Below are 54,767 nucleotides of genomic sequence, written 5' to 3' on the forward strand. Positions count from 1 at the left end.
TCAATTCATCGTGCGAGACGACAACGCTCATCGAAAGCCGCTGCTGGTATTGCTTCTGCTCGCCCCGCTCGTCGCGGGCTGCGCGGGCGCGGGCGATATGTTTTCGTCCGATCTTCTGTCCAAGGACGCGGAATGGTTTTCGCGCACCGGCCGGTTGAGCATCCGCAGCGTTTCGATCGAGACCCCGCCGCTGACCCCGAATAAGACGGTCACGGCGGACGACCTGGTCAGCACGGAAGGCTATTGCGCGGGCATGGCGCCGCCGGCCGGGTCCAACGCTCTGACCGAAGGCGCGGCCGGTGCGCCGCCGCAGCCCTCGACAACAGGTACCGTGGCGCTCGGTCACACCGAATGCGACGTCGTGCGCGGCATCGGCGCACCCGGCAACGTCAATCTGTCCAACAATGGGCGCGGCGATCGGGTGGCGGTGATCACCTATACCCAAGGGCAGCGCGCCGGCATCTATACGTTCACCGCCGGACGGCTGACCTCGATCGAGCGCGGGCCGCAGGCCGAGGTGCAGCCGAAGCCGGTGAAGCCGAAGAAGAAAAAACCGGCGGCGACGTAGTCGCTATCGTAGCCCGGCTTTCGAGCCATTCTCAGTCAGCCTCGGTGCGTAGAGTGGGCAAAGGCGCACTTGCGCCGTGCCCACCATCGTTCGTCGTGCGTGCGATTGGTGGGCACGCTTCGCTTTGCCCGCCCTACGATTTTCGAGCAGTTCTAAATCAGCTCAGCCCGTCGCTTCGTCGTATTGCGAACTTGCCACCAGCCATTCTTCCTCGGCGCGCAGCAATGCGCTGGCCGCACCCGCGCGCGCCTTGCTGAGCTGGGCGGCCTGTTTCGGATCGCGCTTGAACAGGTCCGGCAGCGCCAGCGCGGTGTCGATTTTCGCGATGATGCCGTTGATGCGGGCGATCTCGGCCTCGGCGTCGGAAATCTTCTGCTTCAGCGGCACGCGTTTTTCGGATTTCGCGCGCTGCGGCTTGTCGCGGCCGTTGCCGCGCTCGTTGCCGGCGCGGTCGCGCGAATTGGTGCGCATGCCGCGCGCCGACAACACCATGCGCCGGTAATCGTCGAGGTCGCCGTCATAGTCGGTGACGGTGTGGTCGGCCACCACCCATAATTGATCGGCGCAGGCTTCGATCAGATAGCGATCATGCGACACCATGATCACGGCGCCGGGGAATTCGTTGATCGCCTCGGCCAGCGCCGCGCGGCTGTCGATGTCGAGATGGTTGGTCGGCTCGTCGAGGATGATCATGTTGGGGCCGAAGAACGTCGCAAGCCCGAGCAACAGCCGGGCTTTTTCGCCGCCCGACAGGCTCTTGACGATGGTGTCGCCGGCTTTGCCGGAGAAGCCGATCGCGCCGACACGGGCGCGCACCTTGCTCTCGGGGGTATCCGGCATCAGCTTGCGGACGTGATCGTAGGGCGAGCCGTCGAGATTGAGTTCATCGACCTGGTGCTGGGCGAAATAGCCGATCGAGAGTTTTTCGGCGCGGGTGACGTGGCCGGAGAACGGCGGCAGCTTGCCCGCCAGCAGTTTGACCAGCGTCGATTTGCCGTTGCCGTTGGAGCCGAGCAGGGCGATGCGGTCGTCGGTATCGATGCGCAGCGTGACGCGATTGAGCACCGGCTTTTTCGGATCGTAGCCGACCGAGACGTCATCGACCGCGATGATCGGCGGCGACAGCATCTTTTCCGGCGTGGGAAACGAGATTTCGCGCACGTCCTGCGTCACCAGCGCCGTCACCGGCTTCATCCGCTCCAGCATCTTGACGCGGGACTGGGCCTGGCGGGCCTTCGAGGCCTTGGCTTTGAAGCGGTCGACGAAGGCTTGCAGCCGCTTGCGCTCGTCGGCCTGCCGCCTGGCGTGCTTGGCATCGAGCATTTCGCGCGTCGCGCGCTGTTCCTCGAACGAGGAATAGCTGCCCTTGTAGAGCGTCAGCTTGCCGCGATCGAGATGCAGGATCTGGTCCACCGACGTATCGAGCAGGTCGCGGTCATGGCTGATGACGATCACGGTGCGCGGATAATTCGCCAGATGATCTTCCAGCCACAGCGTGCCCTCGAGATCGAGATAGTTGGTGGGTTCGTCGAGCAGCAGCAGGTCGGGTGCTGCGAACAGCGTCGCGGCAAGTGCGACCCGCATCCGCCAGCCACCGGAGAATTCCGAGCAGGATCGCGCCTGATCGGCGGTGGAAAATCCAAGGCCGGACAGGATCGCGGCGGCGCGGGCAGGGGCGGAGTGGGCGTCGATATCGACCAGCCGGGTCTGGATGTCGGCGATCCGCGCCGGATCGTGCGCGGTCTCGGCCTCGTGCAGCAGGGCCGCGCGCTCCAGATCCGCCTTCAGCACTACGCTGATGAGGCTTTCCGGGCCGTCGGGCGCTTCCTGCGCGAGACTGCCGACACGCCACCTGGGCGGGATGGCGATGCTGCCGGTCTCGGTCGGCAATTCGCCGCGGATCGCATGAAACAGCGTCGATTTGCCGACGCCGTTGCGGCCGACAAAGCCGACGCGGGCGCCGGGCACGATCTGCACGGAGCTATCCTCGATCAGGAGCCGTCCGGCGATCCGGATCGATATGTCGGTGATTGAAAGCATGCGGCCTTGTCACCGCTGCCGAGACCAAACGCAACCTGTTTATCGGCAAAATATCGCGCGAAATGTCACCTTGCCGGCTGGTTTCGGCCGGCTAGCTTCGTGCGCGGCTTTCGTGATCGCGCTGGCGCAATTGGTCGATCAGATCTTCAAGGCGGGAGGATCGCTGCAGCGGCTCGGGCTGCAGGTCACGTCGCAGCCGCTCGCCGACAGCATCGCAAATCGATCTGCTGGTGGCGCGATCGAGCGTCTTGCTGGGGTCGTCGGTTCGGCTGCTCATCATCGGTTCCGTCCAGATGTCCGCTGGGTGACACAGCATCAAGTCGCAGTGATCAAAAATGTTTCACGTCCACGTAACATTGCGTGCCCGCTTGCCAAAAGACGCATAGCTGGTTCCCGCCACAGAAAAGAGCCCCGGCGCTGGCGCGGCCGGGGCTCTTTGGCGGCTCGATCGGTCGATCGAGGTTAATAGCAGCGGTTGATCAGGCGCCAGCGCGGTCCCCAGGGCGTCGGGACCAGTTGCCTGACATAGCAGCCGCCGTAGCCGGATCCGTAATAGGCCGGGCCGCCGACATAGAAGCGCGGGCCGCCCCAGCCGCGATGCCAGCCGCCGCCGCCATGCCACCCACCGTGCCAGCCACCGCCACCCCAGGCCGAGGCGGAGGTCGGCGCCAATGCGGCCGCGCCCAGCGACAGCGCGGCAACTGCAACAAGCGAGAGTTTGCGTAACATGGGTTGTCTCCTCAAGGTTTGGCGCCACCGGCGCCGCTGAGATCGTGGTCCCGGACGCCTTGCCTTGATCCCGCAAGGGGGGGTGGAAGGCGCTCGGTTGATCGCAGGTTAGGCCTGGCAAAATGAACCGGACCCGCACGCGCGTTTCAGAATGGGTTCACCTTGGTGAAATCGCGGTAATTTTGGGCAGCAACGGGCTCGCCGGATCGCTTGCCGTCCCGCGATGGCGCCGATATAAGCGCCGCAACTCCCACCAGCGGTTTTCAAGGACGAGATCATGGCGATTGAACGCACCTTTTCGATTATCAAGCCGGACGCGACCGAGCGTAATTTGACCGGCGCGATCAACGCGCTGATCGAGAAGGCCGGCCTGCGCATCGTGGCCCAGAAGCGCATTCGGATGACCCGCGAACAGGCCGGGACCTTCTATGCCGTCCACAAGGCGCGGCCGTTCTTCGGCGAACTGGTCGATTTCATGATTTCCGCGCCGGTCGTCGTTCAGGTGCTCGAGGGTGAAAACGCCGTGCTGAAACATCGCGACGTGATGGGCGCGACCGATCCTTCGAAGGCGGCCGACGGCACCATCCGCAAGCTGCATGCGAAGTCGATCGGCGAGAACTCGGTGCATGGTTCGGACGCCGCCGAGACCGCCGCGATCGAAATCGCGCAGTTTTTCTCGGGCAACGAAATCGTCGGCTGATCACGCTGACACCGGCGCGCTCTTCGGCTGACATCAGCCGCAAGGGCCGTCGGGCCAACAGGGGCGGGCTGTGAACGGACTATTGCAGGTCTTTGACCCCGCCAGCGTCGGCGCCGTGCTGACGCAATTCAAGGTCGATCTGCAAACACCGACATTCTGGCTGGCGGTCGGCAAGATCATCTGGATCAACGTGCTGCTGTCGGGCGACAACGCGCTTGTGATCGCGATGGCGTGCCGTGGCCTGGCGCCCCGGCAACGCGTCTGGGGCATGACGATCGGCGCCGGCATCGCGGTGATCCTGCTGATCGTCTTCACCGGCATCGTCGCGCGGCTGCTGGTGCTGCCCTATCTGAAGCTGGTCGGCGGCCTTGCGCTATTGGTGATCGCGGCCAAGCTTCTGGTGCCCGAAGACGAAGGCGATGACGTCACCGCGGGCACCAGCCTGTGGCACGCGATTCAGATCGTCGTGATCGCCGACATCGTCATGAGCCTCGACAACGTCATCGCGGTGGCTGCCGCCGCCAATGGCGAAATTCCGCTACTGATCCTTGGTCTTGCCGTCAGCATCCCGATGATCATCGCCGGTGCCGCGCTGATCATGCTGGTGCTCGACCGGTTTCCGATCCTGATCTGGCTCGGCGCGATCTTGCTGGGCTGGATCGCCGGCGACGTGATCGCGACCGATCCGGCCGATCATCCGTTCCTGCAACGGCTGCTGGATGGCCAGATCGCCTTCAATCTCGATGCGACCTCGTCGATTTTCAATTGGTCGCCGCACATCCGGCTCAATGGCGACATCGACGAATATGTCTGCTCGATCCTCGGCGCGATCACCGTGCTGGTGGTCGGCTCGATCTGGCGGCGGCGCAAGCTGCGCCAGCTCAAAAAGCCCGCGCTTTCGGTCGCGAGCGAAGCGGCACCGCCGCTCGACCGTTAGCGGCGGGATCGTCTAGCGCCTCGCCGTCAGCGCATCGCGCGCCTTTTCCAGCGCTTCGAGTTCGGCGTTTTGCTGTTCGATCCGCTCCGCGATCCGCTCTTCGTTGCGATCACCCGAAGCGCCCGCGGCCTGCTCGATCAATTGCCGGATGTTGTCCCGGGTTATGGCCATGCGATCTTCCAGTTCAGCCAACGATAATGCGCTGTAGTCGGTCATCGCGTTCTCCGATCATGTGCTTCGCGCGAAATTAGCCACGCCCGCACCCGGGAGCTATCGATATATTTCAGCGCGTGGGCTGGAACATTTCGGCGGGTCAGCGCCGCACGATCGATCCCGAGCGGCCGAGCAGCCGCGCCAGTTGCTTGAAGCGGCTGCCGACGCGATCGGCGACGAGATCGACCAGCCGGTGTTCGAACATCAGCATCAGCTTGCGGTCGTGGCTGCGAAAATGCGTGGCCGGCAGCACGCCCGGCCGTGCCGCCGATACCAGATGGGCGACCCGGAAGGCTGCGCCGAGCATGCGCGCGCGCTCGACCATCGCCGGCGGCAACAAGGCGCGCATCAGCGCCGGTGGTTCGTTTTCCTCGCTCAGGCCGGCATAGCGATAGAACACCGACAGCGCGATGAAGACCCGGCCCTGATGGCTGATCGAGCCGAAATTTCCGTTGATGATGAGACCGAGCGTTTCCTCGCCGCGGTGATCGGGATGCGCGCGCCACCCGATGTCCGACAGCAGGCAGGCGGCGTGGCGCAGGCGGCGTTCCTCCTCGGTTTCGCGTAGCTTTGTCACCCTGACCAAGCGATCGGTCCAGCCGATCAGTTCCTGGGCATGGCGCGCCGAGCGCGATAGCAATTGGTTGAGGTCCTGCGCGGCGCAGATCAATCCGTCCTTGGCGTGCTCGGCCTGCGGCAGCATTTCATAGAGCAGGCCTTCGCGCACGCCGAAGGTCGAGAACACGATGGTCTTCGGCTTGGCGACGCGGATGATGTGTTCGAGCACCAGTGCCGCATAGGTCAAAAGCGGACGCCGCGCGTCGGCGACGACTTCGATATTGGCCAGCATGTTGGTCGATGCGAGGCGGCGCAGCCGCTGCGCGAAATCGAGCGCCTCCGCGGCCGGAAGCGAATAGCCGTGCATCACCCGCAACGGATAGCCGCTTTGCACGATGTGGATGCGCGCCAGCGCACGCCAGGTGCCGCCGACCGCGTAGAAAGTACGGCCGCGGCCGGCCTTGAGCTGGGCTACGCCGACGAGATCGGCGCTGACGATGCGCTCGGCGCGCTTGAGCGATTTATGCGACGAATCCTGCAACGCCAGGCTGCCCAGCGGCAGCGTCACGCCGCTGCGCGCGCGGTTGCCGCGGACATCGATCAGTTCGAGCGAGCCGCCGCCGAGATCGCCGACGATGCCGTCGGGATTGTGGATGCCTGAAACCACGCCAAGCGCCGACAGCCTGGCCTCGCGCGGTCCCGACAGGATATCGATCGGTACGCCGCAAATACGTTCGGCCTTGGCGATGAATTCGGCGCCATTGCTGGCATCGCGGCAGGCGGCGGTGGCGATCGCAAAAACCCGACCGACCTGCTGCACCCTGCACAGCGCGCGAAACCGCCGCAGCGACGTCAGCGCCTTGGCCACCGCATCGGGCGCCAACAGCCCGGTGCTCTGGACTTCGCGGCCCAGCCCGCACAGGGCCTTCTCGTTGAAGACGGTCACGAGGCTGCGGGCGATCGATGCGTAGACGACAAGACGCACCGAGTTCGAGCCGATGTCGATGACCGCGACGCTGGACGCGCGTTTACGCGGTCGCTTCACCTTGGAAACCCCTCATGAAGATTGCTGACGTTCGTTGCGGCGCGTGAGGCGTCGCGGCGAAGATTCCTTGAGCGACTTTCCACGGCCAGACAGACTCGGATTCGTCATGAAATAGTTGTGCAGATTGAAAGGCTCTTCGCCTTTCGCGGCCTTCATACGCGTTGAGGACCCGTCCGGCAACAATTGCCAGCTTTGCTCGGTGTCCTTCAGATTGGCGACCATGATCTGTTCGAGAACCTGCTGATGCACCGTGGGATTTTGCAGCGGACAGAGCACTTCGACGCGGCGGTCGAGGTTGCGCGGCATCATGTCGGCCGACGAGATATACACAGCAGCTTTCGCACCGGGCAGGCCCTGTCCCATGCCGAAGCAATAAATCCGGCCATGTTCCAGGAAACGGCCGATGATCGATTTGACGCGGATGTTTTCCGAAAGCCCTGATATGCCCGGCCGCAGGCAGCAGATGCCGCGTACCACCAATTCGATCGGCACGCCGGCCTGCGAGGCCTCGTACAGCGCGTCGATGATGTCGGGGTCGACCAGCGAGTTCATCTTCATCCAGATCGCCGCCGGCTTGCCGTGGCGCGCGAAGTTGGTCTCGCCGCGAATATGCTCGAGCATGCGCTTGCGCAGGGTCAGCGGCGATACCGCCATCTTCTCGATGTCGCTCGGCTCGGCGTAACCGGTGATGTAGTTGAAGACCCGCGCGGCGTCGCGTCCGATGATCGGGTCGGAGGTAAAGTAGGAGAGGTCAGTGTAGATCCGCGCGGTCACCGGATGATAATTGCCGGTGCCGGTGTGGACATAGGTGGTAAGGCTGCCGCCCTCGCGACGCACGATCAGCGACAGCTTGGCGTGGGTTTTAAGTTCGATGAATCCGTACACCACCTGCACGCCGGCGCGTTCCAGGTCGCGCGCCCAGCGGATGTTGGCTTCCTCGTCGAACCGCGCCTTGAGTTCGATCAACGCCGTCACTGATTTTCCGGCCTCGGCGGCCTCCGCCAGCGCGCGCACGATCGGTGAGTTGTTCGAGGTACGATAGAGCGTCTGCTTAATGGCGACGACATCGGGATCGCGCGCCGCCTGTTGCAGGAACTGCACGACGACATCGAACGATTCGTAAGGGTGATGGACGATCAGGTCTTTCTGCCGGATCGCGGCGAAGATATCGCCGCCATGATCGCGCACGCGCTCGGGATGGCGCGGCACGTAGGGCACGAATTCGAGATCGGGGCGATCGAGCCTTGTGAGTTGCGACAGTTCGTTCATCGCCAGCACGCCATCGACCAGCAGCACCTCGTCGGGGGCGGTCGACAGCGCATGTTGCACGAAGGCGCGTAATTCCTCGGGCATCTTGGCTTCGATTTCGAGCCGGATCACCGATCCGCGCCGCCGCCGCTTCAGCGCGGTTTCGAACAGCCGCACCAGATCCTCGGCTTCTTCCTCGATTTCGAGTTCGGAATCCCGGATGATGCGGAACGCGCCCTGGCCCTTGACGGTGTAGCCGGGGAATAGCCGGCCGATGAACAGGCCGGTGGCTTCTTCCAGCGTGATCACTCGCACCGCGCCGTCCTTGCCGGCGGGTATCCGGATGAAGCGGTCGATCTTGCCGGGCATACGAATGAGCGCGTTCATCGGCTTGCCGTCGGACACCCGCGCCAGATGCAGCGCGACGGTAAAGCCGAGGCTCGGGATGAACGGGAAGGGATGGGCCGGATCGATCGCCAGCGGCGTCAGCAGCGGGAAAATGTTGTGGAGGAAATGGTCCTCGATCCAGCTCCGCTCGGTCTTGGTGACATCGCGGCCGTCGACCAGGACGATGCCGACACCTTTGAGGATGACGCGCAGATCGCGCCAGATCGCCTGCTGATCGCTGCCAAGCTTGGAGACAGCGTCGTTGATCAGGACCAGCTGCTCGGAGGGCGTCAGGCCGTCGGGGCTGCGCTCGGTGATGCCTTCGCGGACCTGGGCCTTGATGCCGGCAACCCGGACCATGAAGAACTCATCAAGGTTGTTGGCGGAAATCGACAGGAACCTGACCCGCTCCAGCGCGGGATGGCCGGAATTGACCGACTCCTCGAGGACCCGCCGGTTGAAATGGAGCCAGGACAGTTCGCGATTGATGAAGCGCTCAGGGCTGTCGGCCATCGGTGAAGCAGACTGTTGAGGCTGTTCTTTTTCTTTGATTACAATGGCTTGTTCGGATTCCATCAGAATTCAATCCATCTCGAGACCGGAGGCGGCCCGGCCTGTGGCGAATGCGCACAAACCATGTGTTACTGCGATGACGTTTCGATGACATTGACGTTCCTGGCGCAGGTGCCGTCAAGGCGAACCGGCCCGGACGGACCCGGCATCGAGCCTGACGATCAGACCTGCGGATCGGCATCGCGCAGCAATTCGGCGGCCAGCGCCCGGGTCACCGGCCGGCCCAGCCGCAGCGCTTCGCTGTCCAATAGCTCGACGGCCTGCCGCGCGGCGGCAAAGGACCGCTCGATCCGGGTCGCCAGGAAGCTCACCACGGCCTCATCGATCAGCATCTGGCGGTCGGCGCAAAACTTGACGATCAGCGCCCGAAACAACTGATCGTCCGGCGGCAGCAGCGACACCGTCGGTATCGCGCGCAGCCGGGAGCGCAGATCGCGCAGCTCGACCGCAAGCGCCGACGGCGGTTCGCGCGCGGTGATCAGAACATAGGCCTGTTCTTCGCGGGTCAGGTTCAGCAAATGGAACAGCGCGCGCTCATCGAATTGCTGTGGCTTGAGGTCTTCGACCACCAGCGCCCCGGTTGCCAACGCGCCCGGAACCTCGGCCACGGTCAACGCGTGCGCGCTGGTCAAGCGGGCGCCGGCCTGTTCGGCCCAGATCGCGGCGAGATGGCTCTTGCCGGAACCTTCGGGCCCGACCAGCAGCATCACCCGGTTCGGCCAGTCGGGCCAGCCGTCGATCAAGGCCAGGGCTGCGGCGTTGGCCGGACCCTCGAGAAAATTGTCGCGGCCGAGGCTTTCGGCATGCGGCAGGGCGAACGCAAGCTGACGAGGTTGAACGCGGCCTGCCACGCAGTCACTCCATGCCGGGGTCCACCCCGGCAATTAATATGCCGGGGGTCACCCCGGCGAAATTAACACACCGAAGCGCTCAATTGGCTTCGATTGTGCTCATGTGCCGCGCCCACTCGACGAGATAGAAGGATACGGAAAGCAATGTAAAGATCGTTACCAGCGCCATCAGGACCAGATCATACGGCCCTGAATCGAACCCGAACCCGAGTGATGCCAGCACCAGGGCCGCGAATCCCACCTGGGCGACGGTATTGAGTTTCGACACCATCAGCGGCTTCATCGGGATCGGCTTGCCGTACAACCATGACACGATCACGGCGCCGACGATCATGATGTCGCGCGATACCACCAGGATCACGATCCAGCGTGGGATCGCACCCCAAATTCCGAGCGCCATGTAGATCGACACCAGCAGTGCCTTGTCTGCCACCGGATCGAGCAGGGCGCCCAGTTCGCTCGACATATTGAAGCGCTTGGCGAGGAAGCCGTCGACGGCGTCGCTGATGCCGGCGATGATGAAAATCGCAAAGGCGATTTCCATCTGGTTGGAGGCGATCGCCCAGACGATGAAGGGCACCGCCAGAATGCGGCCCAAGGTGATGATATTTGGTATGTTCAACGCGGCGCTTCCCGGCTAGCGGCCTGATTTCGTGATCGATCCGGCCTTTGCCAGCCTTTGCGGACCCGGCCGGTTCCCGTCTACATAGTTTCTTCCGAAAGCCAGTTCAAAGGCTTTCGCGACGTTTCATTCAATTACATAGATCGCTATATAGCGGTTACTCTTGCGAAGCTGGCCAAAGTCAAAATCGATCGCAAGCCGCGGGCACGGTTGACCCGCGTCCCGGGCGTGGAGAAGAACATCGCGTTTGCACTCAAGCTGCTGGCGCTGCGCTCGACTATCAAGTCGAGCTACGCTTTCGGACGGCAGGTGCGCCACCGCTTCGATATCGACGGCAACACGCCTGCGAGGTCATGAAGGTCGCCCGGGTGTACGGCACCCCGGCCGGAGATATTCACCAGCTGTCTTAAAATGCGTTGCTGCACCTGTCGTCGCTGGCGCGCGGCCAGCGGCCGCGCGCCAGGCGCTGGAGCGTCGGATCATGGTCGGCTCGGTATCCGGCGCCCCGGAGATCCGCGCCACCAGCAGGGCGCGCAGGGGCAGCACGCCAAGGCGCTAGGCCGATCAACCGGCGGTGATGGCGGCCTAGCGCCTTCTCAAGAACCGTTATTCCCGGAAGCAAAGAAATGGCCTATGTAAAATGACACTGCCCCGGGTGCGACCCGGGGCAGTGTCTACCGTTCCCTTTGGACGGGTGCCGGTATCGGCCCTGGTGGAGGGGGCCGCAGCGGGGACCGCATCTTCGTTGGACCGAAGAGCGGCATCAGAAAGGGCGGGTCGATCTTTGCGGGAAGATCCGCCCCTTCTAAGCCTTGCGAAGTCCGGCCGGCGTCTCAAGATCCTTTTTCATCTTGCGCCGTTTTTCCCGTTCCTCTGTAAACTCTGGCTCGAGCGCCTTGATCTTCGCGACCAAGCCATCGAGGTGATAGACGTTGCTGTTGTAGTCGCCAGCCGCAGTCTTGCGGATTTCGCGCTCGATAAGCCCCGCCTTTTCCAGCTCTCGCACGTTGTTCTGAATTGTTTTCTCGGCCACGCCGATCCGCTTCGAGAGATCGCGCTTGGTCGGGAACGGGCGCCGTGTCGGTTCGTGCCAGTAATCGAGCAACTGGATGATGATGTTCATCTGCATCGGCGTGATGCCAACGCGCCTTTGGGCCTTCAGCAGGATAGACGGGATCCCGGCATAACCGTGCCCACAGACCAGCTTGCCCCAGATCTTCTCGGTCGACGATAGTTTCCGAACCGGCGCGGCGGCTTTCGGGAAATCTACTACTTCGGCTTGCTTTGCGGCCATGGCGCGTCCTTTCGATGAACGACAGTTACGCGCCCGCAGCCCCGCAATCAATCGGGGCGGCCCCTGGGGGGTGGGTAATCTAGCGGGACCACCTGTGTATAGCTTATTGGGCTGATTGCTACATGACGATGTACGGTCACGATGCTTAGCTGGTGGGTTTAACCTCCACCTCAGGCAGGGTGCCACCCCACCGGTAGGGTTCCAAAATTCCCTACCCCTCGCGCAGGCGCGTTTCTGGCTACCGCGCTACACCGTGCAATCTATCGGGGACCAGTAGCGTCCACAAGCGGCGGCCACCCGAACCACCGCCGGTGATAACGCACCGACGCCGCCAAGCGCGTCGGCGGGAGCGTTACGGCATGAATGGTCCGAGCTTTCGCGCAATTTCGGCGCGTATGATGCCTTTCGCTGCTTCCGAGACGAACCTCAGAGTCTGGCCGCCGGCTGTCGTAGCAATCGACTTCGCTTTTTCCCAAACATCGGGACTTCGGGTGGAATCGATAAAATCGTGTCCATCGGCTGTTAGGCGCGTGACAGTGAATGTTCCGGACGTCATGCCATATTCGCCATCGAGCCACCCCTCGTCGAGGATCATCATTAGATTATAGGCCAGCACATCTTCGTCGTGGTCGGGCAATGGGACCAACTGGCTTGCGTGGCCGTTCAAACGGCTACGGCCATTAAGGTCTGGGTCTTCCTCAAGAGCAAGCATCATCTGCCTGATGAGATCGAGGTTCCGCTTCATGAATAATACTTGCCCCGCGAGGTCGTCCCCATTTGGATGGTGGCGTAGGGTCATCGCACCTTTTTCATAACCACAGCCAACACGATTGCGATCGCCAGACCTATAATCCATTGGTGGTGAGCTTTAAAATAATCCCAGACGGCGTGCGATGCGCGAGACGTCCAATGTCGTTGATAGTGATTCAACAGAAAGAAACCGCTGCCGGGCGTATTCGCAAAGGGTTTCCCCTCCTACCAGCGGCGCAGTCGAGTGATCACCGGTCGAAGTCCTTTTCCGTGGCTTCCCTATGGCCAGGAGGATTGCCGTTGTCTTTCTCGGCCGAGATATCCAATCTAGCTAAAATCGGGTTCGTAGCGGACGCCAGGGACGGAACCCTTCCCTCCGCATTGCGGGCAGGTTTTCTCTTGAATTTTTGGCATTCCGCTGGGGTAGAATCCGGAAGCTGGAACAGCAATAATTTTGCGACCATTGCAACAGGGACAGGTGGCATCGATCGGTATGGCGTGAACTTGCCCTGTTCGTTGACAAGTAGGGCAGCCTGCCTCTGTCTCCCATGTCGGACCAGTTGTAATGCAAGACGTGCATCTAATATTTGTATGGTAGGTATAGGAGGGATTGCTCTCCCAGCCGCCCTCATGTGAAATTTTCCGGTATCCGGTACCATTACAAACTGGGCAGCGACCTGGCGTTACTAAAATACCGCGCCCCACGCACTTCGGGCAGATCATGGATTACCTCCAAGGCGCTACCATATTGGCAAGTTTTGGCATGTGATCGGGTGAAAAAGCGATCGACGAAAGCGCATGATAATGTCCTTTCGCCCGGATGCGCGAACAGGACGGGGCCTTTGCTGACAGCTTTATCGGGGGGCCATCGGCGCTCGGTCCTGCCCTGCCCATGGGTACACCGTTTCGAAAAGTGCTTTATGGGTGTCGAAAACATCTTTGTAGGAAAGATGCGCGGTCGCCGCAAGCGAGACCAATGACGTAGGGTGCTGTCAGGCTGTCGACGCGCAACGCCGCGATGAACGTCAAGGTTTTCCAGTGACCGTGCGGTACACTCGCAACGAGCCGCTCGCCTCGCGGACAGCGACCGGAATGGCGAGCCATTTTGGTCGTCACCGACGTCTCATCAATAAAAACCAGCCGTTTCGCCCGTAAAGACGATTGCTCGGCTTTCAGTTCCGCGCGCGCAGCGGCGACATCAGGCCGATCCTGTTCGGCGGCGTGCAGTGTTTTTTTTAAACGTGATGTGGTGTCGATCGTAAAACTGCCAGACCGAGGTTCTGCCGACGGTAAGTTTCTTGACTGATGCGAGCCGCGCGCCGATTTCGTCAAGTGTCAGATCGGTTCACGCCGGCGGGTTGTCCCCGAGCTTCACAGACGGACACGTTGCATGACCGTACGCGGCATGCACAATGACAGTGGGCCCAGGAGCGCTTACGCCTCTGGGCCCGGCCCCTGCCAGTCAGGTGCTGGATCAGAAGGGCCGGAGGTCAGATCTCCGGTCTTTCGTCGTTTCCGCACCGACGAATCGAAGTTGGCACAACGCGTGACTCCGCGGATAGGCAAAGCTCGCCGCTATGCACCGTTCTTCAAAAATGTGGATGAAAACTGCGGAAGATGCCGCTTTGAGTTGACGGGCTTTGGGCCAAACACGGGCGCAATTCGTTTCGAATCGTGAAGCCGATCATTACCGTGGCGGCCAGCTAGCAAAATGATGGCCGAAACGAAGCCCCGAGGTATTTTTCAGGTGAAACGTTTTGGTTGAGAACAGCCGGTAAGTCTCAGTCACGCTTACTAAATTCTCGCTTTAGTGAGCTAACTGGTTGTATCTACATCGTATAGGCGAGGGCCGCTTGCGAGCCATTGCACGCCGGCGGATTCCGACGTAACCAGCCGCCATCATCTGGAATCGGGCATGAACGAGCGCAAAAACGGCCTCACTTACGCGGATTCGGGCGTCGACATCGATGCCGGCAATCGTCTGGTCGATCTGATCAAGCCGATGGTGCGGGCCACAGCGCGTCCCGGCGCCGATGCCGAGATCGGCGGCTTTGGCGGCCTGTTCGATCTCAAGGCCGCGGGCTTTGTCGATCCGGTGCTGGTCGCCGCCACCGATGGGGTCGGGACCAAGCTCAAGATCGCGATCGAGACCGGCCTGCATGGCGGCATCGGCATCGATCTGGTGGCGATGTCGGTCAACGATCTCGTGGTTCAGGGTGCCGAACCGCTGTTCTTTCTGGATTATTTCGCCTGCGGCAAGCTCGATCCGCAAGCCACCGCGGCGATCGTCGCCGGCATCGCGGAAGGCTGCCGGGAATCCGGCTGCGCGCTGATCGGCGGCGAGACCGCCGAAATGCCCGGCCTCTACAAGGATGGCGATTACGACCTCGGCGGTTTTGCGGTCGGGGCGGCCGAACGCGGCACGCTGCTGCCGCGGCCCGATATCGCGATCGGCGACGCGGTGATCGGACTGGCCTCCTCGGGCGTCCATTCCAACGGGTTTTCGCTGGTGCGCAAGATCGTCGAGCGCACCGGCCTCGGTTTTGAAGCGCCGGCGCCGTTTTCGCCGGTCATGACGCTCGGCGGCGCGCTGCTGACGCCGACCAGGCTCTATGTCAAATCGTGCCTGCGCGCGATCCGCGAGACCGGCGCGGTCAAGGGACTGGCCCATATCACCGGCGGCGGCTTTACCGACAACATTCCGCGCGTGCTGCCAAAGCATCTCGGCGTCGGCATCGACCTGGAGCGTTTGCCGGTGCTGCCGGTGTTCAAATGGCTGGCGGAGCAGGGCGGCATCACTGAGCTGGAACTGCTGCGCACCTTCAACTGCGGCATCGGCATGATCGCCATCGTCAAGCCGGATGCGATCGACGCCGTGACCGATGTGCTCACGCAAAGCGGCGAGACCGTTGCGCTGCTCGGCGAAGTCATCGCGGCTGAAGGCGAGCATCGCGTGGTCTATAACGGTCATCTCGATCTCACATCATGAAACGCCGTGTCGCGATCCTGATTTCCGGGCGCGGATCGAACATGGCCGCGCTGATCGATGCGGCCAAGCTTTCGGATTTTCCCGCCGAGATCGCCATGGTGATTTCCAACCAGCCCGATGCGCCCGGTCTGGTCACGGCAAGTCAAAGCGGCGTGCCGACGCTCACCATCGAGAGCAAGCGTTTTGGCAAGGACCGCGCCGCTTTCGAGGCCGCGCTGCAAACAGCACTCGACCAGCACAAGGTCGAACTGATCTGCCTCGCCGGCTTCATGCGGCTGCTGACGGCCGAATTCGTGCAGCGCTGGTACGGCCGCATGCTCAACATCCATCCATCGCTGCTGCCGTCGTTTCCGGGGCTCGAACCGCAGGCCCAGGCGCTGCGCGCGGGCGTCAAGATTTCCGGCGCCACCGTGCATTTTGTCATTCCGGAAACCGATGCCGGCCCGATCGTGATGCAGGGCGCGGTCCCGGTTGCCGACGACGATACGCCGGAGACGCTGGCAGCAAGGATCCTCGCCGTCGAGCACCGCATCTATCCCGACGCGCTCAGGCTGGTGGCCGGCGGCGGCGTGCGGCTGGAGGGCGATCTCTGCAAGGCGCCGGCAAACGTTGCCCGCGAGGATGTCCTGATTGCGCCGGGGCCGGTTTCACCGTTGTAAAAATCGGCGACCACCTGTGGCCGCGGAACAACAATGACCGCTAATCGGCCGGTGACGGCGGGCATGACCGATTGACGCTCCGGAAGAACTGGGGGCAAATCGGCGGCGGCCGACGGTGATTTTCGGCAATTTTTCGCTGCGCTTTTTTTAGGAATGATTTTGATGCGCGGCTCATCGAGGCCTCCGCACTTTGGCAAAACCGGTACCGGTCAGAGGCTCGGCCGAGGGCTCGCGACAGCCATTGCCAAGGCTGTCGCGGCAATGGTTTTCGCGCTCGCGCTGATGCTGACGGCAAATCCGGTGCAAGCCGCCGCCGTATCGCCAACCCCCACGCCGACACCGACCCCCACGCCAACTCCGACACCGACGCCGACACCGAGCCCCAGTCCGGCGCCCTCGCGATCCTCTGATAATACCGGCATGGCCGCCGGCGCCACGCTCGCCAATCTCGGCAGCAACTTCCTGGAGCGCCTCGGCAACCAGGCCACGCACGGCTTTGGCAATGCGTGGCGCAGCAATCCGGGCGGCGGCGGCGCTTCCGAGGCCACCGATGAGCCGCGGTTCCGAACCTGGGGCGAGGCCTATGGCATCTCGGCGACGACGGCAGCCCAAGGCGATTTCGCCGGCGACCACCGTCAGACCTATGGCGGCGTGGCCGGGGTGGGGGCCAGGATCGCGCCCGGCGTCAATGTCGGCTTTTCGATCGACCAGAGCCGGACCTCGATCGACGTTCCGCTGGCGCTGCAATCGGCAACCCTCGACCTCACCCAGTTCGGCTTCAACGCCTCGGTGGACAAGGGGCCCTGGACTTGGGCCATCGCGCTGGTCCACGGGCTGGGAAGTATCGATTCCAGCCGCGACACCGGCGGCGGCATCGCCGGCGCCCGCTATGGCGGTCAGATCGACGGCGCGCTGACCGAACTCAGCTATTACTGGAGTTTCGACCAGAGCCGCATCGTGCCGAAGCTTGCCTTCGAATATGTCCATGCCGGGACCGGCGCATTCCAGGAATCCGGCGGTCTCGATCCGGTAGCGGCGAGCGACGCCACGATGGAGCGCTCGCGCGTGCTGGTCGGCGCCGAGATCGGGCACTACTGGATCTTCGACCAGAAGATTCTCGATCTGTCCGCCTACGGCAAATTCGTCGACAATGTCGCGCAGAATTTCAGCGCGATCACCGTCAGTCTCGATACCCAGAGCATCTCCTTGCAGGGCATCGGCGAAAGCGAATATGGCGCGGATGTCGGCGCCGCCGCGTCGCTGAACCTGACCGACAAAACGCGCCTCTACGTCAATTACGACGGCAAATTCCGCGCCGCGACCCAGTCGCACCAGGGCACGCTCGGCATCGAGTACAAGTGGTAGCGGTATTTCCGGCCCTCATCCTGTGAAGCTATCTCCGACGTCATCCCCGGGATGAACGCAATTGCGTTCACCCGTGAGGTGCGAGCTCTTGCGAGCCTCGAAGGATGTTGTTCTGCGCGGTGCGTGTAGCCATCCTTCGAGGCTCGCCGAAGCCGGAGAGTACCTCAGGATGACGCCCGGAGAGTATTCGGAAACGCTGCAATAGAAACGAGCGACAAGCTCAGCTTCGATCGACCCTGATCACGCGGCCTTTTTCCATCGCCAGCGCCAGCCGGCCGTGCTTGAGCGCCAGCGCTGCTTCGCCGAACAGCTCGCGGCGCCAGCCGTGCAGCGCGCCGACATCGGCATTATCGTCGGTTGCGATCTGCTCCAGATCATCGACCGTCGCGATCACCTTGCTGGCGACGGCGTGACGCTCCGACGTCATCCGCAGCAGCACCTTCAACAATTCGACGGTTGCCTGGCCATTGGAATTGCCGCGCGGCTTTTCGATTTTCGGCAAGCTCGCTGGATCGCGGGCGAGGCCGCGCTGCACGGCGGCGACGATGTCGGTGCCCCATTTCGAGCGATCGAAACCCTTCGGCAGCGAACGCAGATTGGCCAGCCGCTCCAGGCTGGTCGGGGCGTGGGTGGCGATGTCGCCGACCGCGTCGTCCTTGAGCACGCGGCTGCGCGGAACGTCACGGCTTTGCGCTTCCTGCTCGCGCCAGGCGGCGACTTCCATCAGCACCGCGAGCTCCTTGGGCTTGCGCACCCGCGTCTTCAGCCGCTCCCAGGCGCGTTCGGGGTGGAAATCGTAGGTCTTGGGCGAGGTCAGGATTTCCATTTCCTCGCTGACCCATTCGCTGCGGTCGCGCTTCTTGAGGTCGGCATCGAGGGCGGCGAACACGTCGCGCAAATGGGTAACGTCGGAGACCGCATAATGCATCTGCTCGGCGCTCAGCGGCCGGCGCGACCAGTCGGTGAAACGATGGGTCTTGTCGGGCCGGTGGCCGGTGATGCGTTCGACCAATTGGTCATAGGCGATGCTGTCGCCATAGCCGAGCACCATCGCCGCAACTTGCGTATCGAAGATCGGGTGCGGAATAGTGCCGGACTGGTGCCAGACGATCTCGATGTCCTGCCGCGCGGCGTGGAACACCTTCAGCACCTTCTCGTCGGCCATCAGGTCGAAGAACGGCTGGAGGTCGATGCCTTGCGCGAGCGTATCGACGACGACCGCTTCCTCCGCGCTCGCCATCTGCACCACGCAGAGCAGGGGATAATAGGTCGTCTCCCGCAGGAACTCGGTGTCGACGGTGATGACCGGGTGCTGGGCGAGGCGGCCGCACACCGCGGCAAGTTCAGACGTCGTCGTAATCAGATCCATGAACGGTCCATAGCGCAACTAGCGCCGCCGATCTGAAGCCCCCTTGCACCCCGGCAGGTACAACAAGCGAATTTCAACCGAAAAGCGGCACCAGAAAAACATGCATTCTTGCTGGTGTCCCGTTTCCGAAGTTCGCGTCAGCGCAAGCCGGCGGTATCGGATGAACTTCGGAAACGGGCCACCGATCACGGCGTTCGGCCGAAAGCACTGATATGTCAAGGGTGTTGCAGCGAATTCGAGCCTTGCATTTGCGCCGGAATGTGGATTACCGGCCTGAATCGCCTAAGGGTGGGCGGGGCGGATCCCGGCCAACGCCGGCTGCAAGGCACCGTCAGCGAGCGACCGGTCAGGAATCGCTGAGGCGCCGGGACGACCGCCGTTCCGCGGGAGCCGGAACCGCCAGCACGATGATGCACAGCCCGACCATGGCCAGCCCGATGAATTCAAATACCAACGCGTCCACGGCAATCACCCCCACCAAAGCGGTTAGAATTGTCGGGGAGGCGTTGAGCGTTTGTTAATTTGTGATTCCGCGGCCGAGGGCCGATCGGCGGATGGTGCATGCGCGCTTAAGAAGTGGGGTTAACGGCGGTCCGCCCTGCGGGCCGTCGGTTGAGCGGCCGGCGAAACGCACTCGGTCGCCTTCGGACAGATACACTCAGACACATACGGTTGCGGTCGGTTGTGGCGCGAGGCGTTGGGCGCGCGCTGATTGTCATTCCCATGTCGCCATCGGATGCGACAAATTCGCACAACAGCCGCTGAACTTCTGTCGATATTTTTAACGGTAAGGGGGATCGCGATATGGCCGACGCCGCAATTCAAGAGCTCAGCACCGCCCGGGCGAGATCGGTTCAGGACCATATCGACGAACTGCCGATGTGGGCCGATGGCACCCATTTGCCGTCGGCGCCGATGACCGGGATGCAGTGGCTGATCTGGTCGCTGGCCGCGGCGGGCAAATTCTTCGAAGGTTTTGTGGTGTTCATGACCGGCGTAGCACTGCCGCTGCTGTCGAACGAATTCAACATCGGCGCCGCCGAGCACGGCATCATTGGCGCCGCGAGCCTGTTCGGCATTCTGATCGGCGCGGTCGCCCTGGGCGGCCTGTCGGATCGCTTCGGCCGCAAGCCGATGTTCGTCGCCGAGATGGTGATCTTCTGTGGCTTCCTGATCGCGTTGATCTTCTGCACCAACTTCACCTTCTTGGTGATCTGCCTGTTCGGGATCGGGCTGTCGCTCGGCTGCGACTATCCGACCGCGCACATGATCATCTCCGAGAGCATTCCCTCGACCAGCCGCGGCAAGCTGGTGCTCGGCGCCTTCGCCTTCCAGGCGGTCGGTGCGCTCGCGGGCACCGCGATCGGCTATCTCGTGTTGTCGACATTGCCCGAGATCGGCGCCTGGCGCTGGATGTACGCCTCGGCGATCATTCCGGCGGTGCTGGTGACGATCGGGCGTTTCTACATCGTCGAGAGCGCCAATTGGCTGTCGTCGCGCGGTCAGATGGACAAGGCCGAAGCGGCCGTGAAAAAGCTCCTGATCCGCAAGCCGCAATATCCCGCCGAGATCAACCTGATGGGCCGCGATGAAGCGGCGGCCGCCAACGAGTCCAAGCAGACCTATCTGTCGCTGTTCAACACAACCAACCGGCGCGCCACCATCCTGGCCTCGGTGCCCTGGTTCTTGCAGGATCTCGGCACCTACGGCATCGGCATCTTCACCCCGACCATCCTGGCGGCGGCGGTGGGGGCCAACTCCGATCACGCCCGCAGCGTCGCCGACCTGATCGCCAACGACATCACCGCCGCCAAGGGTGCTGCGCTGATCACCAGCCTTTTGATTTTCGGCATTATCTTTGCGGTGATGCTCGCCGACACCGTGGGCCGGATCGCGCTGCAGATCCTCGGCTTCTTCGGCTGCGCCGCCGGTCTGTTCCTGGCATCGCTGTCGTCGAATTTTACCGGCGGCACGCAAACCCTGCTGATCTTCGCCGGCTTCATGCTGTTCAACTTCATGACCAACCTCGGCCCCAACGCCCAAACCTATCTGTTGGCCGGAGAAGTCTTCCCCACCGCGATCCGCGGCAAGGGAGCGGGCTTTGCCGCCGCCTTCGCCAAGATCGGCGCGGTCGCCACCGCATTCCTGTTTCCGATCCTGCTCGACAAGATCGGCACGCAGGCCCTGCTGTACGGCCTGATCGTGGTCTCGATCCTGGGCGCCGCGGTCACCTGGATGTACCGGATCGAAACCACCGGCGTGAACCTCGACAAGCTGCAACAGCCCGCCGACAAGCAGGCGGCATGATCGCCATCACGAAGGAGACATGAACATGATCGACTTCACGAAATCCGCGTGCTCGGCCGTCACCCTTGCCGCAACCCTCGCGCTTGCCACGATCGCGCTGCCGGCGGCGCCGGCCTACGCTGACGACGTCACCTTGACCGAGACCGGTTCGACGTTGTTGTTTCCGTTGTTCAAGATCTGGGTGGATGAATACACCAAGACCCATCCCGGCATTCACATCACCACCAACGCCACCGGCTCGGGCGCCGGCATCGAGCAGGCGATTTCCGGCGCAGCCCAGATCGGCACGTCAGATGCCTACATGTCGGACACGCAGGCGCGGCAGCATCCAGAGATCATCAACGTGCCGCTGGCGATCTCGGCGCAGACGGTCAACACCAATCTGCCCGGCCTCAACAATGCCAGTCTGAAGCTCGACGGCCCGGTACTCACCGACATCTACCGGGGCAAGATCCGCGCCTGGGACGACAAGGCAATCGCCGCGCTCAATCCGGACGTCAAGCTGCCGCACCACGACATCATTCCGGTGCATCGGAGCGAAGGCTCGGGCGATACCTTCGTGTTCAGCCAGTATCTGACGTTCTCGACGCCGTCGTGGGAGAACGACATCGGCTACGGCACCACGATCGCGTGGCCCACGGTCGCCGGTGGCTTGAATGCCGAAGGCAATCTCGGCGTCCTGCAACTGGTGCAGAAGACGCCGTATTCGATCGGCTATATCGGGGTGAGCTTGCACGCCGAGATCGCCGAGGCCGGCCTCGGCACCGCGGCGCTGAAGAGCTATTCGGGCGAGTATCTGTTGCCGAGCCCTGAGACGATCGCCGCGGCAGCCGCGGCGCTGACCCCGCGGACGCCGCCGGACCAGCGCCTGACCCTGGTCAACGCCCCCGGTGCCAACGCCTATCCGCTGGTGAACTACGAATACGCCGTGGTCTCGACCAAGCAGGCCAAGCCGGAGAGCGCAGCCGCGCTGCGCAAATTCCTGCTCTGGGCCATCGCACCCGACGAGAGCAACGAACGCTTGCTCGACGAGGCCCACTTCATTGCACTGCCGGCCCACATCTGGGTGCTCAGCCACGATCAGATCGAGACGATCAAGTAGGCGGCGGAGGGGTTTCTCTGACTCCGTCCGTTCACACCTGCGGATAATTTCTGATTTTCCGAAGTTATCCTTGACTCTTGACCCAAATCACCTGCTTATTGCTCGCCATCCCGTCCCGAGATGAGGGGACGTTGGCCATCGTCACTGACGTTGGGGCGGGGAGCGGTGGACGCGAGGACGCTATTGACGAACAGCGTTTGAGCGTACGGCAAAGTCGTGTGGTCCTGACGCCCCGATGGCAGGTGTTAAGCTCACAAGAAGCTCACGCTTTTTGGGAGCGACGGTGACAAACAAGCCAAGGTCTCGCCGGGGAGAGCACGGAATAAGCCGTAAAGCCATTGCGCAGGGAAGGCCGGACTGCTTCCGCTGAACCTGTATGCTCGTGTGCGTTTTTTTATCTACCTTTGCACATGAGACCGCGGGTGCAGCGCGCACCCGGTCTTCCCTGCGCCCTCTATTTTTGAGGGCGAATGAATTTGCAAACCTCGGGCGATTGCTGTCGCGAGAATGCGGAAGTGCGTTTGTAAGCAACGTTGTTGTTTGATCAATCCGAACAATCTATTCACGTCGTCCCGGCCTCCGAGCCGGGACCCATAGGGCGCGGACTCGCGTTTTGGCCGTGTGGCAGATGCCTTCTATTACAATTGATGCCAGGGGTTATGGGTCCCGGCTCAAGGCCGGGACGACGATGCGCTCTGATGCGGGGCCGATGAATTTGCAAAGTGCGCCGTAGGGTGGGCAAAGCCACCGGGTCGCGAATGCGCGCCCGATGACAGGCTCCGCGTACCCACCAATCGCATGCGGAGCCCTCACGTCCCGCAGAAGGTCTGCAACACGCGCTGTTCCGGCTTCGGCGGTTCGGCGTAGCGAGCGAACTCAGGTTGGTCCTCGAACGGTTTTGCCAGCACCGTCAAAAGCTCCTCGAACGGCGCATAGTCGTTGCGGTTCACGGCGGCGTCGATGATGGCTTCGATGCGATGATTGCGCGGGATGAAGGCCGGATTGACCGCGCGCATCGCGGCCGATCGCTCGGTGGCGGATTGCGGCTCGCCGCCGATGCGCTCGCGCCAGCGGATCGTCCATTCGTCGAACGCTGTGGGCTCAGTGAACAATTGCCGGACCTCGCGATCGTTTTCCGGATCGCGCGCGGCGTCGGCCAGGCGCCGGAAAACGAGGGTGAAATCGGCATGGTTCTGCGCCATCGCGTCCAGGAGATCCTGCACCAGCGCCTCGTCGCCATCGCGCCTCGTGAACAGGCCGATCTTGCTGCGCAGGCCGGACTGATAGGCGGCGGTGAATTTCTCCGGGAATTCGCCGAGCAGCGCCTGCGCTTCCGCTGTGGCCGCTTCCTGCTCGCCGGAAAACAGCGGCAACAGGCATTCGGCGAGCCGGGTCAGGTTCCACAGCGCGATCCGCGGCTGGTTGGCATAGGCGTAGCGGCCTTGCTCGTCGATCGAGGAGAACACCGCCGCCGGATCGTAATGGTCCATGAAGGCGCACGGACCGTAATCGATGGTCTCGCCGGAGATCGAGGAGTTGTCGGTGTTCATCACGCCATGGATAAAACCCACCAGCAGCCAGCGCGCGACCAATTGGGCCTGGCGTGCGATCACGCCCTCCAGCAGCGCGTGATAGGGCCGTTTCGCGCCCGCCGCGTCGGGATAGTGCCTGGCGATCACGTGATCGGCCAGCCGCCGCACGCCGTCGGTATCGCCGCGGGCGGCAAAAAATTGAAAGGTGCCGACCCGGATATGGCTCGAGGCGACCCGCGTCAGCACGGCGCCCGGCAGCATGGTCTCGCGCATCACGTTCTCGCCGGTCACGACCGCGGCGAGCGACCTCGTGGTCGGGATGCCCAGCGCCGCCATCGCCTCGCTGACGATGTATTCGCGCAGCACCGGGCCGAGCGCGGCGCGGCCATCGCCCCGGCGCGAAAACGGCGTCGGGCCGCTTCCTTTGAGCTGGATGTCACGCCGGATGCCGTCGGCGTCGATCACTTCGCCAAGCAGGATGGCGCGGCCGTCGCCCAATTGCGGAACGAAATGACCGAACTGGTGGCCGGCATAGGCCATCGCGATCGGCTCGGCGCCCTCGGGCAGGCGCTTGCCGGCGAGGATTTCGGTCCCTTCGGGGCTCGCCAGCAGCTCCGGATCGAGCCCCAGATGCACCGCCAGCGGCCGGTTCAGCTTGACCAGGCGCGGCGAGGCGACCGGGGTCGGGGCGACGCGGGCAAAGAAGCTCGCCGGCAGCGCCGCATAGGTGTTCTGGAACGGGAAATGGACGGTCATAACCATCAAGATAGGGCCGCCCCGCGAATAGGCAAACGGTTCGGCTGCCTGATGTCTCAAATCTGCGTTTATGAGCCCAAAACGGGCCGTTCCATTGGTTGCCGCGCCCGACAGCCTCGGGTAAACCCTCAACCTCTTCGGGCAGCCCTTTGGCCCCGATTCCAGTCTCCGACATCTAGTTTTGGGAATTCCATGCATCGTTACCGGTCCCACACCTGCGGCGCGCTCCGCGACAGCGATATCGACCAGACCGTCCGGCTTTCCGGCTGGTGCCATCGCATCCGCGATCATGGTGGCGTGCTGTTCATCGACCTGCGCGACCATTACGGCCTGACCCAATGCGTTGCGGACCCGGATTCGCCGGCGTTCAAGGACGCCGAAAAACTGCGCTCGGAGTGGGTGGTGCGGATCGACGGCAAGGTGCGTCGCCGTCCCGCCGGCACCGACAATCCGGAACTGCCGACCGGCATGGTGGAAGTATATATCAGCGAGATCGAGGTGCTGGGTCCGGCCGCAGAATTGCCGATGCCGGTGTTCGGCGATCAGGAATATCCTGAAGACATAAGGCTTAAGTACCGTTTCCTCGACCTTCGCCGTGAGAAGCTGCATCAGAACATCATGACCCGCGGCGAGATCGTTGACTCGATGCGCAAGCGGATGAAGAGCCAAGGCTTTTTCGAATTCCAGACGCCGATCCTGACGGCTTCGTCGCCGGAAGGCGCGCGCGACTTCCTGGTGCCATCTAGGATTCATCCCGGCCAGTTCTACGCGCTGCCGCAGGCGCCGCAGCAGTACAAGCAATTGCTGATGATGTCGGGCTTCGACCGCTATTTCCAGATCGCGCCCTGTTTCCGCGACGAGGATCCGCGCGCCGACCGTCTGCCCGGCGAGTTTTATCAACTCGACCTCGAGATGAGCTTTGTCGAGCAAGACGATGTTTTCGCAGCCGTCGAGCCGGTCATCACCGGCGTGTTCGAGGAGTTTGCCAAGGGCAAGCCTGTGACAAAAAGCTGGCCGCGGATTCCGTTCGCGGAAGCGCTCAAGAAGTACGGCAGCGACAAGCCCGATCTGCGCAACCCGATCATCATGCAGGAGGTCTCGGAGCATTTCCGCGGCTCCGGCTTCAAGGTGTTCGCGCGGATGCTGGAAGACCCCAAGAACCAGGTGTGGGCGATCCCGGGTCCGAAGGGCGGTTCTCGCGCGTTCTGCGACCGCATGAACTCGTGGGCGCAGGGCGAAGGCCAGCCGGGCCTCGGCTACATCATGTGGCGCGAGGGCGGCGAGGGCGCAGGTCCACTCGCCAACAACATCGGTCCCGAGCGCACCGCCGCGATCCGCGGCCAACTCGGCCTGGCGGAAGGCGATGCCGCGTTCTTCGTCGCCGGTGACCCCGACAAGTTCTGGAAGTTCTCGGGTCTCGCGCGGACAAAGCTCGGCGAGGAGTTGAACCTGATCGACAAGGATCGGTTCGAACTGGCCTGGATCGTCGACTTCCCGATGTACGAATACAACGAGGACGACAAGAAGGTCGATTTCTCGCACAACCCATTCTCGATGCCGCAAGGCGGTCTTGATGCGCTCAACAAGCAGGACCCGCTGACCATCAAGGCGTTCCAGTACGACATCACCTGTAACGGCTACGAGATCGCTTCCGGCGGCATCCGCAACCATCGTCCCGAGGCGATGGTGAAGGCGTTCGAGATCGCCGGCTATGGCGAAAAGGATGTGGTCGAGCGTTTTGGCGGCATGTACCGCGCCTTCCAGTACGGCGCCCCGCCGCATGGCGGCATGGCGGCCGGCGTCGATCGCATTGTGATGCTGTTGTGCGGCACCACCAATTTGCGTGAGATCTCGCTGTTTCCGATGAACCAGCAGGCGGTCGACCTGTTGATGGGCGCGCCGTCGGAGGTCGGACCGAAGCAGTTGAAGGATCTCCACATCCGGCTGAACCTGCCGGACAAGGGATAGCTCACAACGCCGTCGAGGCCTCGATCTTAAATTGCGCCAGTGCGACAAACGGGTCGGTTTGCAAAAGCTGCATCAGTTGCAGCGCCGGCACTTTGCCGAGCGGCGTCAGCTTGATGGTCAGCGTTTGCCCCGGGGTCTCGACAAAGCGGGCCAGCGCATCCACGGCAGCCGCGGCATCGGGATTGGCTGCCGCTGCTTTTTCGCCGCCGGCCCTGATGCTGTCGACAAGGCTGCTTCGGGCGGCGTCGCGGCTGACGTTCTGCGCGCGGGCATATTGTGCGACCGCAATGTCGCCGCCGCCCAGGTCGCGCAAGGTGAGTTCCAGCGTACCAGCCTCGATCTGCGCCGCCATCGCCGCCGCCTGTGTCGTACTGATCGAGAAGACGCCGCGTGGCACCTTGGCCAGCGAAACCCGCGCCGTTGCCTTGAGGAGACCGCCGAGTTCAAGCGACACGGGCTCCAGAACGAATGCGCCGGAGGTTTCCGTCCAGGCCGCGCCGAAATCGAGATCGATCGCCGTACTGTCCAGGCCGGCCGCGACGAGCATCTTTTGGCCGAGGTCGCTGGTGTCGAGCGGAGCGGTCATCTTCGCCGACAGCCGTACCTTGCTCGGGATCGGTCCGACAAACTGACCCCAATTCAGGTTGATGGCGTCGATGTTGATCGGCTTTTTGGTGTTCTTGTAGGGCGCGGTGAAGTCCTTGAGTTCGACGCCTTCGATCAACGGCAACAGCGCCAACGCCTGGTTGGGCGAAGGCTTTTGCGCGACGAACTGCGCCGACACGCGCATGAGGCCGGAGATGTCGAGGGATTTCAGCGCGAAGCGTTCGAGCTTGACGGGGCCGTTCGGCGCACGGGCATCCAGGCCTTCGAATGCAAGTTCGCCGATCTTGCCGCCTTCGAAGTTGAACCGCATCGTCGACAGCTTGATTGGACCCTGCGGCGTCTCCAGCGAGAGGCCCCGCATCTCGGCATTTCCGAAGCGGACGCCCTCATAAAGCCCGGCCACCGTCTCGATCTTCTCGCGTGCTTGTTCCGGCGTCGGCCGGGCGGCTCCGGCCGGCGGCATCATGGCCAGCAGCGGCGGCAGTTGGATCCGCGAGGGTTTGATTCCCACGTCATCGATGGTCATGCCATCGATCCGCATATTCATGCCTTGCCCAGATGTGAGGATAAAGGGGCCGGCCGAAATCTGCCGGTAAGCGCGGTGGTACTGGTCGTCGTTGGCCTTCCGCGGATCGAATATGGCGGCCAGCGCACCGACATCGATGTCGTCCGTGACCAGATTTGCGAGATTGCCGGTGAATTTCTCGGTCTTGCCGGCCTGTTGCAGGTTGACCGTGAAAACGGCGCCGTCAGCCTTCATGCTGGCGATCTTGCCGTCCCTGATGCCGTTCATCGCAAGGCCCGAATAGGCGACCTCGCCATCGCCCGGCGTCGCAGCGGCGAACTGCATGGTTGCGGCAATGCTGGGCGCCGTGATCGACGCCGCCGTGACGTCTGCGAATTGCTCGAGTCCGAACCGATAGACATCGATGACGGACGACGAAGCCGGCAGCCGTTGCAGGCGGGCCGGGCCGGAATAGTATTTCACGGTGATCCGCGGCACCTGGTAGCTGAGGCTCGGGCCGGCCGAGGCGGCCGTCGCCACGCGGATCTCGACGCCCGTTACCTCGATGCTCTCGGCGGAGAATCGCGTTGCGTCCGGCTGACCGACGTCCGAGGCCGTGAGATTGGCGATCTTGATGCTGACCGGAGGTTGTGCGGTCGATTCGCCGGCGATGTCCGCGATCGTGACGGTGCGGTTCTTCAGGTCGAACGACACCGGGCCGTGGCTCGCCTTGGCGCCCGTCGCACGGATCTGCTCGAACGCAGCGTCGATCTCGCTGGCGATCCGGTGCTGTGTGTAGAACTGGAAGCCAAAGAAGCCGGCCGCCGCAACCACGATCGCGGCGATCAAACCCGTCAGGGCCTTTATCATTCGGTCTGCTCCGGTTGCGGATTGTGCAGGGGAGAAATTGCCATATTGTCCGATCGGAACGGACGTGCGGCGGTCAAGGTAACGGCTTCGATGATTTATTCCAATGAGCCCCTGTTGATGGCGGCGCAGTCCGGTGTTGCATCCAAGCGGTTGCACGTGCTTCACATCCGGCCCAATCTGCAGCAAATCCGGCCCTTCTGGACACGCCAAAGAAACAAAATCCGGGATTGGAAACGCGGGAGTACGCATGTCGTCTAGTTCTGAAGAGCTTCGTTCCGCGGCACTGGCGTACCATCGGCTGCCGCGGCCAGGTAAACTTGAGATCCAGGCCACCAAGCCGCTCGTCAACCAGCGCGACCTTGCGCTGGCCTACACGCCGGGCGTCGCCTGTGCCTGTACAGAAATCGCCAACAACCCGGCAGAGGCGGCGACGCTGACCGCCCGCGCCAATCTGGTCGCTGTGGTCTCCAACGGCACCGCGGTGCTCGGCCTTGGCAATATCGGCCCGCTGGCGTCCAAGCCGGTGATGGAGGGCAAGGCCGTCCTGTTCAAGAAATTCGCCGGCATCGACGTCTTCGACATCGAAATCGCCGCCGACACCATCGAACGGGTGGTGGAGACCGTGGCGGCGCTGGAGCCGACCTTCGGCGGCATCAACCTCGAGGACATCAAGGGGCCGGAATGCTTCGAGATCGAGGCGCAGCTCAAGGCGCGGATGAAGATTCCGGTCTTCCATGACGACCAGCACGGCACCGCGATCATCGTCGGCGCTGCCATCACCAACGCGCTGCTGTTGAACGGCAAGAAGCTCGCCGATTGCAAGATCGTTTGCTCGGGAGCGGGTGCTGCGGCGATCGCCTGCCTCAATCTCTTGGTGTCGCTGGGGGCGCAACGCAAGAACATCTGGGTCTGCGATATCGATGGCGTGGTGCACGAAGGGCGCAACACGCTGATGGACCGCTGGAAGGCGGTGTATGCGCAGAAGACCGACAAGCGTGTGCTGGCCGAGGTGATCGGCGGCGCCGATATTTTCCTGGGGGTGTCGGCACCTAATGTGCTGAAGCCCGACATGGTCAAGCAGATGGCGGACAAGCCGCTGGTGATGGCGCTGGCCAATCCGGACCCCGAAATCATGCCGGATGAAGCCCGCAAAGCCCGCCCGGACGCGATGATCTGTACCGGGCGTTCGGACTTCCCGAACCAGGTCAACAACGTGCTGTGCTTTCCGTTCATCTTCCGTGGCGCGCTCGACTGCGGCGCCACCGCGATCAACGAGGAAATGAAGCACGCGGCGGTCGAGGCGATCGCGCAATTGGCGCGCGATCCGCCATCGGACGCGATTGCCCCCGGCTTCGACAGCGGGGAAACCCAGGGCTTTGGCCCGGGCTCGCTGATCCCAAGCCCGTTCGATCCGCGGCTGATCCTGCGCATCGCGCCGGCGGTCGCCAAGGCGGCGATGAAGTCGGGCGTCGCATCGCGTCCGATCGCGAATTTCGAGGACTACGCCGCGCAGCTCGAACGCTTCGCGTTCCGCTCCGGCTTGGTCATGAAGCCGGTGTTTGCCAAGGCCAAGACCCAGCCGGTTCGCGTGATCTATGCCGAAGGCGAGGACGAACGCGTCCTGCACGCGACGCAGGTGGTGCTCGAGGAAAAGCTGGCGCGGCCGATCCTGGTCGGGCGTCCCTCGGTGGTCGAGGCGCGCATCAAGCGCTACGGCCTTTCGATCAAGGCCGGAGAGGATTTCGACCTGATCAACCCCGAGGACGATCCGCGCTATCGATCCTACGTGCAATCCTATATCGACGTCGCCGGCCGGCACGGCGTAACCCCGGACGCCGCGCGTACGGTGGTGCGCACCAACGCGACCGTGATCGCAGCGCTGGCGGTGCACCGCGGCGAAGCCGATGCCATGATCTGCGGCGTCGAAGGCCGCTATATGAGCCATCTTCGCCACGTCCGCGAGATCATCGGCTTCCTGCCGGGGGTCACCGATTTCGCCGCGCTGTCGCTGATGATCACCAGCAAGGGCGCTTATTTCATCGCCGATACCCAGGTGCGGCCGAATCCGAGCGCCGAGGAGCTCGCGGAGGTGGCCGCATTGGCCGCGATGCACGTCCAGCGCTTCAATATCAAGCCCAAGATCGCCTTCGTGTCACATTCCGATTTTGGCAGTTATGATACGGAATCGTCCCGGAAGATGCGCCGCGCCACCGCGTTGTTGAAACAGAACCATCCGGAGATCGAGGCGGACGGTGAAATGCAGGGCGACACCGCGCTTTCCGAGGCGGCGCGGGCGCTGATCCTGCCGCATTCGAAGCTGGAGGGCGTTGCCAACATCCTGATCATGCCGAACCTCGACACCGCCAACGTCGCCTATCAGATGATCAAGTCGCTGGCCGATGCGCTCCCGGTCGGACCGATCCTGGTCGGGCCCTCGCGTCCGGCGCATATCCTGACCCCGTCGGTGACCGCGCGCGGCGTTCTCAACATGACCGCGGTGGCGGCGGTCGAAGCCCAGGAGCGTGCCGGCCGTGCGCAGCCCACGCTGTTTGGGTGAGAGGGCCAATCATCCGGGAGGGACGTGCTGAATCGATTTGAAAACCGGGGCGGAACGCCCATAATCGCTCCGCCGTATTACCTGATTTGAATTTGCCGCAGCCAATGAGGCCGACCATGCCAGCCTTCGTTACCTTCGGAAGAGTGTTGTTCGCGGTGCTGTTTCTCTATTCGGGGGCGACCAAGCTGTTCGGTATCGCAGCCACCGCGGACTTCATCGCCGCCAAGGTTGCCATCCCGGCGCTGCTGGCGCCCTATACGGCCCAGCTTGAAACCATGACGGGGATGCCGACGCCGCAGCTTTTGGCGATCGTGGTGGGCGTCTTCGAGATCGTCAGCGGATTGATGATTGCGCTGAATTTCGGCGCGAGATTCTTTGCCATTCTGCTGATTTTCTTCGTTGCCGCGGCAACCTTCTATTTCCACGATTTCTGGAATCAGTCGTCGCCGGAAAACGCCAAATCGCTGATGGATGCGCTGAAAAACCTGTCGATCATCGGCGCGCTGTTCATCATCGCGGGCTATGGCCGGTCGGCGCGATCGGCGATCGTACCCGCTTACGGGGATGTCTAATTCGTCAATGCCTGACGCTGCCAGGGCGTGACGCTGACATCATTGGCCGCATCGAGGATCCGGGCGTCACCGGCTTTGAGGCCGTGTGCCGCGAGAATTTGCTGTGGCGACTGCGCGGGCACGCCGGGAAAGCATGGCTCGCCGCCGGGCAGCCGTACCTGCGGTGCCAGCGATAGCCAGAACGTGTCGTAGCGGTCCATGAACATGCCGAACACATACGGGCCGCCGATGATCGCAATGGTGCCGGAGCGGACGCCAGCGTGCTCGCAGGCCGCTTCGAACGAAGCGCCGGCGGGATTCCACAGCGTGGCCTTGGGATTGGAAGGATCGGGCGCGACCGCGCCGATGCCGCGGGTCAGAACGATCCGCTTGCGCTTCGGAGAGTTGGGCTGGTCCTCGAAGGAATTCCGTCCGTGCACGATCAGGTCGGCACGGTCGAGGGCGGCGGTGAAGAATTGCTTGTCGCCCTCGAATTTCAACCCAACGGGCATCAAGCGGTCGGCGTTCGCCAGCATGCCGTCCGCCGACACGATGACATAGCCCTCGATGTGCAGCGCAGCCATGGCGTTATCGCGCGCGGCCCGACACTATTCGGAAATCGTCTGCACGACGCTGGAAACCGGACGGTCGCTGACGGTCGGGAGCTTGGCGTCCTTCAGGAGTTCTTCGTCGTATTGCGGCAGCGTCTGCACCGGAGCCTTCGCGATCATCTTGACGACCTTGTAGCCGCCGGCCTTCAGCCTGCGCAGCAGCGTGGGCAGCGCTTCGGCGGTGTGCTTGTGGAAATCGTGCATCAGAATGATGCCTTTGCCCTGCTTGTCGAGCTTCTTCATGGTGACGTCGATCACCTGCTGGGCATTGCGGGCCTTGAAATCGAAAGAGTCGAGGTCGCAGGAGAAGATCGCGATATTGCGGGTGCCGAGATAGGTCACCATCTCAGGCGGGTGCTGCAGCGCCGGAAAACGGAAGAAAGGCGCCGGCGAAACCCCGCCCAGCGCCCACTTCACCGCGCTGAAGCCCTTCTCGATCTCTTCCTTTTTCTGATCGTCGGTCAGCTTCTTGTTGGTCAATGTCGCGTGCGACCAGGTGTGCGATCCGATGGTGTGGCCGGCTGCAAGAACCTGCTTGAGGATTTCCGGATAATAGGTCGCATGCTTGCCGATCGAGAAGAAAATGCCCGTGGTGCATTCGTCCGCCAGCGTCTTCAGCACCGACGGCGTGTTGACCAGCCACGGGCCGTCGTCGAACGTCAGCACCACTTCATGATCGCGCAGGAAGTCGAGCTGCTTGAAGTGCTCGAAACCGAATCCGGGTCCGCCCGTGGTGTCGATTTCGACGGTGCGCGCGATACCGAGCGCATCGGGATTGGCACAGGCGGCTTTGACGGGCGCTGGCGCCGTCGCGGGGGCAGGGGCCGCCGCCGCGGCGGCAGTGGGGGCTGGCGCAGGAGCCGCCTGCGGGGCTGCCGCCTGGGCCGCCGGCGCGGGTTTCGGGGCTGCGGTCTGCGACCATGCGTCACCGGACACGCACAGCGAAACCGCGCTGGCAAAAAACAAACCTGCCGCAAAACGCATCTGATGTCCCTTACGCTGATCCCACGTTCGGCCGTGACCTTGAGGTCGCGCCGTGCCGTTCCTGCCCCTGATCACAATAGCTTAGTTGGAGCCCCGCCGCCACGGCAACGGCTTTCTCGCCCGACGCGGCCCCATCGCTGGAGCCGATTAATGTCGGCGCCTAGGCTGCTTCACACAGCCGATCATATATTTGTGAGACCAGCTACGAAAGTTCCTGCACGGAACACCCTTCGGCAGAATTCTCTAGCGCAGCGAAACGATGAAATCCGTTCCTTCGCCGGTTTCGCCCGCAGCGATACCTTGATCGGAAACGATGATCGAGCCGCCGGTCGAGAGCGCCTCGGTGATGCGCGCCATCGCGTCCGCGGGGATCGTCAGGCGATCCAGTGCTTCAGCCGGGCTGTCAGGCTCGGGCGCAGGCTTTGCGATCTCGGCGGCGCCCGCGATCTTGCGGCGGCGGGAAGCCCGCTCGTCGTCGTCGCGCCGCTCGGCGTTACGGCTCGACGGCAAGGTCACCACCGACCAGCGCAGGATGTTGGAGTCGCTCTTGTCGGCTTCGGCGGTGAAAATGTGGGTTCCGAGCGGCCGGTCGCTCGGCGCGATGGTCACGGGAACATCAAACAGCGGTGCGAAATTCTGCCGCACATAGAGTTTGGCATCCTTGCGGCTGATGAACACCGAGATCGGGCCGTTGCCCTTGGCGATCGCCAGCGTCGGAGCAGGTTTTGCGGCCTCTGCCTTGTCGGCGTCGGACGGCCGGCCTTGATCCTTCTTCGCATCCGGAACCGGCTGCGCGTTGGTCGCTGCCGGAACGCTTGCGCTGGGTTTGTCGCCCGGTGCAACGATCGCCGCTTGCGCCCTGACGTCGTCGGCCTTGACGTCGCCCGCCTCGGCTTCGGATTTCGCAGTCTCAACCTTCGCGGATTCAGCCGGCGCGTCGGTCTTCACGACATCGAGGCTGGCTTGCGCGTCGTTAATAGGTTTGGCGTCGACCGGCTTGTCGGAGGAAGCCGCCGTCTCGCTGCTCTTGGATGCGAGAAGCTCGGCCACCGATTTCACCGATTTCATTGCCGCATCGGCGGGTCGGTCGGACGCTGCGTTGTCGGCCATCGGCGATGCGGAGGGCGCGGCATCAGATACGGTGACCGCGAGTTGCGCTTGCGGCGAAGTGCCGGCATCCGCCGTATGGGTCTGCTCGCTCAACGGCTTCGGGGTGGATGCTTCATCCATGACTTTAGGTGCGCGGCTGTCATGGCCGACGGTCGATCGCAGGTCGAGGCTTGCGACCGACATCTCGGGCTTGCTGACCGGATCGGCCGCTGCGGCCTTGTCGGCCTTCGCCGTAGCGTCAGCCTTGATCACGTCAGCCTTGGGGATATCCATCGCAACCGGTTGCGGCGCGACCTTCTGGGTGACGAGCAGCGGGTGCGAAAAGCTGCCCGGCGTCAACTCGCCGGGTGTCACCACCACGCGCGCGCCCATCCGGGTCCAGCCGTACATCTTCACGGCGAACGCCATCGGCATCCGGATACAGCCATGCGACGCTGGATAGCCCGGAAGCACGCCAGCGTGCATCGCGATACCTGACCAGGTGATCCGCTGCATGAACGGCATCGGGGCACCGCTATAAATATTGGAGCGATGCATCTTCTGCTTCTGGATGACGCTAAAGGCGCCCATCGGCGTCGAATGGCCCGCCATGCCGGTCGAAATCGGCGTTTCCGCGTAGAAGCCGTTGGCGTCGTACACTTTGAGACTTTGATGGCTGATCGAGATCGCGATGATCAGCGGGCCCTGCGGCTTGCTCGCTTCCTTGGCGGCCGCTTCGGCCGGCTTTGCCTGGCGGCGGTGCGGCCGTTGCGCGCGCGGCGGTGCCACCGGCGCCGGCCGCGAATATCCGCCATCGTCGTCCGACCAGAATACCGCGGCGTCGGCGTGTGTTGCGAGGCCGATAGTCCCGACCAGCGTCAAGGCGACGATCTGCCAAAGCCGGTTTGAGGAAATCGCTGAAATCTGATGTTTGGATACCGACGGTTCCAGCCGTCCGGTGGCATTAGCAGCCTGCTGCCCGCCCGCGCGTTTCATTCTTCGAATCCCGGTTCCGAGTATTGATATTTAGTGTTGCAGAGAGGGTACGGGTTCACCAGCGTAAGGCGTGCATTCCCGCCAATTTCGCGTCAAGCGTAGCAAAAAAGCCTCACATTCGGTTAAAGGCCGCTGGCTGCGGCAGCCGTGAAGCCTTATTCCCCGACATCCCGGCATTACATAGGCGGAGGCCCCATTAATTGGGCCACCGATCAAATCTTACCGACGGAGATCACCATGACACCCCGAGCCTCAAGCCGATATGACACGCAATGGGGGCGCTGGATGTTGGCGGCGGTTGCGCTGGTGCTGGTGTCGGTCTCTTCGGCGGTCGCGGCTGACGAGCCGGATTTGATTTTCCGCCGCTCCACCGTGTTCAAGCTGCTCAGTCCGAACGACAAGCTTGCTACTTATGGGGTCGATGATCCCGAGGTCGACGGCGTCGCCTGTCATTTCACGGTGCCCGAGAAGGGCGGCATCAAGGGTTGGCTGGGCCTCGCCGAGCAGGTCTCGGATATTTCGCTGGCCTGCAGTCAAATCGGTCCGATCCATTTCAAGGACAAGATGGAGCAGGGCGGCGATATGTTCCGCCAGCGCCGTTCGCTGTTCTTCAAGAAGATGCAAATCGTCCGCGGCTGCGACGCCAAACGGAACGTGCTGGTTTATATGGTCTATTCCGACAGACTGATCGACGGGTCGCCGAAGAATTCGACTTCCTCGGTTCCGGTCATGCCATGGGGACAGGGCAATGCCGCCGTCGAGAAATGCGGCGACTCCGTCCAGTGATCGGAAAGCTGGCCCTAACGCTCGGCCGTATCAGGACGTTTGAGCAGATCGGGCCGGTCTTTCGCTTCGCGGCAACCCACCAAATGGAGCAGCTTTTGCGGGGCGCATTGGGTGCCCCAACCGCTGTCGCCGCTCTGCTGGGTCATCGCGCCACAGGCCCTCGGGCGTTCCGCTCGCGCGGGGCCGGGTTGATCGATCCGCAGTTCGGGTAAGCCGTTACTCCCGGACAAACGTCCAACGGTCGGCTGGCCGATCTTGCGGGTCGGGGTTTCAGTGCCAACGTCGATGTTGCCATTGCCCACGACCGATTTCCTCTGTTGGTGTTTGCGATAACGCGCAACCGCACAAGAAGGTTGCATGTCATTTTGGGGTCAGTCGGCCGCACCGAATGTTCGGTTCACGGTCGCCGTGTCTGCCGACGGGATGTCTCCACCAGAGAAAGGTTAAAATTTCGAGGCCCGCCTCGAACCATCGGGGGGCGGCAGGCGTCTTATCTCCAGAGAGTGGAGACACCAGATGCGACCCCTCAGCTATGTTATCGCGGTTGTCTTGCTATTGGGCGGGCCTTCGTTGGCGGGTTCGGCCGATCACGATCTGCCGGGAATTGGGACCTTCAGCTACAACGGATCGCCCATTGCCGCTCCGGCGCCGCCAGTCATGGTTGCGGCCAATCTCGGCCACTGAACGAGGTCCTGCGATTCGTTCAGTGACCGATGGAGTTGTCGCCTTGGGACAAGCCCTCCACATCGCAAGATCCGCACATCGCAAGATCCGCACATCGCAAGTCCACATCGATTACGCGGGCTGAAATCCCTCGATTTTCCGGCAATTGTTTCGTCGGGCCCGCGGTGACGAAACAATTCTGCCCGGCGACGAAACCATTTCCCGCTTCGGCGCAGACATCCGGAAACCGCGTGTGGTTATCAATCTAGCAACGAAACGGCGGGCAGCGCCGGCAGCGAAACCCGGAGACAGTCAAATGCAGACCCTCAGCTTCATTCTTGCCTTCGCCTTCGTCCTGGCCGGACCCACGCTGGCCGGATCTTCCGACAGCAGCCTGCCCGGCATCGGTACCTTCGCCTACAACGGCTCGCCGATCGCGGTGTCAGCTCCGCAGACGATGATCGTCGCTGCGCGCTAAAGCGTGCTTTGTACCCCTGAGAGAAGGTGCCGGTAATCAGCATGTTTATTCGCGTCGGTGGGGTTGCAACCCTGGTCTCTGTGCTTCTCGCCGGTTCGGCGCACGGCCAGGTGCGTTCGCTGATGAAGTTTTCGGATCCGCGCGGCGAGTTCGTGCGGCAGTGTGTACCCCAGATGCAGGGGCGTTGGGCGCATCCCGAATCCGTTTGCGGTTGCCTGCATGATTATGCGGTCGCCAGCATTGATGACAGCGACCTGCGCCAGGCTCTGCTCCGCGGCATCAGCGAAACCGGCGTGCCGAACATCGAGAGCGATTGGGTGCCGCCGTCGAAGCGATCCGAGATCAGCGCGACATTCACCAGGATTGCCAAGCCGACGCTGCAATGCATGTTCGCGCCCAAGACTTAAAGCCAAGACTTAAAGCGCGTGTGCGTCGCCGCTAGTTACCGGGAGCCGCTTGTCTGGTGGTCTCGGGACGCGTTTTACCAGCCACGCGCGGAATGCATTTGTGGGTCCGGACAATTCCCGTTGCGGCCATCTTGGCCCCTGAGACTTCCTTAACCTGGCCGGCGGGACAGGTCCCATCATCGACCCGGATGCGCTGACCCAATCGCAAATTGAGGATATCCTGCTCGCGCGACACCTGCTGCGCGGTAGCGGGACACGCCAACGCGGACATCGCCAGACCGCCAAGCACCAGAACCAGAAAACGCGCGGGGCGTGAGGTCTTTGTCATCGGCGGCATATCCTTCCTCACTTGCCCTGTATCTTCAGTCCATTCGGGCCGACATTGATCTGCAGGCCATCCGGCTGCTTCTTGCTCTGGTAAAGATTGTAGCCGAGCACGCCCACCACGACGATCAATGCGCCGATGATGAGATACAGGACATTGCGGTTGCCGGACATCCGGTATCTCCTTCGTGACGGTCAGGCGTTGAGCTTAGTGATGCGGTGGCGATTCTGATAGGGCGCGCCCTCAAACCGCCGATCGCGATGGTAACGCCTTGCGCTTCACCCTTTTGACACGGCCGGTTCCGCTTGCGTCCGGTTTGCGGTTCGCGCGCAGGGCTGCGAGCGACGCCTTCGCCAGTTTTTCAGCCGACGCGATCAGTTGCGGAATGGGGTGGCCGGCAAATCCCAGCACAAACCCCGGGAGTGGACGTGCGCGATGATAGGTTTCCGCCAGCAGCCAGCCCTCGACGCCGGCCGCGGCCTTTGCTTGCGAGGCGACAAGCGGCTCGATCGATGGGTCAAACCGGGCAACGAGGTGCAGACCTTGCGATGGCACCGGCACCGACAGCTTTCCGTCCGATGCCGTCGCCAGCGTCAATGCGAGTGCGTCGCGGGCCTCACGGTAAAGCCCGCGCACCTTCCGCAGATTAGCGGCAAAGGCTCCGGAATTCAGCATGTCCGCCACGGCGCCTTCCAGCAGCGTGCCGGGATAGCGGTCGAGCGCGGCGCGGGCTGACGTCACCGGCCCGATGAGCCGCTCGGGCAGCGCGCAATAGCCGAGGCGTAATCCGGGAAACAACGTCTTGGCAAACGTGCCGATGTAGATCACGCGCTGGAGGTGATCGATGCCGGCCAGCGACAGCAATGGCGCGCCGTCATATCTGAATTCGCTGTCGTAATCGTCCTCGAACACGAAAGCGTCGGCGTCCTTTGCCCAATCGAGCAATTCAAGCCGCCGCGTCATCGACATCTGCACGCCAAGCGGAAATTGATGCGACGGCGTCACATAGGCCGCGCGCGCGGACGGCGCCATGGCGCGGCCTCTGGCCACGCGCATGCCGAATTGGTCGACCGGCACCGGGACGGGACGGTGGCCGCAATATTCGATCGCCTTTCGCGCGGCGGGATAGCCCGGATCCTCGCACCAGATCTGATCACCGGTCTTGAGGATGGCGCTGAGCACGATCCGCAAGGCGTGCTGGGTTCCCGACGACAGCATGATCTGGTCGGGATCGCAGCGCAGCCCTCGCGCCGAGAGCAAATGATCGGCGATCGCGGCGCGAAGTTCGAGGCTGCCCCTGGGATCGCCGTAGTGAAGATGCTCGCGGCCAAAGGCGCGCAGCCGTCGTCCGGCAAAGGATCTGAAACGTTGCACGGCCCGGTCGTCGATCAGCGTGCATCCGAGCGCGAACATGCCTTGCTGCGGTGCCTCGATGGCGATCTTCGTCTTCCGGGCGTCTGCGGTGCGCGCCGGGATGCGGGCGGCGACGAAGGTGCCCGACCCGACGGTGGCATCGGCAAATCCGTCCGCGATCAGCCGCTCGTAGGCTGACGTGACGGCGTTGCGGCGGAAGCCCGTCTGTTTGGCGAGCGTGCGGGACGGCGGCAGTGGCTCGCCGGGTTTTACGATGCCGCCGACGATGGCATGGCAGAGCGCCTGATAAAGCCGGTGCTGAGACGAGGCATTTGGCGTCACGTGCGGACCGGACAGATCGAGCGGCAGCTCGGTCTTGCGCGGTGCAGGCTGAGAATTGGTCGGAATTTTTCGCATTGAATTGGCACTATCGCAGGCCAAAATCGCCGGTACAACTCCTATCAACGTTCACCTTTCCCGACAGGAGTTGCCGTGACCGACGTTGAAACCGCTGATTCGTACCCGTTGTCGCCACGAAATCGCGTGAAGCGCCACCATGAGCGCGGTTCCTACGACCGCACGACGGTTCATGGCCTGCTGGACGCCTCGATGCTGTGTCACGTTTCCTATGTGATTGACGGTCAGCCCTATTGCACGCCGACGTTCTTCTGGCGCGAGGGAGAGAAGCTGTACTGGCACGGCAGCAGTGCCAGCCGCATGCTGAGGAGCCAATCCGAGGGCCAGAAGGCCTGTCTCACCGTCGCGCATCTCGACGGCCTGGTGCTGGCGCGGTGTGGCTTCAATCATTCGGCGGACTATCGCGCCGTGATGGCCTTCGGCACCGCGTACCTCGTCACCGATCCCGACGAGAAGCGGCTCGCGCTGGTCGCCATGGTCGACCGCTTCTTTCCTGACCGTACCGCCGGCCTGCGGCAAACCACGGCGCAGGAGATCAAGGCGACCACCGTGATTGCGATGGAGATCGAACAGGCGTCCGCCAAGATTCGATCGAAAGGCGTCGCCGACGACGATGAAGACTATGAGTTGCCGGTCTATGCCGAACGCATTCCGGTACGCACGGTGCTCGGCGCGTCGGAACCTTGCCCGCGGCTTCTTGGCGGTGTCGAACGGCCGGATTCGCTGCGTGGTTATTCCGAAGGCCGTCTGCTCGAAGAAGCATTGCGCGATGCCTATTTTGTGCAATACCCCGGCGGCTGAGATCGGGCTAGGGTGCCGGCTCTCGTAACCAAAAAAACGAAATTGGAGCTGCCGAATGACCACCGCTACGCAACAAAGAATCCTGGATGCCGTCGATGCCGGCTTCGACGCGCAGCTTGCGACCACCAGGGACTTTGTTGCGATACCGTCGACCCGCGGCGCGGAGGGGCCGTGCCAGGACATGATCGGCGATCTCCTGCGCGAGCGCGGTTATGAGGTCGACGACTGGCATATCGACGTCGAGGATCTGAAGGATTTGCGCGGCTTCGGCCCGATCGAGCATGATTTTTCGAAAGCGCGGACGGTGGTCGGCACGTATCGTCCGGCGGCCAATGCCGGGAAATCGCTGATCCTGCAGGGCCATTGCGATGTGGTGCCGACCGGTCCCCTCGACATGTGGGAGACGCCGCCGTTCTCACCGGTCGTGAAGGACGGCAAGATGTATGGCCGCGGCGCCTGCGACATGAAGTCGGGCACGATCGGCGCGCTCTATGCGCTCGATGCGATCAAGGCCGCGGGCCTTAAGCCCACCGCGCGGATCCACTTTCAGTCCGTGATCGAGGAGGAATCGACCGGCGTCGGCGCGCTCTCGACGCTGCAACGGGGCTATCGCGCCGATGCGTGCTTCATTCCCGAGCCGACTGGCGGCAAGATGGTGCGTTCGCAGGTCGGCGTGATCTGGTTTCGCCTCCAGGTGCGCGGCTTTCCCGTGCATGTGTTCGAGGCCGGCGCCGGCTCCAACGCGATCATGGCGGCCTACCATCTCGTTCATGCGCTGGAAAAGCTCGAGGCCGCATGGAACGAGCGCGCCAAGAGTGACACTCATTTCAAGGCGGTGACGCACCCGATCAATTTCAATCCCGGCATCATCAAGGGCGGCGACTGGGCCTCCAGCGTGCCGGCGTGGTGCGACGTCGATTGCCGGATCGCGATCCTGCCCGGCTGGTCGGTCGCCGACTGCCAGGCCGAGATTCTCGCTTGCGTCTCGGCGGCCGCGCGCGACCATCGCTTCCTCTCCAACAATCCGCCCAGCGTCGAATGGTCCGGATTCCTGTCCGAAGGCTATGAGCTGAAGGATTCCGCGGCGCCCGAAGCCGCGTTCGGCAACGCCTACAATGCCGTCTACGGCGGCACCGCGCAGGACCTCGTATTCACCGCGCTGACCGACACCAGATTTTATGGGCTGAACTACAACATTCCGAGCCTGTGCTTTGGCGCCAGCGGGGCGGCGATGCATGGCTTCAACGAATATGTCGATCTCGACTCGCTGCGGAAATCGACCAAAGCCACCGCCTTGTTCATCGCGGAATGGTGCGGGGTGGAGCAGGCGTAGGCCGCGCCTCGCTTGTGGAATAGTCCCGGCGCCGTCGCTATGGCCACAACGCCGCGATAATCGCATCGAGGCCATCCGTCAGCGCGGCGGGGCCGGGCTGCAGGATCAGCGGCGACTTGATCTCGACGATGCGGCCGTCACGTACCGCCGGAATCTCGTTCCAGCCCGGCCGCCGCCGGATCTTGTCGGTCACGACTTTCTTGCCGCACCACGAGGCCAGGATCACATCCGGTGCTGCGGCGCGTACAATGTCGGGCGAGACGATCCGGTCTTTCGCGGCTTTCCGTGACCGCAACTCCGGCAGGATGTCTTCGCCGCCGGCGATCTCGATCAGTTCGGAGACCCAGCCGATGCCGCTGATCAACGGATCGTCCCATTCCTCGAAATAGACTTTTGGTTTGGGTGCGGACCGGGCGGCCGACGCCACGCGCGTGAGGCGGGTCTCGTAATCTGCCGCGAGCCGATCGGCCCGCTCCGCCACACCAACCAGCGCGCCGAGCGTGCGGATCATCGCCAGGATGCCGGCGATATCACGCTGGTTGAAGACGTGGATCGCGACGCCGGCGCGGACCAGATCCGCCGCGATGTCGGCCTGCAAATCGGAAAAGGCGAGAACCAGGTCCGGTTCGAGCGCCAGGATTTTCGGGATATCGGCCGAGACGAACGCCGACACCCGCGGCTTCTCGCGCCGGACCTGCGGCGGCCGCACCGCATAGCCGGAGACGCCGACGATGCGATCCTGCTCGCCGAGCAGGTACAGCGTTTCCACGATCTCTTCGGTAAGACAGACAATCCGGCGGGGCGGGAACTGGCGCATGGTCGTCATTACCACAAACGTCATTGCCCGATCCGGTCAAGCCGTTCATCCTCGGCGTCAGGGACTACGGGAGGAATGACCGGTCATGACGCCGCTTGAGAAAATCCAGTCGATGAAAATGCCGTTTGCCGAGCTGAAGGGGGTGACCTTCGTCGAGGCCGAGAAAGACCGCGTGGTGGCGCGGATGCTGGTGCGGGCCGATCTCTGCACCTTGCGCCATACCATTCACGGTGGCGCGGTGATGGCATTCGCCGACTCAGTCGGCGCAGCCGCAACCGTGATCAATCTGCCCGAGGACGCCAAGGGCACCACGACCATCGAGAGCAAGACCAACTTCATCGGCGGCGCCAAGGAAGGCACCACCGTGACCGCGACGGCGACCCCGGTGCATCGCGGACGGCGCACCCAGGTCTGGCAAACCCGGCTGGAGACCGAGGAGGGCAAGCTGGTCGCGATCGTGACCCAGACTCAGATGGTGCTCTGATCGGAAGTTGTCGTCGCAACGGCATTCAGCATGCCGGTTTGCGGGTGACAGTTCTGGACTGCACCCCGTAAGTGAGACACGGTAATTTCTGTGACAGGGTGTTTTCATTGTGGTGTTAGGGCTAGCGCGAAGTTGGCTTCGAATTCAAGTGGTGGGCAGTAGCCGAGGGCGGAGTGGAGACGCTCGTTGTTGTAGACGGTGTCGATGAAGACGGCGATAGAGCGCTTTGCGGCTTCGATATTCTTGAAGCGGCGGCCATCGACCTCTTCGGTTTTGAGGGTCTTCATGAAGCTTTCGGCTTTGGCATTGTCGTAGGGGTTGCCGGGCCTGCTCATGCTGACGGTGATGTCGTGATCGGCGAGGCGCTGGCGATATTCGGTCGAGGCGTATTGCACGCCGCGATCGGAATGATGAATGAGACTGGCAGGCTTGGGCTTGCGATCGGCGAGAGCGTGGTCCAGGGCTTCCACTGCGAGCGAGGCGTCCAGATCGGGAGCTAAAGCCCAGCCTACCACCTTGCGCGAGAATCCGTCGAGAATGACGGCGAGATAAGCGAAGGCTTCGCGCAGGCGAATGTAAGTGATGTCGGCCACCCAGATCTGATCGGGCCCGGAAGGCACCAGGCCACGCAACAGGTTCGGGACGATGAGAAAGCCGTGACGACCGTCTGAGGTGGGCGGTGCGAAAGGCTTGCGGCGCAGGGCGATCAGGTTGTCCTCTCGCATAAGCCGCTGAACCCGCTTGGCATTTACAACCAAGCCCGAACGCCTGAGCACGGCCGTGATACGCCGGTAGCCGTAGAACCGGTGGCGCAGGCTGAGCAACTGGATATGGCTTGTCAGCTCGGCATCGGCTTCGCGAGGGGCATGAGCTTCGAAGCGGCGATAATAACTCGCGCGGGAAACGCCCGCGAGCTTGCAGAGATGTTGAACGTCAACCTTGCCGATGCCAGATGCGATCATGGCTTCGATGACTTCCGTGAGGCGGGCGCGATTGAGCCTTGCCGATCCGCGGCCTCTAAGGCGCGCAAGGCTTTGTGAAAAAAATCGATATCGAGCGCCTGTTGTCCGATCTTGCGTTCAAGTTCGGCAATCTTCGCGCGCGCCTGAGCCAGTTCGCCGCTACCGCTCTTTGCCGCTGGTTCGGCCAACGGGCGTAACTTGCGGGGGCCAGGTTTGGGCCCGCGCTTGCGGTTCAATCCTGCCGGCCCGTGCAGCTTCCAAGCCTTGCGCCAGTCATGCAGAACTTTGCGCGAAACGCCCAGCTTCCGGGCCAAAGGCAATACCGCTTCTCCCGCCTCAAGCCGCTTGATTGCCGCTAACTTGAAGGCTGTCGGAAAGGCTTTGGACTTCACTTTATCTGCCATAGGTCATCCTCTGGATAACCTGTCACAGAAATTACCGTGTCTCACTTACGGGGTGCAGTCCAGTTCAGATATTCAAAAAACTGTTCGTCGGCCCGCGCCACCGTCACCTCGTGATAGAGCCGCAGCTTCGCGGCCGGCCCCAAGGTCGACAGATATTTCATCGCGGCGCCGAATATCCTGACATGGGTCGGATGCGATTCCGCCCATCGTTCCAGCGCCGCCAGGCTTTTCCACCAGCTCATGCCGTAGGATTTTTCGGCTTGCCCGCCGTCGGCGGATACCACCGTCATGTAGCGGTTGGCGTAACAGCCGATTGAGCGGCCGCTGTCGCGCAGGAAGTCCATGCCTTCCCGCAACACCGGCTCGACGTCCTCGAGGTACATCTTGCGCTCCGCGGTTTCGGTGTCGCCCCAATCCTGGCCTGACCTGATCAGGCAGACATTGTCGTGCGGGATGACCTGGATACGCGCGCCATCGCGGACCGCGCGGGCAGCACCTGCCGGCGCCATCTCGTTGGTCTGCGACTTTGGAATACGATCGCGCATGCCACCCCAATAGGCGTGTTCCTGAACTTCGCCGCTCATGTCGTCGGCGAGGACCGCGACGCCTTCGGGACGGCCCAACGAAGAGAACAGGGTTTCGTAGCCCTCGACGGACGGATAGAGCACCTCGATGAACGTACCAAAGCCGTCACCAAACCCGCCCTGGGCTCGCTGCGCGCCGGTCCAGCTGTCGCGCGCCGCCGGAAACCAGTCATCGAATTTTTTCCGATCGTTCCAATAGGCCACCGTGACGACATTGGTAAAACCGGCCTCGTCGATATAGCGCGCTTGATCCCAATGCGCCGGACCGTCACCCGCAGCGAAAGCCGAAGTGATCCCTGCGATGGCCTGCTCGGCAGCCGGTAGAGGCGCGCCCTGGGTCTGGATGCCGAAATAGGCCATCACCACGCGTTGCACGCTCGGTTTGTGGCGCGCGACGAAGGAAGGGTAGGGCGGCGCATAGTCATCGGGGACGCGGCGGTGCCGCGTCCGGGCGGTGACGAGATGCTGTGGAATTGCGGATTCCATGGCGGGCTCCTGTTGCTAGCGAACGGTCAGGCCTGAAGCCTGATTTCGTTCATGACCTCGGCATCGACCGGCAGGCTGAAATGCTCGACGCGATTGACGCGGGAGTTGTTGAGCAACAGCCGCGTGACGTCGGGCCTCGAATAGTGTCCGGCGGGATCGGCGGCGTTCTTCGCCACGCCGATCATGCCGAGATCGATATCGGCATACAGAATGCCTTCCTGGTCGGGCGGAAGTTTCTCGGCCAGCGAACTGCCGTCCGGTCCATAAATCACGGCATGGCCGCCGCCGGCGTGCAGGAACGCGTGTTTCTCTGGCGAGTCGCACAGCTCGTCGATCATCGCCTGGGAGACCACGGCACAGGGACCGAGGACGAAGCAGGAGCCCTCGACCGCGTAGATCTTGCTCGCGGCATTGTTGACTTCATAGCCAAGCGCATGGGCGAATGGGTCGTACAGCGAGAAGCTCGGCCAGGCGCCGACGTGAACCTGCTCGTTCTGGGCGTACATTGCATATTTCGACAGCGGTTGCAGGTGCTCCCAGCAGCACAACGCACCGAGCCGTCCGATGTCGGCGCGATCATGGACGGCGAGGTCGCTGCCGTCGCCTTCGCCGAACACGGTGCGTTCGGCATGGGTCGGCCGCAGCTTGCGGCGCTTGGCGATGGTCTCGCCGTCGGGACCGATCAGCCATTGCGCGATATAGACGCTGCCACCGTCGCGCTCGGACACGCCGATCACCGCGGTGAGCTTGGCGCGCTTGACGGCGTTGCGGATTTTTTCTGCTTGCGGGCTGTCATAGGCCAATGAGTTATCGAAATAGCGCTGCACGAAGCCGCGGCCGATCGCCCAGGCCGGCGCGCCGAGCCAGATATGCCAAGGATATCCGGGGATGAAGGTCTCGGGAAATGCGATCAGCTTGGCGCCTTCTGAGGCAGCCTGTTCGATCAGCGCGATCGTCTTGTCCACGGTCGCATCGAGATCGAGAAAAACCGGCGCCGCCTGAACAGCCGCAACCCTGTATTTTTGATGAACCAGACCCATCGACATCGTCCTTTCGCGTCGGGAGACAGCCAATCGTGACGGCAAAACCTACATCCGTCGCGGGCCACAGCGCTTGTCGGTGGCGGCACGAAAACTTGTCTTAACTGGCGGATGGGCCGCGTGCGGCAGGCTCAGACGGCGCGAAGGCGCTACCGGATCGTGTGCTCGCGCCACTCGCGCGGCGAGGCACCGAACTTCTGGCGGAAGATACGGCTGAAATGGGCGAGGTCGTTGAAGCCCCATGCGAATGCGATGTCGCCGATGTGCCGGGCGATGTGGGCGGGATCCGACAAATCGCGCTTGCAACGCTCCAGGCGTTGCGCCTGCACGTAGCTGCGGAACGAGATCTGCTCGGAGGCCATCAGGTCGCTGGTGTAGCGCGGCGAGATTCCGATCGCCGCCGCGGCGCGGGGCAGCGACAATTCGGGATCGCGCAGGTGAGTCAGGATGTAGTTCTTGAGACGATAGAGCAGTGCGGATCGGTGAAACGATTGTTCCGGCGCGCGCGCATGCATTCGCTCGGCAAAGGCCATCGCGATGAGGTCCAGCCCTTGATCCAACAGGCGGGTTGCGGTGGCGGGATCGACGCGGTCGATCGTATTGCTCAACCTGACCAGGAACTCATAGGTCAGGCCTTCGAGGGGACGATCGCTGGAAAAAGTCGTTGCGGTCAGTATGTCGAAGGCGCCGACGCGTTGTTGCAGCAATTTTCTCGGCATCTGCAGGATGGTCTGCGCAAAGCTGTCGTCGAAGCGCAACTCGTAAGGGCGGGTGGTGTCGTAGATGACGAACTGGCCCGCGGCAACGACGGCCTCGCGGCCGTCCTGATACACGCCGTTGATGCCGCTGTTTCCAAGCGCCAACAGCACGAAATCCTCGCTGGCGCGCGCGATCCGCGACGGCGTGCGGAACACCCGCTGGGCGCAGGAATCGACCTTGGTAAAGCTCGCGGGCCCGACCACGGACTGCGAAACGGCGCCCCAGAACGTCTCCTGCATGTCCGAGCGACAATCGAGTCCGACAAAAACGTCGCAAACGATGTCCTGCCAGACGGCAAGCCGTCGGTCTGGAACCGAAGCACTGGTGTCGAGCACGACAGACACGACGGACCTCCCGGAAGGCGCCTGAATACTGGGCCAAAGCCCCGCTCAAATCCAGTATCTGCAAACGGCTTGCCAGCCGCCCGAATGGGCCAGGGGCGATTCATTGAAATCTCGGCGATAGGCAGTCCCTAATGGGCGTTAAGATATTCGAATTGCTGCCTTTATTTGAGGCAGGGGGTCATCTTGAATTTCTTGCTGCGATGCACAATATCTGAGGTCTAGGGATTCGACGCCTCCTCGAGGGCTATCTGAGAGGAGTTTGAGATATGCGCCACGACACGATTGCCGGTTCGGCTAAAAGCAGCGTTCGGACGCTGCGCCGGGAAGAATTAGCGCTGCTGCGCGACCATCTTTTGCGGCTCGACGGTGCCAGTCGCCGCGATCGCTTCCATGGTTTCATCGACGACGGCTTCATCGAGCGCTACGCCAAAAAGTGCGCGAATGACGGCACGGTCATCATTGCCTATCTCCAGGATGGCGCGGTGCGCGGCGCTGCCGAACTGCATCCGCCCGAGCAATCTCCGGATTCACAGCCCGAGATCGCGTTCAGCGTGGAAACCGCGGTGCGACGTCACGGTGTCGGCAGCACCCTGTTCAGGTATCTGATCGAGGAAGCGCGCACCAAGGGGTACCGGAGCCTGCGGATCACCACCGGCGCGCAGAACGAGGCGATGCGGGCGCTGGCGCACAAGTTCGGCGCCCACCTGACATTCCGCCACGGCGAGTCCACCGGCAGCATCGAGCTGGAGCCGCAACGTCAGCCGGAGCCGGCATCGTTGGCGACGCCAATCGTGGCCGACGCCGCACGCGCCATGGTGAATTTCAATCGCGCGTACTGGCGGATGTGGTTGCGGATGTATGGCTGGGGCCGGGCGGCCTGACCGGAGGCATTTGCTCCGGTCCGATGTAACGCAGCTTAGGCGGTTAGAGCGTTTTCGAGCCAACGGGTCGCGCGAATGCGCGCCCGATGACAGGCTCCATGGGCACCGGTTCGCATAGCAATCTGCGCAGATTGCGTAGACTTATCTGCGCTAGAAAACGCGTCAAAACAAAAGACTAGAGCCCCGTTCCGATTCCATCGGAACGGAAAAGGCTCTAGGTGCCGGTTCGCTTGTCGTTGCCGAATTTCCTGATAACGCGGCGTTCGACCACGATCGAACGCTGCGCGCCTTGCTCGCCCGCGATCACCCGCGTCGCCGAGCGCGACGACGACCGCGCGATCTTCCTTACTTCGGCGAGCACGGCATCGAGCGGCATCCCCATCAAGGACGCCGCGATTTCCGCCTGGGCTTCCAGATCATCGGTGATGCCGATCGCCGCGAAGATGGCTTCATCCAGCGTCGGCGGGTCGCGCCGCACACGCCGTGTTCCGTACTTGGTATTCCAATCTTCGCTCATTGGGGCCTCATCTCTGATACGGCACTACCTAGGAGCACTTATGCTGCATTGCAATATGAAATTCACGTGGCAAGCCAGCTATGCGCTACAATTTCTCCAATATGGTGGCGTCGTAGAGCTCCAGGGTCGCGGCCGCTGCGGCGAGCGGCCGCAGCCCGGCTACGAATTCGCGCGAAGCCGGTACCGCGAAATGGGCCAGTAGCGCCGCGCGATCGGCCCATTGCTCGAAAAACACCAGCCGCAACGGGTTCTCGCAGTCGACATGCACGGCGTGCGAGATGCATCCGGGCTCCTTGCGCGAGCGATGCACGTGCTCAAGGCTCAGCCGCATGACGTCGTCGAGGGAATCTTTCCGTGCGGTGACGCTGCCGGTCACGACGATCATGCTGTTCCTCCCATGTTTTCGTTTTACGCTGTCGCCACGAACTGAACGTCACGGAACGGAATCGCCGGCAGCGGAGAAATCGATCGGCTGCTGCGGCCAGCGCTTCAACGCGGCGCGACCGGCGTCGGTCAGCACGTAGATGCCGCGCTCGGCGCGATCGAACCAGCCATAGACGTTATACAGCAGGATCTTCGGTGCGTCCGGAATATCGGGCTTCAGGTCGCGCACGCGCCGCGGCCCCTCCACCAGCGCCGCGGCGCAGGCCAACGCCTGCTGGCGGTAGGCCGTCATGATCGGTGTGCGGGTGCTGCCGCCCAGCACTGGGTCGCCCTTGCGGCGCCGATGCTCGGAGATCAGGCGCGAGCGCTTCTTCGGATCGCGGCGGGGGGCGGTGGTCGGCGGCTTGACCATGATCTCGACATCACCGGTGTTGGTGACCGCGAGCATGCCGAAGCCGAGCCGGCGGCAGAGATTGCGATAGCGCGCATCGTTCTCGCGTCCCTTGCCGCGCGCCGACATTTTAGCTGCAAGCCAAACCTCGTCGGCGGCGCCGGCACGATCGACGGCCTGTAGGATCAGTTCGAGGTTGAAAGACAATTTCAGTTCGCCGATGACCACGACCGGCGGATCGCCGTCGCTCAGCGCCACGAGGTCGCAGCCGCCGACTTCACCCTTGACCGTGAAGCCGAGCTTTTCGAGGAAGCGTTTGACGGGCAGGTAAAGCGCGGTTTCCAACGGCAGCTCCAATGTCGCGTTTGCGACTCAGTGGCGAAGTCTAGAGCCTGTTCGGTTCTGATTGAATCAGAACCGGGCTCTAGATTCTTGTTTTGACGCGTTTTCCTGACGCGAACCGGCATCCACGGAGCCTGTCATCGGACGCGCATTCGCGCGACCCGTTGGCTTGAAAACGCTATAGCCCGAATCACGACCGGCGATTTCTTGAAACCGAACTGGCACCGCGATCGTAGCTATGGCAGGGACATTGCGAGCGGGCGCTGGATACCGCCGGCTCGCAGACCGGATTGACCTGCCGGGGCGTCATGTTGAAGGGGCTTTACAAGGTTGAGATGCACACGGTGCACGGCTCGCGCCGGGGTGTCATTTATGCCTGTGACGGCAAGATGATGGGCGGCAATTCGCACTTGGCATTCGTCGGCACCTATCGGGAGCACGCAGGTGGCGAGGTATCGCTCGACATCTCGACGCTGCGCCACAGGGACGATGCGGATTGCTAGCCCTTGTTCGAGGCCGACCAGATGACGCTGACGCTCAAGGGCAGGCAGCGGGGCGAGCGCTACCACTTCGAGGGCCGCACCGCGCAATTGCCCGGCATTGCCTTCAACTCGGTGATGACGCCCCTTAGCGAAGAGGCTGCGCCGGCCATCCCACGCGGTGAACAGCGCGGCATCGGGAACGGTCTTTATTCGATCGACATCCGGATGCTCGACGGTCTCGACGGCGGCAACGCCGGTGTGATGGTGCTGCACGATGGCCAAATCCGTGGGGGCGACGCCTGTTTCGATTATTTGGGCTGTTATTCCAGCGCGAATGGCAAATGGAAGGGCGAAATCGTTAATCATGAGCACACGCCGAGCCATGGCGAGCGGCCGGTGTTCGGCGGCCACGAGGTCGGCATCGGTTTTTCCGGCACCTACACCGATCAGGGCGCGGTCGCCGAAGCCACTGCGCTCGCCGGCAAGCGCAGCATTCGCTTCAGCGCGGTGCTGAAGAAGCTCGCGGAATGCTGATGGGATAGAGCGTTTTCCAGCCAACGGGTCGCGCGAATGCGCGCCCGATGACAGGCTCCGTGGACACCGGTTCGCGTCAAGAAAACGCGTCAAACAAAAGACTAACGGCCGGAAGGCTAAACCCGCCCGCTCACCGGCAGCAGCGCACCGGTAACGGCGCTGGCGGCGTCGCTTACGAGAAACAGGATCACGTCGGCGAGTTCCTGCGGCGTCACCCATTTGGTGAAATCAGCCTTCGGCATGCTGGCGCGATTGGCCGCGGTATCGATGGTCGAGGGCAGCACGGCGTTGACGGTGATCCTGCCTTTCCACTCGGCGGCGAGTGCTTCGGTCAGGCGATGCACGGCGGCTTTGGCAGCGGCGTAAGGGCCCATGCCCGCGCCCGCCTGTAGTGCTCCCATCGCGCCGACATTGACGATGCGGCCGGCGCCGGCGGCGGCCAGATGCGGGATCGCCGATTGCGACGCATGGAGCGCGGTGAGGACGTTGAGCGCATACATATGCTGCCACGTCCTCGGATCGCCCTCGGCGACCGCCTCGAACGCAAAACCGCCGGCGATATTGACCAGCGCGTCGAGCCTGCCGAAATGCGATACCACGGCATCGATGGCTTTGCCGGCCTGGGCTGCGTTCGTCAGATCGACGCCGCCGAGTTCGAGCCGGCCCGGCGTTGCCGGAACCTGCGTCGGGGCGTGGTCGACGCCGGCGACGCGAGCGCCGCTCGCGAGCGCCGCCTCCACGACCACCTTGCCAAGCGCGCCCGAGGCGCCGGTCACGACAATGACTTTTCCGTCCATGACAGGTCTCCGCGCACGAGGGACAACAAAGCGGACAGTATCGTCAGAAGAATTTCATTTGCAATGCCGGGCAATCCGCTTCCAGATACGCCCATATCATCATTCATTCTCGCGAAGGAAATATCCGATGCCCGATGCGCCGGGATCTTGCGATCCGCACCTCGACATCGTTGGCTTTCAATATCCGCTCCTGCACTTGAAAGACGCGCTCAAAAGCAGGCGAAAGGTCAAGGTCGTGGCGATCGGATCGTCATCGACGGCAGGCGCCGATGGCGTTCTGCCTTTTCCTCCCACGCTCGAAATGCTGCTGCGGCAGAAATTCTATGGCCGGATGATCGACGTCATCAACCGCGGCATTGGCGGGCAGGAGGCTCCGGAGGAGTTGTCACGCTTTGAGTCCGATGCGATCGGCGAAGTACCGTCGCTCCTGATATGGCAGGTAGGTACCAACGCCGTCTATCACTACCAGGACTACAGTCCTGACGAGGTGGCTGCGGCAATTGAGGTCGGACTGGGCCAACTGTCTGGCCTGCCGATGGATGTGGTGCTGATGGACCTGCAATATACCCGAGTCCTTGTCGACGAGATCGCGCGTTCGGAGGATATGGTCGCGCGAATTGCGGCGGCCGGCGCCAGGGCTGAGGTCAATGTGTTTCGTCGCTTTGCCCTGATGCGGCGCTGGAATCGGGACGGCGTTCCGCTGCAAGATTTGGACGACGGAGGCCGGCTTCACACCAGCGCGTGGGCGACCAACTGCGTCGCAGCGGCTCTTTCGGAAGCGATTGCCGCGGCGACGTAACGCCTGGTCCGCATGTCCATGCGTGATCGCTAAAATTAGCTGGAGTTTTGTAAAGGGATCGCAGAAGTCGCCGGCTATAGCTTGGGACTGTTCAACCTAAGGGCTGGGAACATCATGATGCGATATCTGCCTGATCACGGTCTGCCGCTCATTCAGCTCAAGGAGCAGCGGCGGGACTTGGTCGTCGCGCTGCAAAGCCACAAGGGTCCGATCAGTGCCTGGGACTTGATGCAGATCGCCACGATTCAACAGGCGATCTCGGCATTCGAGGACGTGATCGCCGATCTCGATGCTGAAATGGAAGCGGCGGCGTAAGCCGGCAGCATCGGGTCATCATCAGGCCTCCAGGTAGCGCGCCTGGAGCCTCGCGCGTTCGCCGGCGCCGAGCCCCAATCCATCGACGAGATATCGCTCGAGGTCGCCATAATCGGCGCGGATCGCGTCGAACGCGGCGGCGAGGAACGAGGCGTCGACCGATCCTAGCACTTGCTTGACATCATCGGGAAGGTCGCTGCCGGCGGAGGGATCGCGCCGGTAATAGCGGTTGGTCAGCAGGTAGTCTTCGGCGATGAGATGCTCCGCGACACCGAGCGCGTGCAGGACTAGCGCGCAGGCAAAGCCGGTGCGGTCCTTGCCGGCGGTGCAGTGAATGACCAGTGGCGCCGGCGCTTCAAGCAGCTGCGCAAACAGGCTGCGGAAGCGCGGTGTGTTGTGCTGCACATAGTTGCGGTAGGAATCGCGCATCGCCTCCAGCCCGTCGGCCGGTGACAGCGGCCTGCCGCCGGCGAGCCGCGCGCGCAGCGCGGCAACGACGGTCGGCTCGATCGGCAGCGAATGCACCGCGATCTCCTCAATGGCGCAGATCGCCGCGTTGCGTTCCTGCGAGCCCCGAAAATCGAACGCGTTCTTCAAGCCGAGGCCACGCAGCACCGCAATATCGGCGTCGGTCAGATGTCCCAGATGGTTGGAGCGGAATATCTGCTGCCAGCGCACCAGGCGGCCGTCGTGGCCGGGATAGCCGCCGAGATCGCGAAAATTGCTGGCGCCGACCAGGTCGTAGTGGCGGATGGGCGAAGCTGACATCTGATGATCCCTCGTCATGCTCGGCGGCGGAGAATGGCGGCAAGCGCGTTGCATGCGGTGTCCGCCTCTATACCCGCTTCCCAATATTGGTTAGGAGCATTTAATTGTGACGGGCTGAATTCGGCGCGACGGGAAATGGTTTGGGGGCAGATGATGGAACGGCGCGGGGCCGAGGCTATTTTCGGTGCGGTCATTTTCGCCGGCGTTGCGGCAGGCGCGGCGCCGGCATCGGCGCAGACATTCCAGAGTTACCGCTGTGCCGACGGCACCCGGTTCCTCGCCGCTTTCTATCCACATGATTCACGCGCGTTTTTACAGATCGATGGCGGCGCCGTGACATTGGCCAGGCGGCTGAACTGGTCCGGTACGCGCTATTCCGGAGACGGCATCACGCTGACCATCACCAAGGTGGGCGTCGCGGTCAAGCACGCCAGACGGCCTGCCACGGCCTGCGAGGTCGATGTCAAGCAGCCATGAAAAAAGGGCCGAAACGTTTTCGTTTCGACCCTTTTTTAGTTTTCGCTATCGACTGAACTTCGGTGATAGCAGCCGGGTGTCGAACATGCGCTTGGCATCAACGTTCCCATTTGGGCTTGGACTCGTCGATCGCCGCCTGATGATACCAGCTGCCGCTGCAATTGATTTCGTCGACATGCTGTGAGGGGAGGTCGGTCGCGGGCTTGGACGCGTCATAGCGACGTCCGCCGAGAGCCTGCCGGCCCCCGGCCGGAAATTGATAGATCTTGGCAGATCCCTGGTTCAAACTCGTATTCATCATCGTCT

Annotated in this window: 58 protein-coding genes; 25 read left to right on the plus strand and 33 right to left on the minus strand. The window is 62.8% G+C overall.

What is annotated here, in order from left to right:
* Positions 1-55: 55 nt before the first annotated feature.
* Positions 56-568, plus strand: coding sequence for a hypothetical protein (locus GSQ88_RS18990; RefSeq protein ID WP_159009499.1), 513 nt, complete (start codon positions 56-58; stop codon positions 566-568).
* A 162-nt stretch (positions 569-730) separates the two neighbouring features.
* On the opposite strand, the gene GSQ88_RS18995 is transcribed toward GSQ88_RS18990, so the two are convergent.
* The 3 genes from GSQ88_RS18995 to GSQ88_RS19005 all read right to left on the minus strand — a co-directional run bounded on the left by GSQ88_RS18995 (position 731) and on the right by GSQ88_RS19005 (position 3,337).
* Positions 731-2,608: an ABC-F family ATP-binding cassette domain-containing protein gene (locus GSQ88_RS18995; RefSeq protein ID WP_159009253.1), complete on the minus strand. Its 1,878-nt coding sequence runs from the start codon at positions 2,606-2,608 to the stop codon at positions 731-733.
* Positions 2,609-2,699: 91 nt separating this feature from the next.
* Complete coding sequence (locus GSQ88_RS35300) at positions 2,700-2,885, minus strand: hypothetical protein (RefSeq protein ID WP_210253851.1); 186 nt, start codon at positions 2,883-2,885, stop codon at positions 2,700-2,702.
* Positions 2,886-3,070: 185 nt separating this feature from the next.
* Complete coding sequence (locus GSQ88_RS19005) at positions 3,071-3,337, minus strand: sulfur globule protein precursor (protein ID WP_159009255.1); 267 nt, start codon at positions 3,335-3,337, stop codon at positions 3,071-3,073.
* 277 nt (positions 3,338-3,614) lie between these two features.
* On the opposite strand from GSQ88_RS19005, the gene ndk reads away from it, so the two are divergent.
* Positions 3,615-4,037, plus strand: coding sequence for a nucleoside-diphosphate kinase (ndk, locus tag GSQ88_RS19010; protein WP_159009256.1), 423 nt, complete (start codon positions 3,615-3,617; stop codon positions 4,035-4,037).
* A 70-nt stretch (positions 4,038-4,107) separates the two neighbouring features.
* On the plus strand, positions 4,108-4,974 hold the full coding sequence (locus tag GSQ88_RS19015) for a TerC family protein (RefSeq protein ID WP_159009257.1): 867 nt from the start codon (positions 4,108-4,110) through the stop codon (positions 4,972-4,974).
* A gap of 12 nt (positions 4,975-4,986) precedes the next feature.
* On the opposite strand, the gene GSQ88_RS19020 is transcribed toward GSQ88_RS19015, so the two are convergent.
* From GSQ88_RS19020 to GSQ88_RS19040, 5 genes are all read right to left on the minus strand, one after another.
* Positions 4,987-5,190: a hypothetical protein gene (locus GSQ88_RS19020; protein WP_159009258.1), complete on the minus strand. Its 204-nt coding sequence runs from the start codon at positions 5,188-5,190 to the stop codon at positions 4,987-4,989.
* Positions 5,191-5,287: 97 nt separating this feature from the next.
* Positions 5,288-6,790, minus strand: a complete 1,503-nt coding sequence (gene ppx, locus GSQ88_RS19025) for an exopolyphosphatase (protein WP_159009259.1) — start codon at positions 6,788-6,790, stop codon at positions 5,288-5,290.
* A gap of 12 nt (positions 6,791-6,802) precedes the next feature.
* Positions 6,803-9,001, minus strand: a complete 2,199-nt coding sequence (locus tag GSQ88_RS19030; protein ID WP_174248054.1) for an RNA degradosome polyphosphate kinase — start codon at positions 8,999-9,001, stop codon at positions 6,803-6,805.
* 158 nt (positions 9,002-9,159) lie between these two features.
* The gene (locus GSQ88_RS19035) at positions 9,160-9,849 is read right to left on the minus strand and encodes a P-loop NTPase family protein (protein ID WP_159009260.1); all 690 of its coding nucleotides are present in this window, start codon (positions 9,847-9,849) and stop codon (positions 9,160-9,162) included.
* Between the two features lie 79 nt (positions 9,850-9,928).
* Positions 9,929-10,471: a CDP-alcohol phosphatidyltransferase family protein gene (locus tag GSQ88_RS19040; protein ID WP_159009261.1), complete on the minus strand. Its 543-nt coding sequence runs from the start codon at positions 10,469-10,471 to the stop codon at positions 9,929-9,931.
* Positions 10,472-10,681: 210 nt separating this feature from the next.
* On the opposite strand from GSQ88_RS19040, the gene GSQ88_RS19045 reads away from it, so the two are divergent.
* Positions 10,682-10,828 (plus strand): hypothetical protein, encoded by a 147-nt coding sequence (locus tag GSQ88_RS19045; RefSeq protein ID WP_159009262.1) that lies wholly within the window; start codon positions 10,682-10,684, stop codon positions 10,826-10,828.
* A 448-nt stretch (positions 10,829-11,276) separates the two neighbouring features.
* Here the strand turns inward: GSQ88_RS19045 and GSQ88_RS19050 are convergent, their stop codons facing one another.
* From GSQ88_RS19050 to GSQ88_RS36205, 3 genes are all read right to left on the minus strand, one after another.
* Positions 11,277-11,816, minus strand: coding sequence for a helix-turn-helix domain-containing protein (locus tag GSQ88_RS19050; protein WP_246784870.1), 540 nt, complete (start codon positions 11,814-11,816; stop codon positions 11,277-11,279).
* Positions 11,817-12,117: 301 nt separating this feature from the next.
* Positions 12,118-12,510: a DUF2513 domain-containing protein gene (locus GSQ88_RS19055; RefSeq protein WP_159009263.1), complete on the minus strand. Its 393-nt coding sequence runs from the start codon at positions 12,508-12,510 to the stop codon at positions 12,118-12,120.
* A 923-nt stretch (positions 12,511-13,433) separates the two neighbouring features.
* A complete protein-coding gene (locus GSQ88_RS36205; RefSeq protein WP_502706745.1) occupies positions 13,434-13,847 on the minus strand; it encodes a hypothetical protein in 414 nt (137 codons plus the stop codon).
* A gap of 583 nt (positions 13,848-14,430) precedes the next feature.
* Between GSQ88_RS36205 and purM the strand changes: the two genes are divergently transcribed.
* From purM to GSQ88_RS19080, 3 genes are all read left to right on the plus strand, one after another.
* Positions 14,431-15,504 carry a phosphoribosylformylglycinamidine cyclo-ligase gene (gene purM, locus GSQ88_RS19070; protein ID WP_159009265.1) on the plus strand — a complete coding sequence of 358 codons (1,074 nt, stop codon included), beginning with the start codon at positions 14,431-14,433 and terminating at the stop codon, positions 15,502-15,504.
* Positions 15,501-16,163 carry a phosphoribosylglycinamide formyltransferase gene (gene purN / locus GSQ88_RS19075; protein ID WP_159009266.1) on the plus strand — a complete coding sequence of 221 codons (663 nt, stop codon included), beginning with the start codon at positions 15,501-15,503 and terminating at the stop codon, positions 16,161-16,163. Before purM ends, purN begins: the two co-directional genes overlap by 4 nt.
* A gap of 162 nt (positions 16,164-16,325) precedes the next feature.
* A complete protein-coding gene (locus GSQ88_RS19080; protein ID WP_159009267.1) occupies positions 16,326-17,528 on the plus strand; it encodes an autotransporter outer membrane beta-barrel domain-containing protein in 1,203 nt (400 codons plus the stop codon).
* Positions 17,529-17,748: 220 nt separating this feature from the next.
* On the opposite strand, the gene rnd is transcribed toward GSQ88_RS19080, so the two are convergent.
* Positions 17,749-18,897, minus strand: a complete 1,149-nt coding sequence (rnd, locus tag GSQ88_RS19085) for a ribonuclease D (RefSeq protein ID WP_159009268.1) — start codon at positions 18,895-18,897, stop codon at positions 17,749-17,751.
* Positions 18,898-19,701: 804 nt separating this feature from the next.
* Here rnd and GSQ88_RS19090 point away from each other — a divergent pair.
* Positions 19,702-21,204: an MFS transporter gene (locus tag GSQ88_RS19090; protein ID WP_246784871.1), complete on the plus strand. Its 1,503-nt coding sequence runs from the start codon at positions 19,702-19,704 to the stop codon at positions 21,202-21,204.
* 25 nt (positions 21,205-21,229) lie between these two features.
* On the plus strand, positions 21,230-22,306 hold the full coding sequence (gene pstS, locus GSQ88_RS19095) for a phosphate ABC transporter substrate-binding protein PstS (RefSeq protein WP_159009269.1): 1,077 nt from the start codon (positions 21,230-21,232) through the stop codon (positions 22,304-22,306).
* 809 nt (positions 22,307-23,115) lie between these two features.
* Here the strand turns inward: pstS and GSQ88_RS19100 are convergent.
* Positions 23,116-24,594, minus strand: coding sequence for a protein adenylyltransferase SelO (locus GSQ88_RS19100; protein ID WP_159009502.1), 1,479 nt, complete (start codon positions 24,592-24,594; stop codon positions 23,116-23,118).
* 192 nt (positions 24,595-24,786) lie between these two features.
* Here GSQ88_RS19100 and aspS point away from each other — a divergent pair, with 192 nt between their 5' ends.
* Positions 24,787-26,562, plus strand: a complete 1,776-nt coding sequence (gene aspS, locus GSQ88_RS19105) for an aspartate--tRNA ligase (RefSeq protein WP_159009270.1) — start codon at positions 24,787-24,789, stop codon at positions 26,560-26,562.
* Between the two features lies 1 nt (position 26,563).
* On the opposite strand, the gene GSQ88_RS19110 is transcribed toward aspS, so the two are convergent.
* Positions 26,564-28,543, minus strand: coding sequence for an aq_1923 C-terminal domain (locus GSQ88_RS19110; protein WP_159009271.1), 1,980 nt, complete (start codon positions 28,541-28,543; stop codon positions 26,564-26,566).
* Positions 28,544-28,790: 247 nt separating this feature from the next.
* Here GSQ88_RS19110 and GSQ88_RS19115 point away from each other — a divergent pair, with 247 nt between their 5' ends.
* On the plus strand, positions 28,791-31,100 hold the full coding sequence (locus GSQ88_RS19115) for an NADP-dependent malic enzyme (RefSeq protein WP_159009272.1): 2,310 nt from the start codon (positions 28,791-28,793) through the stop codon (positions 31,098-31,100).
* 116 nt (positions 31,101-31,216) lie between these two features.
* On the plus strand, positions 31,217-31,672 hold the full coding sequence (locus GSQ88_RS19120; protein ID WP_159009273.1) for a DoxX family protein: 456 nt from the start codon (positions 31,217-31,219) through the stop codon (positions 31,670-31,672).
* Here GSQ88_RS19120 and GSQ88_RS19125 read toward each other — a convergent pair.
* The 3 genes from GSQ88_RS19125 to GSQ88_RS19135 all read right to left on the minus strand — a co-directional run bounded on the left by GSQ88_RS19125 (position 31,669) and on the right by GSQ88_RS19135 (position 35,331).
* Positions 31,669-32,235, minus strand: a complete 567-nt coding sequence (locus tag GSQ88_RS19125; RefSeq protein WP_159009274.1) for a dihydrofolate reductase family protein — start codon at positions 32,233-32,235, stop codon at positions 31,669-31,671. The genes GSQ88_RS19120 and GSQ88_RS19125 overlap by 4 nt on opposite strands.
* Positions 32,236-32,259: 24 nt before the next feature.
* Positions 32,260-33,246, minus strand: a complete 987-nt coding sequence (locus GSQ88_RS19130) for a polysaccharide deacetylase family protein (protein ID WP_159009275.1) — start codon at positions 33,244-33,246, stop codon at positions 32,260-32,262.
* A gap of 243 nt (positions 33,247-33,489) precedes the next feature.
* A complete protein-coding gene (locus GSQ88_RS19135) occupies positions 33,490-35,331 on the minus strand; it encodes a L,D-transpeptidase (RefSeq protein ID WP_159009276.1) in 1,842 nt (613 codons plus the stop codon).
* A gap of 285 nt (positions 35,332-35,616) precedes the next feature.
* Here GSQ88_RS19135 and GSQ88_RS19140 point away from each other — a divergent pair, with 285 nt between their 5' ends.
* A complete protein-coding gene (locus tag GSQ88_RS19140) occupies positions 35,617-36,117 on the plus strand; it encodes a CreA family protein (protein WP_502706750.1) in 501 nt (166 codons plus the stop codon).
* 14 nt (positions 36,118-36,131) lie between these two features.
* On the opposite strand, the gene GSQ88_RS19145 is transcribed toward GSQ88_RS19140, so the two are convergent.
* On the minus strand, positions 36,132-36,419 hold the full coding sequence (locus GSQ88_RS19145) for a hypothetical protein (protein WP_159009278.1): 288 nt from the start codon (positions 36,417-36,419) through the stop codon (positions 36,132-36,134).
* 214 nt (positions 36,420-36,633) lie between these two features.
* Between GSQ88_RS19145 and GSQ88_RS35020 the strand changes: the two genes are divergently transcribed.
* From GSQ88_RS35020 to GSQ88_RS19150, 3 genes are all read left to right on the plus strand, one after another.
* Complete coding sequence (locus tag GSQ88_RS35020) at positions 36,634-36,801, plus strand: hypothetical protein (RefSeq protein WP_174248055.1); 168 nt, start codon at positions 36,634-36,636, stop codon at positions 36,799-36,801.
* 295 nt (positions 36,802-37,096) lie between these two features.
* Positions 37,097-37,258: a hypothetical protein gene (locus GSQ88_RS35025; protein ID WP_174248056.1), complete on the plus strand. Its 162-nt coding sequence runs from the start codon at positions 37,097-37,099 to the stop codon at positions 37,256-37,258.
* Positions 37,259-37,299: 41 nt separating this feature from the next.
* Positions 37,300-37,665, plus strand: coding sequence for a hypothetical protein (locus GSQ88_RS19150; RefSeq protein ID WP_159009279.1), 366 nt, complete (start codon positions 37,300-37,302; stop codon positions 37,663-37,665).
* Positions 37,666-37,696: 31 nt separating this feature from the next.
* Here GSQ88_RS19150 and GSQ88_RS19155 read toward each other — a convergent pair whose 3' ends face one another.
* The 3 genes from GSQ88_RS19155 to pdxR all read right to left on the minus strand — a co-directional run bounded on the left by GSQ88_RS19155 (position 37,697) and on the right by pdxR (position 39,760).
* Entirely contained in the window at positions 37,697-37,993 is a 297-nt protein-coding gene (locus GSQ88_RS19155) for a DUF6719 family protein (protein ID WP_159009280.1), read from the minus strand.
* 17 nt (positions 37,994-38,010) lie between these two features.
* Complete coding sequence (locus GSQ88_RS35030) at positions 38,011-38,163, minus strand: hypothetical protein (RefSeq protein ID WP_174248057.1); 153 nt, start codon at positions 38,161-38,163, stop codon at positions 38,011-38,013.
* 70 nt (positions 38,164-38,233) lie between these two features.
* Positions 38,234-39,760 carry a MocR-like pyridoxine biosynthesis transcription factor PdxR gene (pdxR, locus tag GSQ88_RS19160; protein WP_159009281.1) on the minus strand — a complete coding sequence of 509 codons (1,527 nt, stop codon included), beginning with the start codon at positions 39,758-39,760 and terminating at the stop codon, positions 38,234-38,236.
* A 75-nt stretch (positions 39,761-39,835) separates the two neighbouring features.
* Between pdxR and GSQ88_RS19165 the strand changes: the two genes are divergently transcribed.
* Positions 39,836-40,561 carry a pyridoxamine 5'-phosphate oxidase family protein gene (locus GSQ88_RS19165; protein WP_159009282.1) on the plus strand — a complete coding sequence of 242 codons (726 nt, stop codon included), beginning with the start codon at positions 39,836-39,838 and terminating at the stop codon, positions 40,559-40,561.
* A gap of 55 nt (positions 40,562-40,616) precedes the next feature.
* Complete coding sequence (locus GSQ88_RS19170; RefSeq protein WP_159009283.1) at positions 40,617-41,894, plus strand: ArgE/DapE family deacylase; 1,278 nt, start codon at positions 40,617-40,619, stop codon at positions 41,892-41,894.
* Between the two features lie 37 nt (positions 41,895-41,931).
* On the opposite strand, the gene GSQ88_RS19175 is transcribed toward GSQ88_RS19170, so the two are convergent.
* Complete coding sequence (locus tag GSQ88_RS19175) at positions 41,932-42,711, minus strand: cobalamin-binding protein (RefSeq protein ID WP_159009503.1); 780 nt, start codon at positions 42,709-42,711, stop codon at positions 41,932-41,934.
* Between the two features lie 85 nt (positions 42,712-42,796).
* On the opposite strand from GSQ88_RS19175, the gene GSQ88_RS19180 reads away from it, so the two are divergent.
* Entirely contained in the window at positions 42,797-43,195 is a 399-nt protein-coding gene (locus tag GSQ88_RS19180) for a PaaI family thioesterase (protein ID WP_159009284.1), read from the plus strand.
* Positions 43,196-43,299: 104 nt separating this feature from the next.
* On the opposite strand, the gene GSQ88_RS19185 is transcribed toward GSQ88_RS19180, so the two are convergent.
* The 5 genes from GSQ88_RS19185 to GSQ88_RS19205 all read right to left on the minus strand — a co-directional run bounded on the left by GSQ88_RS19185 (position 43,300) and on the right by GSQ88_RS19205 (position 47,774).
* The gene (locus GSQ88_RS19185; RefSeq protein ID WP_159009285.1) at positions 43,300-44,157 is read right to left on the minus strand and encodes an IS3 family transposase; all 858 of its coding nucleotides are present in this window, start codon (positions 44,155-44,157) and stop codon (positions 43,300-43,302) included.
* On the minus strand, positions 44,154-44,561 hold the full coding sequence (locus GSQ88_RS19190; RefSeq protein ID WP_159009286.1) for a transposase: 408 nt from the start codon (positions 44,559-44,561) through the stop codon (positions 44,154-44,156). The genes GSQ88_RS19185 and GSQ88_RS19190 overlap by 4 nt, the downstream gene beginning before the upstream one ends.
* 41 nt (positions 44,562-44,602) lie before the next feature.
* Positions 44,603-45,631 carry a phenylacetaldoxime dehydratase family protein gene (locus GSQ88_RS19195; RefSeq protein ID WP_159009287.1) on the minus strand — a complete coding sequence of 343 codons (1,029 nt, stop codon included), beginning with the start codon at positions 45,629-45,631 and terminating at the stop codon, positions 44,603-44,605.
* A 26-nt stretch (positions 45,632-45,657) separates the two neighbouring features.
* Positions 45,658-46,671, minus strand: coding sequence for a carbon-nitrogen hydrolase family protein (locus GSQ88_RS19200; RefSeq protein WP_159009504.1), 1,014 nt, complete (start codon positions 46,669-46,671; stop codon positions 45,658-45,660).
* A gap of 149 nt (positions 46,672-46,820) precedes the next feature.
* Positions 46,821-47,774 (minus strand): AraC-like ligand-binding domain-containing protein, encoded by a 954-nt coding sequence (locus GSQ88_RS19205; protein WP_246784872.1) that lies wholly within the window; start codon positions 47,772-47,774, stop codon positions 46,821-46,823.
* 266 nt (positions 47,775-48,040) lie between these two features.
* Between GSQ88_RS19205 and GSQ88_RS19210 the strand changes: the two genes are divergently transcribed.
* Positions 48,041-48,655 (plus strand): GNAT family N-acetyltransferase, encoded by a 615-nt coding sequence (locus GSQ88_RS19210; protein WP_159009288.1) that lies wholly within the window; start codon positions 48,041-48,043, stop codon positions 48,653-48,655.
* A 214-nt stretch (positions 48,656-48,869) separates the two neighbouring features.
* On the opposite strand, the gene GSQ88_RS19215 is transcribed toward GSQ88_RS19210, so the two are convergent.
* The 3 genes from GSQ88_RS19215 to GSQ88_RS19225 all read right to left on the minus strand — a co-directional run bounded on the left by GSQ88_RS19215 (position 48,870) and on the right by GSQ88_RS19225 (position 50,292).
* Complete coding sequence (locus GSQ88_RS19215; RefSeq protein WP_159009289.1) at positions 48,870-49,172, minus strand: hypothetical protein; 303 nt, start codon at positions 49,170-49,172, stop codon at positions 48,870-48,872.
* 85 nt (positions 49,173-49,257) lie between these two features.
* Positions 49,258-49,557, minus strand: a complete 300-nt coding sequence (locus tag GSQ88_RS19220) for a putative quinol monooxygenase (protein WP_159009290.1) — start codon at positions 49,555-49,557, stop codon at positions 49,258-49,260.
* A gap of 48 nt (positions 49,558-49,605) precedes the next feature.
* Positions 49,606-50,292 carry a DUF2161 domain-containing phosphodiesterase gene (locus GSQ88_RS19225; RefSeq protein ID WP_159009291.1) on the minus strand — a complete coding sequence of 229 codons (687 nt, stop codon included), beginning with the start codon at positions 50,290-50,292 and terminating at the stop codon, positions 49,606-49,608.
* Between the two features lie 308 nt (positions 50,293-50,600).
* Here GSQ88_RS19225 and GSQ88_RS35760 point away from each other — a divergent pair, with 308 nt between their 5' ends.
* Positions 50,601-50,792: a hypothetical protein gene (locus tag GSQ88_RS35760; protein ID WP_246784873.1), complete on the plus strand. Its 192-nt coding sequence runs from the start codon at positions 50,601-50,603 to the stop codon at positions 50,790-50,792.
* Between the two features lie 3 nt (positions 50,793-50,795).
* Positions 50,796-51,305: a hypothetical protein gene (locus GSQ88_RS19230; RefSeq protein WP_246784874.1), complete on the plus strand. Its 510-nt coding sequence runs from the start codon at positions 50,796-50,798 to the stop codon at positions 51,303-51,305.
* Between the two features lie 116 nt (positions 51,306-51,421).
* Here the strand turns inward: GSQ88_RS19230 and fabG are convergent, their stop codons facing one another.
* Entirely contained in the window at positions 51,422-52,102 is a 681-nt protein-coding gene (gene fabG, locus GSQ88_RS19235; protein ID WP_159009292.1) for a 3-oxoacyl-ACP reductase FabG, read from the minus strand.
* Between the two features lie 127 nt (positions 52,103-52,229).
* Between fabG and GSQ88_RS19240 the strand changes: the two genes are divergently transcribed.
* Positions 52,230-52,901 carry an SGNH/GDSL hydrolase family protein gene (locus GSQ88_RS19240; protein ID WP_159009293.1) on the plus strand — a complete coding sequence of 224 codons (672 nt, stop codon included), beginning with the start codon at positions 52,230-52,232 and terminating at the stop codon, positions 52,899-52,901.
* 81 nt (positions 52,902-52,982) lie between these two features.
* The gene (locus GSQ88_RS19245; protein ID WP_246784875.1) at positions 52,983-53,216 is read left to right on the plus strand and encodes a hypothetical protein; all 234 of its coding nucleotides are present in this window, start codon (positions 52,983-52,985) and stop codon (positions 53,214-53,216) included.
* A 21-nt stretch (positions 53,217-53,237) separates the two neighbouring features.
* Here the strand turns inward: GSQ88_RS19245 and GSQ88_RS19250 are convergent, their stop codons facing one another.
* A complete protein-coding gene (locus GSQ88_RS19250; RefSeq protein ID WP_159009294.1) occupies positions 53,238-53,984 on the minus strand; it encodes a tyrosine-protein phosphatase in 747 nt (248 codons plus the stop codon).
* A 153-nt stretch (positions 53,985-54,137) separates the two neighbouring features.
* On the opposite strand from GSQ88_RS19250, the gene GSQ88_RS19255 reads away from it, so the two are divergent.
* Positions 54,138-54,461, plus strand: coding sequence for an MliC family protein (locus GSQ88_RS19255; RefSeq protein ID WP_159009506.1), 324 nt, complete (start codon positions 54,138-54,140; stop codon positions 54,459-54,461).
* 97 nt (positions 54,462-54,558) lie between these two features.
* Here the strand turns inward: GSQ88_RS19255 and GSQ88_RS19260 are convergent, their stop codons facing one another.
* Positions 54,559-54,759, minus strand: a complete 201-nt coding sequence (locus tag GSQ88_RS19260; RefSeq protein ID WP_502706746.1) for a DUF2735 domain-containing protein — start codon at positions 54,757-54,759, stop codon at positions 54,559-54,561.
* Between the last annotated feature and the right edge of the window lie 8 nt (positions 54,760-54,767).

Origin of the sequence: Bradyrhizobium sp. S69, from assembly GCF_009766005.1 — a bacterium.
GTDB lineage: Bacteria > Pseudomonadota > Alphaproteobacteria > Rhizobiales > Xanthobacteraceae > Bradyrhizobium.

What these genes read in the sequence shown, in the direction of transcription:
- GSQ88_RS35020 (WP_174248055.1), top strand. Translation starts at nt 36,634, where the DNA reads ATGCGACCCCTCAGCTATGTTATCGCGGTTGTCTTGCTATTGGGCGGG.
- purM (WP_159009265.1), top strand. Translation starts at nt 14,431, where the DNA reads ATGAACGAGCGCAAAAACGGCCTCACTTACGCGGATTCGGGCGTCGAC.
- GSQ88_RS19210 (WP_159009288.1), top strand. Translation starts at nt 48,041, where the DNA reads ATGCGCCACGACACGATTGCCGGTTCGGCTAAAAGCAGCGTTCGGACG.
- ndk (WP_159009256.1), top strand. Translation starts at nt 3,615, where the DNA reads ATGGCGATTGAACGCACCTTTTCGATTATCAAGCCGGACGCGACCGAG.
- aspS (WP_159009270.1), top strand. Translation starts at nt 24,787, where the DNA reads ATGCATCGTTACCGGTCCCACACCTGCGGCGCGCTCCGCGACAGCGAT.
- GSQ88_RS35025 (WP_174248056.1), top strand. Translation starts at nt 37,097, where the DNA reads ATGCAGACCCTCAGCTTCATTCTTGCCTTCGCCTTCGTCCTGGCCGGA.
- GSQ88_RS19110 (WP_159009271.1), bottom strand. Translation starts at nt 28,543, where the DNA reads ATGATAAAGGCCCTGACGGGTTTGATCGCCGCGATCGTGGTTGCGGCG.
- GSQ88_RS19130 (WP_159009275.1), bottom strand. Translation starts at nt 33,246, where the DNA reads ATGCGTTTTGCGGCAGGTTTGTTTTTTGCCAGCGCGGTTTCGCTGTGC.
- GSQ88_RS19125 (WP_159009274.1), bottom strand. Translation starts at nt 32,235, where the DNA reads ATGGCTGCGCTGCACATCGAGGGCTATGTCATCGTGTCGGCGGACGGC.
- pdxR (WP_159009281.1), bottom strand. Translation starts at nt 39,760, where the DNA reads ATGCGAAAAATTCCGACCAATTCTCAGCCTGCACCGCGCAAGACCGAG.
- GSQ88_RS19030 (WP_174248054.1), bottom strand. Translation starts at nt 9,001, where the DNA reads ATGGAATCCGAACAAGCCATTGTAATCAAAGAAAAAGAACAGCCTCAA.
- GSQ88_RS19170 (WP_159009283.1), top strand. Translation starts at nt 40,617, where the DNA reads ATGACCACCGCTACGCAACAAAGAATCCTGGATGCCGTCGATGCCGGC.
- rnd (WP_159009268.1), bottom strand. Translation starts at nt 18,897, where the DNA reads ATGGATCTGATTACGACGACGTCTGAACTTGCCGCGGTGTGCGGCCGC.
- GSQ88_RS19140 (WP_502706750.1), top strand. Translation starts at nt 35,617, where the DNA reads ATGTTGGCGGCGGTTGCGCTGGTGCTGGTGTCGGTCTCTTCGGCGGTC.
- GSQ88_RS19135 (WP_159009276.1), bottom strand. Translation starts at nt 35,331, where the DNA reads ATGAAACGCGCGGGCGGGCAGCAGGCTGCTAATGCCACCGGACGGCTG.
- GSQ88_RS19260 (WP_502706746.1), bottom strand. Translation starts at nt 54,759, where the DNA reads ATGAATACGAGTTTGAACCAGGGATCTGCCAAGATCTATCAATTTCCG.
- GSQ88_RS35030 (WP_174248057.1), bottom strand. Translation starts at nt 38,163, where the DNA reads ATGTCCGGCAACCGCAATGTCCTGTATCTCATCATCGGCGCATTGATC.
- GSQ88_RS19215 (WP_159009289.1), bottom strand. Translation starts at nt 49,172, where the DNA reads ATGAGCGAAGATTGGAATACCAAGTACGGAACACGGCGTGTGCGGCGC.
- GSQ88_RS19175 (WP_159009503.1), bottom strand. Translation starts at nt 42,711, where the DNA reads ATGCGCCAGTTCCCGCCCCGCCGGATTGTCTGTCTTACCGAAGAGATC.
- GSQ88_RS19080 (WP_159009267.1), top strand. Translation starts at nt 16,326, where the DNA reads ATGCGCGGCTCATCGAGGCCTCCGCACTTTGGCAAAACCGGTACCGGT.
- purN (WP_159009266.1), top strand. Translation starts at nt 15,501, where the DNA reads ATGAAACGCCGTGTCGCGATCCTGATTTCCGGGCGCGGATCGAACATG.
- GSQ88_RS19005 (WP_159009255.1), bottom strand. Translation starts at nt 3,337, where the DNA reads ATGTTACGCAAACTCTCGCTTGTTGCAGTTGCCGCGCTGTCGCTGGGC.
- GSQ88_RS19190 (WP_159009286.1), bottom strand. Translation starts at nt 44,561, where the DNA reads ATGGCAGATAAAGTGAAGTCCAAAGCCTTTCCGACAGCCTTCAAGTTA.
- GSQ88_RS19220 (WP_159009290.1), bottom strand. Translation starts at nt 49,557, where the DNA reads ATGATCGTCGTGACCGGCAGCGTCACCGCACGGAAAGATTCCCTCGAC.
- pstS (WP_159009269.1), top strand. Translation starts at nt 21,230, where the DNA reads ATGATCGACTTCACGAAATCCGCGTGCTCGGCCGTCACCCTTGCCGCA.
- GSQ88_RS19055 (WP_159009263.1), bottom strand. Translation starts at nt 12,510, where the DNA reads ATGAAGCGGAACCTCGATCTCATCAGGCAGATGATGCTTGCTCTTGAG.
- fabG (WP_159009292.1), bottom strand. Translation starts at nt 52,102, where the DNA reads ATGGACGGAAAAGTCATTGTCGTGACCGGCGCCTCGGGCGCGCTTGGC.
- GSQ88_RS18995 (WP_159009253.1), bottom strand. Translation starts at nt 2,608, where the DNA reads ATGCTTTCAATCACCGACATATCGATCCGGATCGCCGGACGGCTCCTG.
- GSQ88_RS19180 (WP_159009284.1), top strand. Translation starts at nt 42,797, where the DNA reads ATGACGCCGCTTGAGAAAATCCAGTCGATGAAAATGCCGTTTGCCGAG.
- GSQ88_RS19150 (WP_159009279.1), top strand. Translation starts at nt 37,300, where the DNA reads ATGTTTATTCGCGTCGGTGGGGTTGCAACCCTGGTCTCTGTGCTTCTC.
- GSQ88_RS19250 (WP_159009294.1), bottom strand. Translation starts at nt 53,984, where the DNA reads ATGTCAGCTTCGCCCATCCGCCACTACGACCTGGTCGGCGCCAGCAAT.
- GSQ88_RS19090 (WP_246784871.1), top strand. Translation starts at nt 19,702, where the DNA reads ATGGCCGACGCCGCAATTCAAGAGCTCAGCACCGCCCGGGCGAGATCG.
- GSQ88_RS19155 (WP_159009280.1), bottom strand. Translation starts at nt 37,993, where the DNA reads ATGACAAAGACCTCACGCCCCGCGCGTTTTCTGGTTCTGGTGCTTGGC.
- GSQ88_RS19255 (WP_159009506.1), top strand. Translation starts at nt 54,138, where the DNA reads ATGGAACGGCGCGGGGCCGAGGCTATTTTCGGTGCGGTCATTTTCGCC.
- GSQ88_RS19195 (WP_159009287.1), bottom strand. Translation starts at nt 45,631, where the DNA reads ATGGAATCCGCAATTCCACAGCATCTCGTCACCGCCCGGACGCGGCAC.
- GSQ88_RS35300 (WP_210253851.1), bottom strand. Translation starts at nt 2,885, where the DNA reads ATGAGCAGCCGAACCGACGACCCCAGCAAGACGCTCGATCGCGCCACC.
- GSQ88_RS19240 (WP_159009293.1), top strand. Translation starts at nt 52,230, where the DNA reads ATGCCCGATGCGCCGGGATCTTGCGATCCGCACCTCGACATCGTTGGC.
- GSQ88_RS19100 (WP_159009502.1), bottom strand. Translation starts at nt 24,594, where the DNA reads ATGACCGTCCATTTCCCGTTCCAGAACACCTATGCGGCGCTGCCGGCG.
- GSQ88_RS19185 (WP_159009285.1), bottom strand. Translation starts at nt 44,157, where the DNA reads ATGATCGCATCTGGCATCGGCAAGGTTGACGTTCAACATCTCTGCAAG.
- GSQ88_RS19200 (WP_159009504.1), bottom strand. Translation starts at nt 46,671, where the DNA reads ATGGGTCTGGTTCATCAAAAATACAGGGTTGCGGCTGTTCAGGCGGCG.
- GSQ88_RS19115 (WP_159009272.1), top strand. Translation starts at nt 28,791, where the DNA reads ATGTCGTCTAGTTCTGAAGAGCTTCGTTCCGCGGCACTGGCGTACCAT.
- GSQ88_RS19020 (WP_159009258.1), bottom strand. Translation starts at nt 5,190, where the DNA reads ATGACCGACTACAGCGCATTATCGTTGGCTGAACTGGAAGATCGCATG.
- GSQ88_RS19120 (WP_159009273.1), top strand. Translation starts at nt 31,217, where the DNA reads ATGCCAGCCTTCGTTACCTTCGGAAGAGTGTTGTTCGCGGTGCTGTTT.